The following is a 56765-nucleotide window of genomic DNA, read 5'->3' as shown; positions in this document are numbered from 1 at the left end:
GATTGCTGTATTGCGCCGATTCTGTGGCGTTTGCCGGCTCTGGGTATTGAGCTGGACGACAAGCAGGCTAAGCCGCTGGATAAGTACATGAAGAGCATTTTTAGTCGCGAAGGTTTCAAGGCCAGCCTGTCTGACCTTGAAGAAGACATTCGTAGCTAAGCAGTGATTAATACGCCAGTCGCAGCAGCAGGAGAGTCGCAGTGGCCGATGTAAAAACTACCATGAGCTCCAGTCGCCCATATTTGGTGCGGGCGTTGAACGAGTGGGTTCTGGACAACGATTGCACGCCTTACATCGTGGTTGACGCCGGGATCCAGGGTGTGCAGGTTCCGAATGAGCACGTGGCGAATGGCCAGATCGTGCTCAACATCAGCCCTGGTGCGGTTAAGTCTTTGGTTATTGGCAATAGTGCTTTGGAATTCAACGCCCGTTTTGGTGGTGTGCCCATGCAAGTATTTGTGCCATTGCAGGCGGTGATCGCTATTTACGCCAAAGAAAATGGCGAAGGTATGGTGTTTGGTTCCGAACCTGGCATGCCAGATCCGAATGGCACAGGTGAGACCCGTAACGCCGGTGGCTCCAAGCCCAAGGAGGATCGCCCGAGCGGTCGTCCGACTCTAAAGGTTGTTAAATAGAGTTGTCCGCTCGGACCAGCCATTATTAACCACCGAACAGCTTACTATCAACTCTGGCACACAGAACGTTGATGAGCAGCATCAGTATCGGCATGGCATCGCTTGGGCTGAGATTGTTCAATGCGATTTCATGATCTTGCGGATCCAATAAAGACGTAATATCGGATTTTTCACGGGCGCTCAAGACGGCAACGCTCATGTCACGATCGTGTGCGGCCTGAATGGCTTGAATAAGATTCGCCTTGTGGCCGTCGTCTACAATTAGAAATAGAAGGTCGCCGGGCTTGCCCACGGCGCGGATCTGGCGCGAAAAAGTGTTGTTAAAGCGGTTGTCCCGACAGATTGCCGAGTAGGTAGTGGCGTCTGCGCCCAGATTGATAGCCGGCAAGGCGGGGCGGTCTTGTTCGAAGCGGTTCAGAAATGCGGTGCAAAAATACTGCGCTAGCACGTTGGCGCTGCCGTTGGCGCAGGTCACGATTTTTCCGTCTTGTAATAATACATTTACAAAAGCGTCAGCCATGGCTTCAATATTTTCGGTGGCCATACTTGCTGCCATAGCGGTATGTTCCATATGGCTGGCAAACCGCTGGTTGATCTCTTGTGCAGAATCGGTCATGGGTTGAAATCATCCTGCCTGTAGTGCGTTTTTAAGCCATTGTACCCGGTATTTTTTTAGGCTACCCGGACCAATAGCAATAACGTCAATACGGCTGTCGGTATTGCTCAGTTGGTGGCGGTGCAAATAAAAGCGCGCCGCTTGAATCAGACGTTGCTGTTTACGCCAGGTAATAGATTCAGCCGCCCCGACCAAGCTGCCGGCGCGGCGATAACGAACCTCAAAAAATACCAATGTAGTGCCATCCTGGCCGATCAGGTCGATTTCTCCGCCGCGATTGTAAACATTTCGCGCCAGAATTCTTACGCCATGACTGGCCAGGTAGCGTGCCGCTACCCCTTCGTAGTGATCGCCGATTTTGCGTTTGCCATCCATGGCTTTATCTGTCCTTTGTCAGGTGATCAGAGTGCGCCCCCGGCAATCGCCGGCTTGGCCTGGGGCTGGTTAGCGTTGGTTTCTGCCTTGGGTAAGCTGGCAGGTATTGCTGGCAGCAGTTCGACGTTGCCGGAACTAAAGCGGGCCCAGCGCTGATAACGGCGAATGCTGCCGGAGGGCGTCATTGTCAGTACACCGGTTTGGCCGTCAATAGTGGCTTCTGGAACCTGCTTGAGCAGCGGCAGGCGTTTGCTTAAGTGCCAAGCGTCTGCGCCCATGGCAAACAGGCGGCCTAGCTGTCCGCGCGTGGCGCCCGGAAGTTGGCTGCCGGCTTCATCCCGGAGAGGACTTTTTTCGTCCAGTACCCAGGGTATGTCGGTAAAGATCACCCCGTTCAGGTCGCGGTCGCGGCCAGGCGCAGGGGTGCCGGCGTAAACAATAGAGGGTGCGTAAACAGGCAGATCGCCGGCGAAGTAAAACGCAAACAGGGGGTTCAGTTGGCGTGCGGTATCAGGTTCGGCCACCATCACAATGGCCTGGGCATCCTGGCGACGCCGCGCTTCGAACTCAATATTGAGGCCTATGGTGCGTTCCACATCAATAGCGCGGTCGCGGGAAGTGTTGATGCCCAGCAGGTCGGCAGTAACCGCGCGCAGGTTGTCCTCTCGCAAAAACCTCTGGATGCCAATAACGCGCCCGCCATGTTTGGCCATCTGTTCGATCAAGGCGGATTCTACGCGGTTGCCCCATTCGCCACTGGGAATGATCACCAGTATGCGTTTAAGCCCCTCAGCGCCCAGCCTATTCGCAATTTGCCGGGCTTCATCTTCAGCGGACAAGCCAAACTGGTACAGTCCTGCGGGGGCACTGACGCCCGTGGGCAAATAGTTAAGGGCCAGTGTTTGCAGGGGCAGACTGGGCAATTTGCCCAGTTCGGCCAGAGCGTCTTTATCCAGCGGGCCTACCAACAGGTCTACTGGCTGCTTCGCCAGTTCTTGATACAATTCTCCAAAAGGCTTCTGTTTGCTGTCGACAACCCGTATTCGCGTGGCTTCGCGGTCAACGGACGTATCGCTGAAGTAGGCGGCCAGAAAACCGTCTCGTATGGCTTTACCGGCGGTGGTCAGTGGGCCGTTCAGGGGCAGTGCCAGAACAATCTGCTCAGGCCGGCTGGCAGCAAGGCCGGCAATCAGCTTCAGCTCAGATGGCAGTAGCTGGGCAGCAGGATGACCTGGCCAGTTTGACTGCCAGCGCCGGATAGTCCGGCCCTGCTCGTCGAAGCCCGTGCCTGGTGATCTCACCTGCGTTGCCAGTTCCAGCCAGCCTTGGGTCTCGTAGCCTATTTCGCGAGTGTCGGCGCTACTAAGTTGCGTGTCGCTGACGGTTTTTAACAATTGCCAGATGCGATCGTGCAGCGGTTGTGCGTTGGCGCTGCTGTCAGCCTGGGCCAGGGCGATCAAGGTTTTGGCGGCTTCCAGCGGATTGCCCGCCAGCGCGAGCGTCTGCGCCTGCAGGCTACCGGCGCGATTAAGCAGCTCTGGCGTTACCTCCATAAAGCTGTTGATGCTAAGGTTTGCGGTAATCTGCTGTGCCCACGCTTGGTCTTTCAGCGTCACCGCGCCGTTCATGGCCAACAATCGTTTCTGGCTGGCCAGTTCGGGTAGGGGTTGCGCCAATTGCCCGCTTTGCAGTAGCTTGCGCGCTCCCTGATGATCACCCTGCTGCTGAAAGCGGCTGGCGATGCGCAGCAGGTAGCGTTGTGCTGTATCTTGATTGCGCTCCTGGCTGGCCAGCTCCAGAGCTTGCGCTGGTGTGTTAACGACCTGGGACTGCAGATCAACCCCTGCGCAGCCGGCGGTTAGCAGAATAGCGGCCAATAGGCCGACAATGGCGGGGTGGGCAAGGCGCTTGTTAGTCATAGCTGGCTCAGCGTGCTCCGGGTGGTTAAGCTTGGGAGAAAAACCCGCAAAGTTTAGCAGTTCCGGCATTAATTCACATGAAGTAAGTGTCATGCCGCGCTTCTGTAAGCGCGCGGGTTCATGCACACAGTCTCGCTTTTGCGGGCAAGGCGGTTAACACGATGGTTACAAAGCACGCAGACAAGGCTCAAGCCACTAGCGCCGGGGTGCTTTATATTGTCGCAACGCCCATTGGTAATCTGGACGACTTATCGACGCGTGCGGTAAAAACCCTGGCAACGGTAGACCTGATTGCCGCTGAAGATACGCGCCACAGCGGGCGCCTGTTGCAGCACTTGGGCTTGCACAAACCAATGATGGCGCTACACGATCACAACGAGCGTGACCAACACAGTCGGATACTCGCCGAGCTAGGGGCAGGCCGCAGCGTGGCTTTGATTTCGGATGCCGGAACGCCATTGATTTCAGATCCCGGTTTTATTTTGGTGCGCGAAGCCCGAGTCCAAGGTTTTCAGGTTAGCCCTATACCCGGTGCTTGTGCTCTGGTAGCAGCCTTGAGCGCCAGTGGCCTGCCCACCGATCGTTTTCAGTTTATCGGCTTTTTGCCGGCCAAAGGTTCCGGCCGTCGTTCGGTGCTGGAATCGCTGCAGGCCGAAACGTCAACTCTGGTGCTGTATGAGTCACCCCATCGCATCACCGATACAATTGCTGATGTCATTGCGGTAATGGGCGCAGGCCGGGAGCTGGTGCTGGGGCGGGAGCTGACCAAGGCGTTTGAAACCTTTTATAACGGCACAGCCGAGCAGGTGCTGGCCAAATTGCAGCAAGACCCCCACGGCAGTCGCGGTGAGTTTGTGGTGATGATTCACGGCGCAGCTCCAAAGCCGGATAGTGAGCAGACAACGCTGGACACCGATCGCCTATTAACGATTTTGTTGACCGAATTGCCAGTTAAGACTGCGGCGAAAATGGTGGCGGAGATTACCGGCCGCAAGAAGAACGAGCTTTACCAGCGCGCCTTGCATATTAAAAGTGGTGGCTGAGCGCTGCGCTTTTGCTTGCATGGGCTGCGGCGCCGCGCTATTGTCGGCGCCGAGCTCGCCAGACAGTCGCCGCCGTTTTACCGGGGGAGGAAAGTCCGGGCTCCATAGGGTAAGGTGCCAGGTAACGCCTGGGCGGCGTGAGCCGACGGAAAGTGCAGCAGAGAGTAGACCGCCTAAGCCAGCGGATTCGTCCGGTGGCCGGTAAGGGTGAAAGGGTGCGGTAAGAGCGCACCGCGTGGCTGGCAACAGTTCACGGCATGGTAAACCCCACCTGGAGCAAGACCAAATAGGAGTCCGTTGGCGTGGCCCGCGCTGGACTCGGGTAGGTTGCTTGAGGCCTGTGGTGACGCAGGCCCTAGATGAATGACTGTCCACGACAGAACCCGGCTTACCGGCGAGCTCGATTTTTTCGCCCCTCTTTTAATCCCCCGTTTAATCGCCTTTGTGCGAGTAATAGCCAAAAGATCTTACACCTCAACTACAGTCTGCGGTGTTCGATGCAGGTATTTGATTTTATTTGTTTTCTTAAGTTTAATCTGGCAGTTTCCCTTCAGCTCTGTTTGTAACTCCTTGTCTTAAAAGACACTTTTTAATATTGGATCTCATAGTCGACGCTTGCATTGTAGGGTACGTGTTCCTATAGTGTGCATAAGTGGGAAAAAGTGGTTTATAGTGGTTTATAGTGGTTTCAAACCCCAGAGACAGGGCTAATGAGTAATTTTTTTGGCAGTCATGCGATCAATATGGACGCTAAGGGTCGCTTGGCGATCCCTGCCAAAGTGCGCGAGGAGCTCATTCAGGTCTGTGGCGGCCGTTTTATATTGACGGTTGCAGACGCTGACCGTTGTCTGCGGCTGTATCCGCAATCTGTGTGGGATGAATTGCGTCCCGCCATAGAAGCGCTTCCCAACATGAGCAGGGCAGCATTACGCTTGCAGCGGCTGGTGCTGGGTAATGCCGCGCAAATGGAACTGGATTCGGCAGGCCGGGTTTTGATTCCACCCACGCTCAGACAATACGCCCGGCTGGAGAAAAAACTGATGTTAATAGGCCAGGGTAAAAAGCTGGAATTGTGGAGCGAGGAAAGCTGGAACCATTTGCTGGACACACCTCCTGACGCCGAAGAGATGACTGACGCCATGAAGGACTTGTCGCTGTGACGCTGACGTCGACGGATGGCGCTGCGGGTTCGTTCTCGCATCGCTCGGTATTGTTGGACTCAGCGGTAGATTTATTGCTGACCGATAGTGGCGGCCGCTACGTTGACGCTACGTTTGGCCGTGGCGGCCACAGCCGCATGATTCTTGAACGCCTGGCTGAAAATGGCGTGCTGCTGGGTATCGATAAAGACCCGCAGGCCATCGATGAATCTCGTACTCTGGCGGCGGCAGATTCACGTTTTAATGTTTTCCATGGCTCGTTTGCCGACCTGGGTCAGGCGCTGGAACAGGCGCAGTGGCCTCAGGTTGAAGGCGTATTGATGGATTTAGGTGTGTCTTCGCCACAGCTGGACGATGCCTCTCGTGGTTTTAGTTTTATGCGCCAGGGCCCACTGGACATGCGAATGAATCCTCGGCAAGCGCCCAGTGCCGCAGAGTGGCTGGCCAGTGCTGATGAAAAAGTGATTGCTGACGTTATTTTTAAATACGGTGAAGAACGATTCTCCCGCCGTATTGCCCGGCTGATCGTGGAGCGCCGTGCAGAAGCGCCGATCAGCACCACCCTGGAATTGGCAGAACTGGTGGCTAAGGCGGTACCAAAAAAGGAAAAACACAAGCATCCGGCAACCCGGACATTTCAGGCTATTCGCATTTTTATCAACCGCGAACTGGAAGATCTGGAGCTTGGCTTGAGGGCAGCTGCCGAGAAACTGGCCCCCGGTGGCCGTTTGGTAGTGATCAGTTTTCACTCGCTGGAAGACCGGTTGGTGAAGCGTTTTATGCGTGATCTGGCGCGCGGTCCGCAGATGCCAAAGGGTATTCCGGTCACCGCAGCCGAAGAGTCATCGGCGTATCGTCTTATTGGTAAAGCCAGCAAGGCGGCGTCTGACGAGGTGAGCGATAACGTAAGAGCCCGCAGCGCAGTAATGCGGGTGTTGGAACGTCGCGCAGACATTGCACAGGAGAAAATCTGATGGGCGCTGTGGCTATCGAAGAGCGGGTGCAAACTCGCCGCTTGAATACCAAAGTGGTGAGGAGTGGCGTAGCGTCTGCGCTGCGCATTTCCGGCCAGGTGTTCGTTGCAACACGGCAAAGCAACGTTTTGGTCTCGCTGGTGCTTGTGATTATGTTGCTGGCTTCTGCCATTGGTGTGGTGGTGAGTGCCCACAAAAATCGCGTGCTGTTCAACGGGCTGTCACAACTGCATGAAGAGCGTGACGATTTCCAACGAGAATGGAGCCAGCTGCTGTTGGAACAAAGTGCGTTGAGTGCTTACGGGCGTGTTGAAAGCTTGGCGTCCACGCGTTTCGATATGGTTGTTCCCGGGCGCCAGGACATTGTGTTGGTGCCGCTTCTGGTGCCAGCAAAACGATCCTACTGATTTTCACGTAGCTGCCAAAGCGTGTCATTAGGCCGCTTGATAATGAACAGAACCTTGAGCAGGAATCGCTAACGTGTCCAACCCGCAAGCCACAGCTACATGGAGTCAGCGCATCGCCGCTAACTGGCGCTATGGCTTTGTATTGGGCGCATTTATACTGGTGATTGGTGCTATTTCCGTGCGTTTAGTGGATTTACACGTCATCGACAACGATTTTCTGCGCCAGCAGGGCGACGTTCGGACGATTCGCGTAGAAAGTATTGACGCTCATCGCGGCGTTATTTCCGACCGTTACGGTGAACCACTGGCAGTTAGTACGCCGGTACAGACGCTTTGGATGAATCCATCGGAGATGGACGCGAAAGATCCGCGTATCGTCAACCTTGCCCGCTTGCTTCAGCTTAACGAAGCGACTCTGCGTCAGCGATTGACTGACTATGTCACGCGGGAATTTATTTATCTTCGCCGGAAAATTCAGCCTGAACTGGCGCGTAAAGCCATGGCTCTGGATATCGGCGGAGTCTACTCCCGCCAGGAATACAAGCGCTACTACCCTGCTGGAGAAGTCACCGCGCACGTTGTTGGCTTTACCAACATCGATGAAAGCGGTCAGGAAGGTATTGAGCTGGCTTACAATCGGGTTTTGTCTGGAGAGCCTGGGCGTAAGCGGGTGTTGAAAGACAACCGTGGTCGGCTGATCAAAAATTTGACGCTGATTCGTGATGCCCGTCCGGGTGGCGAGTTGACGTTAAGCATCGACTTGCGCCTGCAATATTTGGCTTACCGCGAATTGAAAGCGGTCGTCAGCGCGCACAACGCCCGCGGTGGCACTCTTGTGATGCTGGATGCGAACAGTGGCGAAGTGCTGGCGATGGTGAACCAGGGCTCCTATAACCCTAATGACCGCAGTCAGTTGGCGGGGGAAAATCTTCGCAACAAAGCCATTACCGATCTGTTTGAACCGGGTTCTGCGATGAAGCCACTGGCTATGGCTGCGGCGCTGGAAACGGGTCAGTACACGATCGGCAACCAGATTGATACGTCCCCGGGTTTTCGCCGTTTTGGCCGTTTTACCATTCGTGACAGCGGTAACTACGGCGTTTTGAGTCTGACGGATATCGTTGTGAAGTCCAGCAACGTAGGCATGAGCAAGATTGCCACCGAGATTGGCGGCCAGGTGATTCGCGATTTTTACGCCCGGGTCGGCCTGGGTCAGCCGACTGGCATTGGCTTTCCGGGTGAAGCTGTCGGGGTTCTGCCATCGCCTGTTAAATGGCGCCCGGCGGCAGAGGCCACGCTGTCTTACGGTTACGGGCTTAGCGTAAATGCGCTGCAGTTGGCCCAAGCTTATATGGTCATTGCCAACGGTGGCGTGCGCTATCCGTTGAGCTTGTTGAAGTTGGATCATGCGCCGACCGGCCAGCGCGTGGTGTCAGAGGAGGTAACAGCAAAGATTCGCAGCATGCTCAGTGACGTTGTCACTCGCGGTACCGGCAAGCGCGCGCAACCGGGGTTCTATTCTGCCGGAGGTAAAACCAGCACGGTTCACTTGGTGGGTGCCCAAGGTTACGAAGACGGCCAGTACAAGGCCATTTTTGCCGGCATGGCACCCATTGATAACCCGCGAATCGTCACAATCGTGGCGGTGGATGCGCCTCAGTCTGGCGAGTATTACGGCGGTGAAGTGGCTGCGCCGGTGTTTGCACGAGTGATGAGCGATGCCTTGCGGTTGCTTAATGTCAAACCGGAGTTGGATATAGTGCACAGCAGTGCGCCGCGGCCGCCAGCACCTTCATCCGCCAGCGGGGAGAGGAGCTAACCATGCAGATAACGTCGCTAAATACACTGTTGCAAGGCGTGGTGGTGGTGCCGTCGGTATTTGATGTGACCATCCACGGTTTGCAAACCGACAGCCGCAAAGTGCGGATCGGTGATGCGTTTGTAGCGCTGGCAGGCACTAGTACAGGGCCCGAACATTATATAGACGACGCTATTCGCGCTGGCGCATCGGTGGTTTTGCTGGAATCTGAACAGGCTGGTGAGTGCAGCGAGCGTAGCGGCGCTTTAATTGTGCCAGTGCCCGAATTAAAAGCCCGCCTGGGTAAGCTGGCGGACCGGTTTTTTGAATACCCGTCACAGCGCCTGCAGCTTATCGGTGTGACGGGTACCAACGGTAAAACCTCGGTAACCCAGTATATTGCCCAGCTACTTCAGGCGGCGGGCACGCCCTGTGGCTTAATGGGCACATTAGGTTGCGGCATGCCCGAGGCTTTGCAGCCGGCGACGCACACAACCCCAGACGTGGTGCAAGCCAATCGGGTACTGGCAGGTATTGTAGCCAGCGGCGGCCGTGCTGCGGCGATGGAAGTGTCTTCCCATGCTTTGGACCAGGGTCGCATCGATCGTCTTACTCTAACGGCCGCGGTGTTTACCAATCTGACCCGGGATCATCTTGATTACCACGGCTCCATGGCCGCCTACGGTGAAGCTAAGGCCAGGCTTTTCACCCGTGAAGAATTGCGCTTTGTGGTGATTAATGTCGACGACCCATTTGGTCGCAAGCTTTACCACCAGCTTGAAGGCAAGTGTGACCGCCTCCGCTTCAGTCTGCATGAGCCGCAAGTGGAGTTGTGGCTAAAAGATTTTTGCGCTTTGGACAACGGCTTTCGTGCCGTGTTGGATGGCCGGTGGGGCGAATTCACTATTGAAGCGCCGCTGATGGGCCGGTTTAACGCCAGCAATGTACTGGCTGCGGTTGCCACAGTGATGGCGTTGGGGGTTGATGCAACCCAAGTGCAGCAGGGCGTTTGCCGGCTGGTGCCACCGGCCGGACGTTTGCAGGTATTTACCGCCGGCGACGGTGCCCGGGCGGTGGTGGATTATGCCCACACTCCTGATGCTTTGAACAACGCGTTGGCGGCATTGCGCCCCCACGTAAGCGGGCGGCTGATTTGCGTTTTCGGCTGTGGCGGCGACCGTGACAGTGGCAAACGGCCGGAAATGGCGCAACAGGCTGAAAACGGCGCTGATCTGGTGATTGTCACCGACGATAACCCGCGTACTGAAACCCCATCCGCTATCACAGCCGATATTATGGCCGGATTTATCGCCCCGGAAAAAGTGCAGCTGATTCACAGTCGTGCCCAGGCCATCGGCGCCGCCCTTGCTCTGGCCGGCCCGGACGATCTGGTGCTGGTGGCTGGCAAAGGCCACGAAGATTATCAGGATATCGCTGGTTGCAAGCACCCGTTCAGTGACAGCGAGCAGGTAACCCGGGCTCTGAAACAGCGGGAGGAAGTGGCATGATGCGCTCTTTTTCGCTAGCGGAAGCCGTTCAGTGGTTGCAGCCTGACTGTCATTTTGACGGGCCGGATAATTTAACGTTTAACGCGGTCAACACCGACACCCGCAGCTTGCAGCCAGGGCAGTTGTTCGTGGCGTTGCGCGGTGACAATTTTGACGGCCACCGGTTTTTGCAAAAAGCGCAGGAGCAGGGCGCAAGCGCCGCCGTTGTGGATCGTATTGATGCCGCTGTGGACCTGCCCCAGTTGCTGGTCAGCGACACCTTGATCGCGCTGAGCCAGCTGGCAACGGCGCACCGTGCAACCAGCAACGCGGCTCTGATTGCCATTACCGGTAGCAGCGGCAAAACCACGGTGCGTGAAATGACCGGGGCGATTTTGCAGCAGATGGGCCCGGCTTTGATTACCCAAGGCAATCTGAACAATCACATTGGTGTGCCGCTGACCCTGTTTGGTCTGGCTCCTCAGCACCGCTTTGGTGCGATCGAGTTGGGCGCCAGTGGCCTTGATGAAATTGCTTACACCGTGGCTATGGTGAAACCGCAGGTGGTGATTCTGACTAACGCGGGCCAGGCCCATCTTGAAGGTTTTGGCAGCTACCAGAACATCGTGCTTGCCAAGGGCGAAATCATCGACGGCGTGACCGATGACGGCCTGGTTGTGCTTAATCGGGACGATCCGGCGTTTGATCAGTGGCTGGCCCGTGCCGGTCGTCGCCGTGTGGCAAGCGTAAGTCGCGCAGGCCATGCCGAAGCTGATTATAAGGCCACAGCGGGGGCTGGCGGCCAGCTGCAGATCAGCGGGCCAGATGGTTGGCTTTGCGACCTACGGTTTGGTCTTGAAGGTGAGCACAATCTCAGTAACGCGGCTATGGCGGCAGCTGCAGCGCGGGAGTTGGGCGCCACCAATGAACATATCAAAGCCGGGCTGGAGCAGGTGCTAGCGGTAAAAGGTCGCTTGCACATACAGCCACTGGCGCAGGGTTGGACCCTAATTGATGACAGTTACAACGCCAATCCGGCGTCGATCAAAGCCGCGCTGGTGGTGCTGGCAAAACGTCCGTCACCGCGCATTGCGGTGCTGGGCACCATGGCTGAATTGGGCGAGCAGGCTGCCCAGCTGCACCAGGAAGTCGCGCAATACGCCCGTGATCTGGGCATTGAGCGGTTGCTGGCGGTAGGCCCGGGCTGTGAAGGCTACGGCCAGGGTTTTGGTGCCACAGTCGAAATCTGCGCCAGTCACGACCAGGCGATGGATGCCGTTTTAAAAAACACACAGGTACCGGCCACCGTGCTGGTGAAAGGTTCTCGCAGTTCCGCCATGGAAATTGTGGCGGAGGGAATAAAAAATAAGGTGAATGGCACATGCTGCTCTGGCTGACAGAGATACTCTCACAGTACTTCACATCGCTGACGGTGTTTCAGTACCTCACCCTGCGCGGCATTCTGGGCACGCTAACGGCGCTGCTGATTTCGCTGCTGGTGGGCCCGGTGATGATTCGCAAGCTGGCGCAATACCAAATTGGCCAGGCGGTGCGCGACGACGGCCCGCAAGCCCATCTGAGCAAAGCCGGTACGCCCACGATGGGTGGCGCGCTTATTCTGGTGGCCATCGCCGTCAGTACCCTGTTGTGGGCAGACTTAAGCAACCGCTACGTGTGGATCACCCTTCTAGTTACTCTGTTATTTGGCGCTATCGGCTGGGTAGATGATTATCGCAAAGTGGTCGAGCGCAACCCCCGTGGCCTGCCGGCCCGGTGGAAGTATTTCTGGCAGTCGGTGGTGGGTGCCGGTGCCGCTATCGCGTTGTTTATGACAGCGTCTCTGCCTCAGGAAACCTCGCTGTATCTGCCGTTTTTCAAGCAGGTGTCGCTCACCATGGGGCCGGTGCTGTTTATTCTGCTGACCTATTTCGTGATTGTTGGCACCAGTAACGCGGTCAACCTCACCGACGGACTGGACGGTCTGGCGATTATGCCCACGGTGATGGTAGCCGCTGCGCTGGGCATATTTGCCTACCTGTCGGGCCACGTCCAGTTTGCCAATTACCTGTTGATTCCGCGCTTGCCTGGCACCGGCGAACTGATTGTGTTTTGCGGCGCCATTGTAGGCGCCGGTCTGGGATTTTTGTGGTTCAACACCTATCCCGCTCAGGTGTTTATGGGCGATGTTGGTGCTCTTGCCCTGGGTGCAGCTCTTGGCATAGTGGCGGTGATTGTGCGCCAGGAAATTGTGCTGTTCATCATGGGCGGCGTGTTTGTGATGGAAACCGTATCGGTGATTTTGCAGGTGGCGTCGTTCCGTCTGACCGGGCGGCGAATTTTCCGCATGGCGCCGCTGCATCACCATTTTGAATTGAAGGGCTGGCCCGAACCGCGGGTTATCGTGCGTTTTTGGGTGATTACCGTGGTTCTGGTGTTGATTGGTTTGGCCAGCTTGAAACTGAGATAAGGAGTGTTGCCGAATATGGGTGTCATTGTGTCGGATCGTCGCACGTTAATCGTAGGGCTCGGTAAAACCGGGCTTTCCTGCGTGCGCTATCTGGCAGCACAAGGCCGCAAGCTGGCCGTGGCTGACACCCGTGAGGCGCCACCGGGCCTTGCTGAGCTGCAAGCCGGTTGGCCTGACGTCGAAGTGCATCTTGGCGCGTTTGACAGCGACTTTTTCAGCGCTTTCAGTGAACTGATTGTAAGCCCGGGTATCAGTGTGGCCGAGCCCGCTATCGCTGCTGCAGCCGCCAGTGGCGCGCGTATTCGCGGTGATATTGACCTGTTTGCAGAAGCCGCCGAGGCGCCGATTATTGCTATCACCGGCTCCAATGGCAAAACCACGGTGACCACGCTGGTCGCCAACATGGCTCGTGACGCCGGCTACCAGGTTGCAGTGGGTGGCAATATTGGCACTCCGGCGCTGGATTTGTTGAATACCGGTGCGCGCTTATACGTGTTGGAGCTGTCCAGTTTTCAACTGGAGACCACGGATGAACTGAATGCGCTGGCGGCCACGGTGCTCAATGTCAGTGACGACCATATGGACCGTTACCCAGACAAAATGGCCTATTACCAAGCCAAACAGCGGATATTCCGCGGCTGCCAGTACGCCATTGTGAATCTGGATGACGCCCTTAGTACACCTATGGCGCGGAACACGCTGCGCTTTATCTGCTTTGGCATGAACCGGGTCAACCCGGAGACCTTCAGCACCCGTGACGACAGTGTCAGTGGCCACCCCTGGGTAACCTGGGGGCTGGATAACCTGATTCGCGCCGACGAACTTGGACTGATCGGCCGCCATAACCTCAGCAACGTGATGGCGGCGCTTGGTCTGGGCAAAGCGGCCGGTCTGCCCATGGATAGCATGTTGACGACCGCGGGCGCATTTCACGGTTTGCCCCACCGTTGCGAATCACTTCGCCTGGTCAATGGCGTTGAGTACATCAACGACTCAAAAGGCACCAACGTGGGCGCTACAGTTGCTGCGCTCGACAGTCTGGCACCGGCGGCGGGCAAGATTGTGCTAATTGCTGGCGGTGATGGAAAAGGCGCCGATTTCAACCCGCTAGCGGACCCTGCACGCCGACACTGCCGTGCGGTCGTGCTGATTGGCCGTGATGCGGCGCAGCTGCAAGAAGTTTTGGCGCAGGGCACCGCAACCCACATTGAAAACAGCTTGGCCGACGCGGTGGCAAGCGCCGCGCGGCTGGCGCAACCGGGTGACAGGGTGTTGTTGTCGCCGGCCTGCGCCAGTCTGGATATGTTCCGTGATTATATCGATCGCGGTGAGCGCTTCCGCACGCTGGTGGAGGCACTATGATTCAGACCCAATCGGTATTGCCCGTGTACGGCAATCGTCATCCAGCGCTGCAGCCCTTGCCATTGCTGATTGTTAGCGCCGCCGCGTTGATGGTGTTGGGGCTGGTGATGATTTCGTCGGCGTCTATGGACATTGCCAGTGCGACCTTTGGTAATAGTTACCACTTTATATTTCGCCAGCTTGTGTTTGTGGCGCTCGGCTGCGTGCTGGCTCTGATCGCGGTTAATGTGCCGGTTTCCTGGTGGCAGAATAGCGGCTGGTTGCTGCTGGGCGTGGGGTTGTTGGTTTTGGTGCTGGTGCTAACACCACTGGGGCGGACGGTAAACGGCTCTACTCGCTGGATTCCGTTTGGCATTTTCAACGTTCAGGTGTCCGAAATCGCCAAGCTTTGCCTGGTGGGCTATCTGGCCAGCTACGTGGTGCGCCGTCGCGACGAGCTGTTGAATACCTGGCCCGGTTTTATCAAGCCGCTGGCGGTGGTGGGCGTGGCCTCTGGCCTGCTGATGGTGCAGCCGGACTTTGGCGCCACCGTGGTGCTGGTGGGCGTAGCCGCCGGCATGATTTTCCTTAGCGGTGTCAGCCTTATGCGCTTTGCACCCTTGGTAGTGGCACTGGCTGCATTGGGCGCCCTGGCGGTCATTGCCGAGCCCTACCGAATGAAACGCGTGGTGAGCTATCTGGATCCGTGGCAAGACCAGTTTAACAGCGGTTATCAGCTGACCCAGTCGCTGATTGCGTTCGGCCGTGGCGAATGGGCCGGCGTCGGTCTGGGTAACTCCATTCAGAAGCTGTTCTTTCTGCCCGAGGCCCATACCGACTTTATATTCGCCATTATTGCCGAAGAATTCGGCCTGATTGGGGCTTTGTTAGTGGTGGCGCTGTTTACCATTCTGGTGATCAGCGGTTTTGTGATTGCCCGCCGCGCAGAACAGGCCAAGCAGCCATTTGCCGCCTGTTTCGCCTATGGCATCAGCCTGCTGATTGGCCTGCAGGCGGCCATTAATATGGCGGTAGCCACCGGTTTGCTGCCGACCAAAGGGCTAACGTTGCCGTTGGTCAGTTACGGCGGTTCCAGTTTGATGATGACCTGCGTGTGCCTGGGCATATTGGCACGCATAGAGATGGAACGCTTGGATGCCGCAACGGCAGCAGCCGAGCCTGCCGGCAAAAAACACCGGGGAGGGGCTGCTTATGACTGAACCCCGGCGTTTTCTGATGATGGCCGGCGGCACGGGTGGCCACGTGTTCCCGGCGCTGGCTACCGCCCGCGCCTTGCAGGCCCGCGGCCATCAGGTGTTCTGGCTGGGTGCCGTTGGCGGCATGGAACAGCGGCTGGTTGCCGATACCGATATTGAAATGTCGTTGATCCATATTTCTGGATTGCGCGGCAAGGGCAAGCTGGCGCTGATAAAAGCACCGTTCAAACTGATGCGTGCCCTGGGCGAAGCGTTCACCATTATGCGGCGCATTCGCCCGCACTGCGTGGTTGGCATGGGCGGCTTTGTGACCGGCCCCGGTGGGTTAGCGGCCAGATTGACCGGCACACCCTTGGTCATTCACGAACAGAACGCCGTTGCCGGCATGACCAATAGACTGCTGGTGCGCTTTGCCGACACTGTGCTGGAAGCATTCCCCGGTAGCTTTGATGCAAAAACCGTCACCCGCTGCACCGGCAATCCGGTGCGCACGGATTTTGCCGCGCTGGCAGCACCAATAGAACGTCTGGCGGGGCGCACAGGCCCGCTGCGGTTACTTGTCGTTGGTGGCAGTCTGGGCGCACAGGTGTTCAACCAGCAGGTGCCCCAGGCGCTGGCGCAAATGGCGGGCGAGTGTCGCCCGCACGTGCGCCACCAGTGCGGTGAAAACCACGCCGAGGCCGCTCGCGATGGCTATCAGGCAGTAGGCGTTGAGGCCAGCGTGGAGCCATTCATTACCGATATGGCTGCGGCTTTTGCCTGGGCCGATCTGGTGCTGTGCCGCGCGGGTGCGTTAACCGTGTCGGAACTCTGTGCCGCCGGTTGCGCCGCCATTCTGGTGCCTTTCCCCTACGCGGTGGATGACCACCAGACACGCAACGGCGAACAGATGGTTAGCGCCGGTGCGGCCCTACTTATACCCCAGCCGCGCCTCACCCCCGCGCTGTTGGCAGAAACTCTGGGCGATCTGGTAAATGATCGCGAGCGGGTACTAATGATGTCGCAGGCAGCTCGTAAGCTGGCCCGCACCGATGCAACGGAGAGAGTCGTGAATTATTGTCTGGAGGCCACCAATGGCTGATGCCAACACACTGCCACTGGTATATCAGGTGCCGGAAATGCGCCGCATCCGCCATATTCACTTTGTCGGTATTGGCGGCGCCGGCATGAGCGGTATTGCCGAGGTGCTAAAAAACCAGGGCTATGACGTGTCCGGCTCTGACTTGCGCCACGGTGCCGTTACCCAACGCCTGACGGCCATGGGTATTGATGTACAGATTGGCCATCGCGCCGAAAATACTGCAAAAGCCGATGTGGTCGTGGTGTCTTCAGCGGTGGCGGCCAACAACCCGGAAGTGGTTGCTGCGCGCAGTAATCGCATTCCCATCGTGCCGCGAGCGGAAATGCTGGCGGAAATCATGCGTTATCGCCACGGCATTGCGGTTGCCGGAACCCACGGCAAAACCACCACCACCAGCCTGATTGCTTCGGTGTTTGCTGAGGCGGGCCTGGACCCGACCTTTGTGATTGGTGGCAAGCTGAACAGCGCCGGCACCAATGCCAAGCTGGGCGGATCGCGCTACCTGATCGCGGAAGCCGACGAGAGCGACGCATCGTTTCTGCACCTGACACCGTTGATTTCCGTGGTCACCAACATCGAAGCCGACCACATGGACACCTACGGTGGCGATGTGGAAAAGCTGAAGCAGACGTTTGTTGATTTCCTCCACAACTTACCGTTTTACGGCGTGGCCGTGATGTGCATAGACGATCCCTACGTGCGTGAAATACTGCCGCGTATCTCGCGCACCATTATTACTTACGGTATTGATAATCCAGAGGCCGACTACCGCGCCGAGAATATTGTGTCTGACGGCCTGCGCACGCGCTTTCTGGTAAAGCGCCCGGGGCCGCGGGCCGATTTGCAGGTAGAGCTGAAAATGCCTGGCCGCCACAACGTGCTCAACGCTCTGGCGGTGATTGCCGTGGCCACCGATGACGGTGTTGACGACGCGTCAATCGGCCGCGGTTTGGCGGGTTTCGCCGGTGTTGGCCGGCGCTTTCAGGTGTACGGCGACTATCCGATCGCCAAGGGTTCCATAACCCTGGTTGACGATTATGGCCACCACCCCACCGAAGTCGCCGCGGTCATTCGCGCCGCTCGTGATGCTTGGCCCGGTCGACGTTTAGTCATGCTGTACCAGCCGCACCGGTTCAGCCGCACCCGTGACCTTTACGAAGATTTTGTCAAAGTGCTGTCTACGGTGGATGGTTTGCTGCTGATGGACGTTTACTCCGCCGGCGAAGCAGCGATTCCCGGATGTGACGGCCGCGCCCTGTGCCGCAGCCTGCGTCAGCGAGGCAAAGTAGAACCGGTGTTTGTCGAGCACAATAAAGACATCGAAACCCTGTTGGCCAGCGTGTTACGCGATGGTGACTTGCTGATAACTCAAGGCGCCGGTGATATTGGGGCGGTGGCAGCCCGCCTGGCTACAACGGGCGTAGTAGCAACAGGGGAGATAAGCGGTGAGTGACCAGCAGCACTATCCATTGCAGCACTATCCAATATTGCACCAAATACAGCCGTTTCTGGCCGAGCCTGCCATGCTGAAGGCCTTTGGCCGGGTGGCCGTGTTTATGGGCGGTGATTCCGCCGAGCGCGATGTGTCGCTGAAAAGCGGACAAGCAGTGCTTTCGGCGCTGCTGTCAGCGGGTGTAAATGCTTTTGGCGTAGACGTGCAGGGTTGTCTGTTGAAAACCGTGGAACAGCCAGAGTTCGATCGGGTATTTATTGCGTTGCACGGTCGCGGTGGTGAAGACGGGACGCTGCAGGCGATTCTGTCCCAAGCCGGTATTCCGTTCACTGGCAGTGACGTGATGGCTTCGGCCCTGGCCATGGACAAGCTGCGCACCAAATACGTGTTTGCCGGTTGCGGTTTGGCCACGCCCAAGTTCCGCACCATGGCGTCTGCGGAAGACGCCACCAGTATCGCCGCTGAGTTGCGCATGCCGCTGAGCGTGAAACCGTCGCGTGAAGGATCCAGTATTGGCATCTGTAAAGTCACCAGTGCAGGCGAGTTAGTGCAGGCATGGCAGGCGGCTGCGGCGCTGGATACCTCGGTGTTGGTGGAAGAGTGGATTGAAGGCCCGGAATTTACCATAAGTTTGTTGCAAGACCGCGCGCTACCGACTATCGGCCTGAGCACCGATCACGTGTTTTACGATTACGACGCCAAGTATCTGGTCGACGACACCCGCTACTGCATTCCCTGTGGGCTGTCAGCAGACGAAGAATTGCGTCTTCAGCAGTTAGCGCTGGAAGCCTTCCGGGTTGTGGGCTGCCGCACCTGGGGCCGGGTCGACATTATGCAGGATGCTGACGGTAAGTTCTGGTTGCTGGAAGTAAATACCGTGCCGGGAATGACCGACCACAGCTTGGTGCCAATGTCTGCACGGGCAGCGGGCATTAGTTTTGAAGAACTGGTGGTGCGCATTCTGGCCGACACTCTGGAGCAAAACGGCGCAAAACAAGAAGGAGAGCCGGGCCATGCTTGATAACCTGCTGATCCGGACTCGGACACTGCCGTCCGAACCGCCGCAACGCCGGGGGGCAACAACCCTTGGCCCGCAGCATGACCGGTTCGCAGTGTTAAAGGCTGTCTTTGGTGTCGTGCCTTGGTTGCAGTTTGGTTTGGGTATTGTGGTGATCCTGACAGCAGCACTGGTGCCCTGGGGCGCCAGTAAAGTACTGGCGGCGATGGATCAGCAGATTCTGGCCATTGACGTGAATGGCGCGCTGGTCGGCGAAAGCCAGGTGGGCCTCGAACGCCACCTTGGGGCCTGGGTTGGAGGCAGCTATTTCGCAACCGACCTGGAAGAGATCAAGGCCAGCCTGGAACAGCGCCCGTGGGTTGAATCGGCGGCCGTGAAGCGCGAATGGCCAGACCGTCTAACGGTCAACATCCGCGAGAAAAAGCCGCTGGCCTACTGGAGTGACGGCCGCCTGGTTAGCCGCACGGGCGAGCTGTTCAGCCCACCTAACCCGCAAGTGGCCGGCGCTCTGCCGCTGCTGTCCGGCCCTGACGAGCGGGCGCGGGATGTGATCACCATGGCTCGTGCGTTAAGTGATCAGCTGGCTGACCATGGCCTTGGCTTCAGTGGCCTGAATCTGGAACAGCGCGGGGCGTGGACCTTGCGCCTGAGTAACGGCATAGATGTTGTGCTGGGCCGTGACCAGGTCGAGCAGCGTTTTGAGCGGTTTATGACCGTGTATCAGGCCCGGCTGGCATCCCGGGCAGATGAAGTCAGTAGGGTGGATGCGCGCTACACCAATGGTGTTGCGGTGCAGTGGAAGGCGGTTACGGCTGCCTCAACTCCGAAAACATAACAACGGTTTATTCAGACCTGGGGTTTGGTGGAACACATGTCATCGGTTGAAACGGAAAACATGATTGTCGGCCTGGATATTGGCACCTCAAAAGTGGTGGCCATTGTCGGCAAGCGCAAAATGGACGGATCTATTGAGGTGGTGGGCGTCGGCTCTAACCCCTCAAAAGGGCTGAAACGCGGTGTCGTGGTCAATATTGAAGTCACGGTTCAGGCTATTCAGCGCGCAGTGGAAGAAGCCGAGCTGATGGCCGGCTGTCGCATTTATTCGGTGTACGCAGGCATTGCCGGTAGCCACATCAAAAGCCTGAACTCCCACGGCATTGTGGCCATTCGTGATCGCGAGGTGACCCAGGCGGATATCGATCGGGTCATTGACGCAGCCCAAGCCGTGGCCATTCCGGCCGATCAGAAAATTCTGCACATACTGCCGCAGGAATTCGTGATTGATAACCAGGAAGGCATTAAAGAGCCGCTGGGCATGTCGGGCGTGCGCCTGGAAGCCAAGGTGCACTTGGTGACCTGCGCGGTGAACGCCGCCCAGAATATTGAAAAATGCATTCGCCGCTGTGGCCTTGAAGTCGACGACATCATTCTTGAGCAGCTGGCTTCCAGTCACGCCATTCTCACTGAAGATGAAAAAGAGTTGGGCGTGTGCGTGGTGGATATGGGCGGCGGTACCACCGACATCGCAGTGTTTACCGGTGGCGCTATTCGCCACACCGCTGTGATTCCGATCGCCGGTGATCAGGTCACCAACGACATCGCCATGGCGTTGCGTACGCCCACCCAGAACGCCGAAGAAATCAAAATCAAATACGCTTGCGCGCTGACCCAGCTGGCGGGCGCGGACGAAACCATCAAAGTGCCCAGCGTCGGCGATCGCGCTCCGCGAGATTTGTCACGTCAGGCTTTAGCCGAAGTGGTTGAGCCGCGCTACGAAGAACTGTTCATGCTGGTGCAGTCGGAGCTGCGACGTTCGGGATTTGAAGACATGATCCCGGCGGGCATCGTGATTACGGGAGGCGCATCCACCATGGAGGGCGTGATTGAGCTAGCAGAAGAAATTTCCCACATGCCGGTCAGGCTGGCCTGTCCGCAGGCCGTGTCGGGCATGACGGAAGTGGTCGACAGCCCGATTTACGCCACTGGCGTTGGGTTGTTGATACACGGTTTCCGCCAGATTGATCTGGGGCGGGCGCCGGTACTCAAGGGGGAGCATGCTCCCACGCTGTTTGAGCGAATGAAAGCTTGGTTTACCGGCCATTTTTGAGCCGTCAGCCAAGCACAACAGCAACCGTTTTGAACCAACAAATTTCAAAAAAGAACAGCCGGAAAACAGGCTGACTAAAGCACGAAGGAGTGGGGATATGTTTGAACTTGTCGATAGTGTGCAGCAAAACGCAGTTATAAAAGTGGTCGGTGTGGGTGGTGGTGGTGGTAACGCCGTGCGCCATATGCTTAACAGTGATATTGAAGGTGTTGATTTTATTTGCGCCAACACGGATGCCCAGGCCCTTAAAGACCTGGACGCTCGGCAGATTATCCAGCTCGGTGGTGCCATCACCAAAGGCCTGGGTGCCGGTGCTAACCCGGAAATAGGACGACAGGCGGCGCTGGAAGATCGCGATCGTATATCGGATGCAATCAGTGGCGCTGATATGGTCTTTATCACCGCAGGTATGGGTGGCGGTACCGGAACCGGTGCCGCACCCGTTGTGGCTCAGGTGGCACGGGAGCTGGGCATTTTGACAGTTGCCGTAGTGACCAAACCGTTCCTGTTTGAAGGCGGCAAGCGCATGAGCATGGCGGAAGCCGGTCTGCGCGAGCTGGAAGAGTGCGTGGATTCTTTGATTACCATTCCCAATGAGAAGCTGCTGTCGGTGATGGGCAAGAACACCAGCCTGCTGGACGCCTTTGCGTCTGCTAACGACGTACTCTTGGGTGCGGTTCAGGGCATTGCCGATTTGATTACCCGCAATGGAATGATTAACGTCGACTTCGCCGACGTAAGAACGGTGATGTCCGAAATGGGCATGGCGATGATGGGTACTGCTCGTGCAACGGGTGAGAACCGTGCCCGTGAAGCCGCAGAAGCCGCTATTCGCAGCCCGCTGCTGGAAGACGTCAACCTGCAGGGCGCCAAGGGTATTTTGGTTAACATCACCGCCGGCATTAACCTGAACTTGGGCGAGTTTGCCGAGGTAGGCGACATCATCCGCGAATTTGCTTCGGATACGGCCACAGTGGTTGTGGGTACCGTGATTGATCAAGACCTGACCGACGAACTCAAGGTGACTGTAGTGGCCACTGGTTTGGGCGGAAGTCGCGAAAAACCGGCCAAAGTAGTGGATAACAGCCGCACCCTGGATGGTAAAACCGACTACAACCAGCTGGACCGGCCGGCCATCCTGCGCCGTCGCGCTGTGGCTTCCGGCAACACGGCGCTTGACCAAGGCCGCGACAGCGCGGAGCAGAGTGTGGACTATCTCGATATTCCCGCATTCCTTCGTCGTCAAGCCGATTGATATCATGGCAACAATATGACCCGGAGCCGGCTGGGGCGGGTACTTGAAACCTTCAGTCGGAAAAGTGAGCACTGGTCACCCATGGCCCGTTTTGGCTGTTTTTTGAGCAGAAAAGGGCGATTTCGAGTGGTGGCCAGTTGTATTTTCTGATATCGTGCGAGCAGATTTTTGTTTAGCGCATCGCCTTTTCGACGGAACTATGTATCGATGATCAAACAACGGACTCTTAAAAACACTATTCGCGCCACCGGCATTGGCCTGCATTCGGGTGAAAAGGTGTATTTGACCCTAAAGCCCGCACCCATTGATGCTGGAATTGTCTTTTGCCGTACCGATCTAGACCCTGCGGTTGAAATTCGGGCCCGTGCAGAAAATGTCGGCGAGACCATGCTGTCAACCACGTTGATGAAAGACGGCGTACGGGTGTCAACGGTAGAGCATTTATTGTCGGCCATGGCTGGCCTGGGCATCGATAACTGCTTTGTAGAACTTAGCGCTTCTGAAGTGCCGATCATGGATGGCTCGGCAGGGCCCTTTGTATTTCTGTTGCAGTCTGCTGGCATTGCCGAGCAAGATGCAGCCAAGAAATTTATCCGCATCAAGCGTGAAGTATCGATTACCGACGGTGATAAAAGCGCCACTTTCTTGCCCTTTGAAGGCTTTAAAGTCAGTTTTGGTATCGACTTTGATCACCCAGCCTTCAAAGGCCGCGCCCAGAGCGCCACTGTTGATTTTTCCAGTACTTCGTTTGTGAAAGAAGTCAGTCGGGCCCGCACCTTCGGTTTCATACGCGATATTGAAAAACTTCGCTCCATGAACCTGGCTCTTGGTGGCAGCGTTGACAATGCCATCGTTGTTGACGATTACAAAATTCTTAACGAAGACGGTTTGCGCTATGACGACGAGTTCGTCAAGCACAAGGTTCTGGACGCTATCGGCGACCTGTATCTGTTGGGCAACAGCCTGATTGGCGAGTTCCGTGGTGTGAAATCCGGCCACGACTTGAACAATCGCCTGCTGCGCCTTCTTATTTCAGAGCAGGACGCCTGGGAAGTAGTGACCTTTGATGACGAAGCTAACGCTCCGATCTCTTACGTCAAACCTGTTTTAGCCACCGCCTGAAGCATCATCGTCAGTCGCGAACGTGACTGGCGAGCTTTTCCAGAATTTGGCGCAAAGCTTTGTCTTTTGTGTGCCCGGCTTCCTCTTGGAGGAGCCGGGCGTTTTCTTTACTCAGGGGCAGCTTTTTCGCCATGGCCTTGTCCTGAAAACGCGCCGGCACCACTTTTACTTTCAGCTTCCAGACAAAGCGAAACAACTCCAGATTGCGCGCAGCCGCCATAATGTCATGCTGGCGAAAGCGAATCTGGCTGGCTTTGGGCCCGCTGTCTGATGACAGCACAAGTTCGCCTTCATGGCAGCTGACAAAACGCGTACCTGACTGCAACGATGGCGGCAATTCAGCCAGCAGCGCCTGTTCAGCAAGCCGGTGCTGCTCGGCCCGCGCCACCAGGTTGCGCACGCCGGCGGCCCCAGAGAGTGTGTTGAAAATCATTTTCTGTTCGTTTTTTGGCGTCATTGCGGCCTGAGTACTCGACTGAGCTGTAAACCATTGGGTACACTTCTGCTTCGTTTTTAGGTGAGCGCCCCGACTATTCATGACCAGTGTAACCGCTGGCGGGTGCTTTAAACATCGGTTTGCGATCTGTTGCAACAGCTACACACTATGACGACATACAGAATTTCTGATCCGCTCCCGCCTCCGGCCATTATACTGAATCGCCGTTTTTTACTCGCCTTGCTGGTGTTCACTCTGGCGCTGGCAGCCGGTGCTAGTTGGGCGGGTTACACGCTGGCGGTGGCGAAAATTGAGGCCGAAACCCCTGCTAGCGCCGAGTTGGTTGTGCGTTGGCAGGCGCGCTTGCAGGAGCAGAAAGCCGAGCTGGCCCAGATTGAAACAGACGTGCAGCACCAGGTCGACGCCATAACGCTGCGCCTGGGTGCGATGCAAGGCCGCCTGTTGCGGCTGGACGCTTTGGGGCAACGATTTGTCGAAAGTGGACTGGTGAATAACGAAGAGTTTGATTTTAGCGCTCCGGCGCCAGTAGGCGGCCCCGGCCGGTCGTTAAGAAAACCTGTAACGCAAATGTGATTGGCAGCGCCGAATTGTCGGCAGGCGTTGTTGTCACCGGCTGTGGCTTTTGCCCCGCCGCTAAATAAAGGTAGAATGCCGGCTTCCTCCGTTTAATCAAAGAAGCATTGGTCTATGTTCACAAAGCTTGCAACGAAAGTATTCGGTAATAAGAACGCCAGGGAAATCAAGCGAATGCGCAAGATTGCCGTGCGTATTAATGAACTTGAAAAGCAATTTGGCAGCCTGACCGACAGCGAGTTGCAGGGAAAAACCACAGAGTTCCGTGAGCGCCTGCAAAAAGGCGAAAGTCTCGATGCGCTGATGCCCGAAGCGTTTGCCTGCGTACGCGAAGCCAGTGGCAGAGTCATGGGCATGCGCCATTACGATGTGCAGTTTGTAGGTGCCGTTACCCTGCATGAAGGCCGCATTGCCGAAATGAAAACCGGTGAGGGTAAAACCCTTATGTCCACCGCGTCGGCCTATCTGAACGCTTTGTCTGGCAAAGGCGTTCACGTGATCACCGTGAACGATTATCTGGCCCGCCGTGATGCCGACTGGATGGGTAAGCTGTATAACTTTATGGGCCTGCAAGTGGGCGTTGTAAGCTCCGGTCAGCCGGGCGAAGAAAAGCGCGCTGCTTATCAGGCTGACATCACCTACGGCACCAACAACGAATTCGGTTTTGACTATCTGCGCGACAATATGGCGTTCAGCACCGCAGACAAAGTTCAGCGCGGCCTGCATTTTGCTATTGTTGACGAAGTTGACTCCATTCTGATCGATGAATCCCGTACACCGCTGATTATTTCTGGCGCCGCCGAAGACAGCTCGAAAATGTATCAGGCGATTAACATCCTGATCCCGATTCTGGAAAAAGGCGAAGTGCCAGAGGAAGGCGATCCCACCGGCCATTTCACCATCGATGAAAAGACCCGTCAGGTCGAACTGACCGAACGGGGCCATGAAAAAGTGGAGCAGTTGCTGCTGGAGCGTGAACTGCTCAAAGCAGGCGAGAACCTGTATGCTGCTGCCAATCTCAGCCTACTGCATCACGTGCACTCCGGATTGCGGGCCCATAACCTGTTCCAGAAAAACGTGGATTATATCGTGCAAGACGAGCAGGTCGTGATTGTTGACGAACACACGGGTCGTACCATGCCTGGCCGGCGCTGGAGTGAAGGTTTGCATCAGGCGATTGAAGCCAAAGAAGGCGTGAATATTCACGCGGAAAGCCAGACCCTGGCGTCTACCACTTTCCAGAACTACTTCCGGCTTTATGAAAAGCTGTCGGGCATGACCGGTACCGCAGACACTGAAGCGTTTGAATTCCGTCAGATTTACGGCTTGGATGTGGTGGTCATTCCGCCTAACAAACCGATTCAGCGGACCGATTACAACGACTTGGTTTACTTGACGGAAGAAGAAAAATTCCACGCCATTATCGACGAAATTAAAGACGCTACAGGCGAAGGTCGGCCCATTCTGGTGGGTACTGCGTCCATTGAGGCGTCTGAGCGTTTGGCGAGCCTGCTGAAGAAAACCCAGATTGATTATAAAATTCTGAACGCCAAGCAGCACGAATTCGAAGCCCAGATTATTGCACAGGCCGGTCGCCCCGGTGCCGTTACCATTGCCACCAACATGGCTGGTCGGGGAACCGATATTGTGCTTGGTGGTAACTGGGAATATGAACTGGCAGGGCATGATAACCCCTCCGATGAACAGAGCGCGGTACTGAAAGACGCGTGGACTGAGCGCCACAATAGTGTGTTGGAAGCCGGTGGTTTGCACATCATTGGCACCGAGCGCCATGAAAGCCGACGCATTGACAACCAACTGCGGGGTCGTGCCGGCCGCCAGGGCGACCCGGGTTCATCTCGCTTCTTCTTGTCGCTAGAAGACAACCTTATGCGGATATTTGCTCCGGATAAGGTCAAGAGTCTGATGCAGGCCATGGGCATGAAAAACGGCGAGGCGATTGAGCACCGCATGGTCACCAACGCCATTGAGAAATCCCAAAGCAAGGTCGAAGGCCGAAACTTTGACATGCGCAAAACGTTGCTGGAATACGACGACGTTGCCAACGACCAGCGTTCGGTCATTTACGACCAGCGTAACGAGGTAATGGGCTCGGACGATGTGTCGGAGATGGTGAAAACCATTCGCGCTGACGTAGTAGACACCCTGGTGAGTGCTCACATTCCACCGCAGAGCATGCCGGAGCAATGGGATGTTGCCGGTTTGGAAGCCCAGTTGCAGTCGGAATTGGGCATTGATCTTCCGGTCCAGCAGTGGCTGGATGAAGACAGCAAACTCTATGAAGACAATCTACGCCAAAAAATTCTGGAGCTGATTGTGATTGCTTACGACGCTAAAGAGGCCGTGGTCGGCGCGGAGCCCATACGTAAGTTTGAAAAACAGGTGTTTTTGCAGGTACTGGATACCCTGTGGAAAGAGCATCTGTCGAATATGGATCACCTGCGTCGCGGTATTCACCTGCGTGGTTACGCCCAGAAAAACCCGAAGCAGGAGTTTAAGCGCGAAGCCTTCAATCTGTTCGAAAGTATGCTGGAAGCCATGAAGGGCGATGTTATTCGGGTACTGTGTCACGTGAAAGTGCAAAGCCAGGAAGAGCTGGGAGAAATTGAGCGCCAGCGTAAAGAGGCATTGGCGAATGAACTGGCACGTGCTCGTCTGCGCCACGACGAAACCAGCGCAACAGCTCAGGCTGGCGCCGGGGGAGAGGCCGGTGGCCACGACAGTTCACGCCAGGCCATGCCGGAAACCTTTGTACGTAACGAGCGAAAAGTGGGCCGTAATGAGCCCTGTCCTTGCGGGTCTGGCAAGAAGTTCAAGCAGTGCTGTGGCAAAATTAGTTAAACAGCACTGTCATTGAAAGCTATCTTCAACCCGCAATCTGGTTCATTCAGGCTGCGGGTTTTTGCGTTTTGAATGCCCGCGGGCAGTCTTTATTCATTATTTGTCAGGAGAATTACCATGGCGGTAGGTCCCGGAACCTTACCCGAGTTTTTTCCCATCAAAGGCGTAGAACTGGGCATTGCCAGTGCCGGTATTAAAAAGCCTGGCCGCAAAGATGTCGTATTATTTTCCTTGGCTGAGGGCACGCAGGTAGCCGGAATTTTCACCCGCAACCAGTTCTGTGCGGCACCGGTTACGCTTAGCCGCAAGCACCTTGCTGCAGGCGCGCCGCGCTATCTGCTCATTAATACCGGTAACGCCAACGCGGGCACTGGCGAACGCGGCCTGGTCGACGCAGCAGCCTGCTGTGAGGCTCTTGCAGCCGCCGCCGGCGTTGTTGAACATCAGGTGTTGCCATTCTCCACCGGCGTGATCGGTGAGCCTCTGCCGGTGGCCAACATTGTCGCAGCGCTGCCCGATGCACTGGCGGATACCCGCGTAGATCGCTGGGCCGAAGCGGCAAACGGCATTATGACCACCGACACCCGCCCCAAAGGGGCATCGGTGCAAGTGGATTTGGGCGGCCATACGGTGAGTATTTCCGGCATCAGCAAGGGTGCGGGCATGATTCGCCCCAACATGGCCACCATGCTGGGGTTCATTGCCACCGACGCCCGTATCGCGCCGGATGTGTTGCAATCCCTGGCCTCGGAGCTGGGTGAGCAGTCCTTCAATCGCATTACCATCGACGGTGACACCTCCACCAACGATGCCTGCATGCTGATCGCCAGCGGATGTTACGGCGGCCCGGAAATAACCGCTGACAGCCCGCTATTGGCGCCGTTAAAAGACGCTCTGCGCCAGGTGTATATGGATCTGGCCCACGCCATTGTGCGCGACGGTGAGGGGGCAACCAAGTTTGTAACCATTGAGGTTAACCACGCAGCGACAGTCAATGAAGCTCTGGATGTAGCCTACACGGTCGCGCATTCGCCGCTTGTTAAAACGGCGCTGTTTGCGTCAGACCCCAACTGGGGTCGCATTCTGGCCGCCGTTGGCCGCGCGGGTGTCGAAGGCCTGGACTTGAACGCCTTGGAAATTTACCTGGGAGACGTGTGTCTGGTCCGCAATGGCGGTCGGGCAGACGATTACTCGGAGGAACGCGGCCAGGCGGTGATGAACCAGGAAGAAATCACCATTCGCATCGACCTCAAACGAGGCGCAGTGCATGAGACCGTTTGGACCTGCGACTTCTCCCACGACTATGTCACCATCAACGCCGATTACCGCAGCTGATGCCTGTGATTGAGAATATGCCTGAGCAACCGCCTTCGACAGCACTTGGGGAAGTACCTGATAAAATGCCTGATGAAGTGCCGGAGAGAGCGCTAAGCGTATTACGTGAAGTGCACGTCGCCGTCGGCGTGATCATTCGCGATGGGCGGGTGCTGATTGCCCGCAGGCCCGAACACGCCCATCAGGGCGGACTACTGGAGTTTCCGGGGGGTAAAGTGGAGCCGGGTGAAACCGTGCAGCAGGCGTTGGTGCGTGAGATTGCCGAAGAAACCGGATTAAAGTTGATCGAATCCGCTTTACAGCCCGTCATTGGTATCCGACACGATTATGGCGACAAGCGTGTTTTTTTGGATGTTTGGTCGACCGACGCAGCATCAGGCGGGGCTCATGGCCGCGAAGGTCAGCCGATTCAGTGGCTATTGCCGCAGGATTTACGCGACGCGGATTTCCCCGCAGCGAATCGCCCAATTATCCGCGCTCTTCAACTGCCTTCGCAGTTGGCGTTAACGGGTAGCGACGTGGCAGAGGGTGAAAGTGGCCTGAAACGCTTAAAAACAGCGCTACAGGTTAGCCAGCCGCCGCTGATCGTGTTGCGGGCCCCGGCTTTGACTGAACAGGCGATAGCTTACAATCGCTTGGCGCAGAGTGCTTTGGCGCTGTGTCAGAGTAATGGCAGTGAGCTTATGTTACACGGCGTGCCCGAGCTGATGGACTGCCATCCCCAGGCTGCTGGCGTGCATTTGCCCTGGCGCCACGCCAGGCAGTGTCAGCAGCGGCCGGTGGTTGAATGCTTCAGGCTGGGGGTTTCCTGCCATAACGCAGAGCAACTGGCTCACGCTGCGGCCATCGGTGCCGACTATGCAACCCTGGGGCACGTGTTGGATACGCCTAGTCACCCCGATGAGGCGCCTCTGGGCTGGTGTGCGTTCAGCCAACTGGTGTCAGCGGCACGACTACCGGTGTATGGCATTGGCGGCTTATCGCCAGCCGATCTGCCACAGGCCCGCCAATGCGGCGCACAAGGCATCGCTGGCATTGGCTTCTGGTGGGCATAAGCCGGCGTTTAACAGCGCAGCGCAGCGCCACAGTTGTTATGATGTAACATATTTTTTACATCGTGGATGTGTATTGAACCAATACCGTCGAAGGTGTTTATTCGGCGATTATGCCAACGGGAGAGGCTGTGAGCAAACTGACGCACCTGAATGACAAAGGCGAAGCACGCATGGTCGACGTTACCGCCAAAGCGGTAACCGAGCGCGAAGCCCGTGCCGAGGCCACGATCAGTATGTCGGCCCAAACTCTGGCGATGATCGTGGATGGCCAACACCCGAAGGGTGACGTTTTGGCGGTGGCACGTATTGCCGGCATTATGGCGGCCAAGCGCACTCACGATCTGATCCCCCTGTGCCACGCCTTAAACCTGACCTCGGTGAAGGTAGAGCTAGAACCCGGTGCAGACGGCATGTCGGTCCACATTCGCACCTTGTGCAAGCTGTCTGGTCAGACCGGCGTAGAAATGGAAGCGCTAACGGCGGCCAGTATCGCCGCGTTGACCGTTTACGACATGTGCAAAGCAGTCGACAAGGCCATGGTTGTAAGCAACCTGCGCTTGGTGGAAAAGAAAGGCGGCCGCAGTGGCCACTGGCAGGCCAGCACCTGATCCGTAGAAACCCAGCACCTGATCTATTAGAAACAACGTACCTGCCGCAGGCAGGCTGCTCCATCTAAGATCATAAGATCGAACCACGAGGAATTACAGTGGCTGTTCGTTACATTGAGACTTGCCGGCTGCCGACCCCGTTTGGGGTTTTTGAAATGCACGGTTTTGAAGAGCCGGACACCGGCAAAGAGCACGTCGCGCTGACGCTGGGTGATCTGGCTGGCGACGAACCCATGTTAGCCCGCACCCACTCTGAATGCCTGACCGGTGACGCTCTTTACAGCATGCGCTGTGACTGTGGTTATCAACTGGAAGAAGCCTTGCGCAGCATCGCTCGTGAAGGTCGCGGTATTTTGATGTATCTGCGCCAGGAAGGCCGCGGTATCGGCCTGCTCAACAAGATTCGTGCTTACAACCTTCAAGACCAGGGTGCCGACACAGTCGAAGCCAACGAACGTTTGGGTTTTGCAGCGGATCTTCGTGACTACAGCATGTGCAAAGATATGTTGGAGCACTTGGGTATAAAGCGCTTGCGGTTGATGACGAACAACCCGCGCAAAGTAAAGGCGTTGTCGTCATACGGCATTGATGTTGTGGAAAGAGTCGAGCTGCACGTAGGAAGAAACCCCCATAACGAGCACTATCTGGACACCAAACAGAGCAAACTCGGCCATTTTCTGGCGATTCATCAGGACGATGACCCCCGGCTCTGAGCCTCTGAGCGCAGCAGGCGGCTTTCATACCTCGCCTGCTGAGTCTCCATCTCTTGTCAGAGCCAGGCAATTATCAGGAAGACTGCGCGGCTTTGCCCGACTGGCTGACCAATCGTTGCACGCGGCCAGTTATGCTGCGCTCGATAGTCGCAGCATCCAGACCGCATTCCTCTAACAGCTGATTGCGGCTGCCGTGGTCAACGAACGTGTCGGGCAGTCCCAGCTGCAGCACCGGCATGGTAATTTCTTCCTGATTCAACCATTCGCAAACCGCACTGCCGGCGCCCCCGGCGATGGCATTTTCCTCCAGAGTCACCAGCAAATCGTGCTGCTCTGCCAACTGGCGTATCAGAGCTTCATCCAGCGGTTTTACAAAGCGCATATCGGCCACTGTGGCGTCCAGCGCCTGTGCGGCTTTCAGGGCCCGCGGCAAAAGGGTGCCAAAATTCAGAATGGCGATACGGCCGCTTGCGCTCTTGCGCTCGCGTTCGCGCACAATTCTGCCTTTACCCAGGGGCAGTGTGTGCAACAACGGGTCAATCTCGACCCCGCTGCCGCTACCGCGGGGATAGCGCACCGCCGCCGGGCCTTCATGCACCAGACCGGTGTGCAGTAACTGCCGGGTTTCGTTTTCGTCAGACGGTGTCATCAACACCATATTGGGGATGCAACGCAGATAACTTATGTCGAAGGCCCCGGCATGAGTTGGGCCGTCTTCGCCCACCAGGCCGGCGCGGTCAATGGCAAACAGTACGTCCAGATTCTGAATGGCTACATCGTGGATAAGCTGATCGTAACCACGCTGTAAGAAGGTGGAGTAGATGGCCACCACCGGTTTAGCGCCATCACAGGCCATGCCGGCGGCCAAAGTAACGGCGTGCTGCTCGGCAATGGCAACGTCAAAATAACGCGCGGGAAAACGCTCGGCAAAGGCCAAAAGATCAGAGCCCTCGCACATGGCGGGGGTTATGCCCATCACTCGCTCATCCGCGGCTGCGGCATCACACAGCCATTGGCCAAACACGTTGGCGTATTTGGGCGCGGCCGGGCCAGACTTCACCGGCGCCGGTTTGCCGCTGGCAGCAGTGGTGGCTACCAGGGGTTCTATCTTGTTGATGGCGTGGTAGCCAATCGGGTCGGCTTCTGCGGGAGCAAAACCTTTGCCTTTGGTAGTGACAATGTGCAAAAACTGCGGGCCGCTGAGCTCGCGGATGTTCTCCAGGGTTTCTACCAGTAATGGCAGGTCGTGGCCGTCAATGGGGCCGATGTAATTGAACCCCAATTCTTCAAACAGGGTGCCTGGCGCAATCATGCCTTTGAAGTGTTCTTCGGTTTTTTTTGCCAGTTCGCGCAGACCCGGGGCTATCTCAAGCACTTTTTTGCTGCTGTCGCGCATTTGATGATAAGTGCGACTGGATAGAAGCTTGGCAAAATAATTGGACAGGCCACCTACGTTGCGGGAAATCGACATGTCGTTGTCGTTCAGAATCACCAACATATCGGCCTTCAAATGGCCGGCGTGATTCAGTGCCTCAAATGCCATGCCGGCGGTCATGGCGCCATCACCAATCACCGCGATGCTCTTGCGCGTCAGCCCTTGATGATTGGCGGCAATGGCCATGCCCAGGGCGGCGCTGATAGAGGTGCTGGAATGGCCCACACCAAAGGTGTCGTAAGGGCTCTCAGTGCGTTTGGGAAACCCTGCCAGGCCGTTTTTGCGGCGAATGCTGCCCATCTGTTCGCGGCGTCCTGTCAGGATTTTATGAGGGTAGGTCTGATGGCCCACGTCCCAAACCAGGCGGTCTTCCGGCGTATTGAACACATAGTGCAGGGCAACCGTTAGTTCCAGTACGCCCAGGCCGGCGCCAAAGTGGCCGCCTGTCGTGCCCACCGACCACAATAGAAACGACCGCAGCTCTCGTGCCAGCTGAGTTAACTGATCGGCGGGTAACTGGCGCATGTCTGCCGGCGAACCAATACGGTCCAGCATGGGGGTGTTGGGTCGCTGTAAGGGGATTTCCCTGAAAATCATTGTGTCCTGCATCTGCTCGGTTCTTTTTTGCATAATCGGCAAGGGTTGTCGTTGTATACGCTGCATCGTCGGGTTGTATCAGCGCCGCGCCTTGTCGTTTGCCACGTGTTTATCCCGCAGTGTGCGCCTCGAAGCGGGAGCGACTCAATGCCCGGAATGTTACGCGGGCGTTTGCTTAGTGGCTACGGGCCACTACGTAATCTGCCATGGCGTGAAGGGCGTCGGCTTGAATGCCAAGCCCCTCCAGGCTGTCGTGAGCCTCGGCTAGCAGCCTTGCCAAGTGTTCGCGTGCGCCTTCCGGCCCCAATAGTGCGGGGTAAGTGGGTTTGCCGCGGGCGATATCAGAGCCTTGGGTTTTGCCAATCACCTGGGTATCGCCTTCTATGTCCAGCAAATCGTCCTGCACCTGAAACGCCAGTCCCAGCGCGCGGGCGTAACGAGCCAGGGCGTCTAGCAACGCGGCGTCTGTTACGCCACCGGCCAGGGCTCCAAGGTGTACGCTGGCTTCAATCAGAGCGCCGGTCTTATGTCGGTGCATATTCTCTAGCTGTTCCAGAGTCAGGGTTCTTGCCACAGACTCCAGATCAGTAGCCTGCCCGCCCACCATACCGCTTGCCCCGCAGGCGTTCGCCAAAGCTTTTACCATAGCCAGTTTGACTTCAGCGCTTAACCGCGGCGCCGTGGCCAGTACCCGAAACGCCTCTGCCTGCAGAGCGTCGCCAGCAAGTATGGCCGAAGATTCGTCGAATGCGATGTGTGCGGTGGCGCGGCCGCGGCGCAGATCATCGTCGTCCATGGCCGGTAAGTCGTCGTGCATCAGCGAGTACGCGTGAATCATCTCCAGAGCACAGGCCGGTGCCAGAGCGATTTGGCGCTGGCCGCCAACGGCTTCGGCAGCGGCCAGGCAAAGCGCCGGGCGAATGCGCTTGCCACCGCCCAGCAAGCCATAGCGCATGGTGTCCTGCAGGCGCTGGGATGCGCTGGCTTGATCCATATAGTCGGCTAGCTGCTGGTCAATCTCAGCGCGGCAGTGTTGCAAAAATTCACTGGCTGGCAAGCGGGTGGCGGTGTTCACGAATCGCTGCTCTGATCGCTCTGTTCATTACTTTGCTCAAGGAACGGTCGGGTTTCCAGGCTGCCATCTCCGTTTTGTACCAGTACTTCTACCCGCTGCTCAGCGCTTTTCAGGGCTTGTTGGCAATCACGGGTAAGGCCGACGCCACGTTCGAAGGTAGCCAGCGATTGCTCCAGTGTTAACTCGCCGTGCTCCAGATCACGCACCAGCTGTTCCAGCTCCTCCAGGGACTTTTCAAAGCCACCCAACGAGGGTGCTTTTGTCGCGGCAGCCGCGGTGTCTTTTTTGCCAGCCATAAAAGCCTCCGCTGTGATCGAATCGAATAATGCCGCCAGACGGGGCATTAGGTGCGTTTCCGGCGGATTATAACAGAGCTTACGGGCTACTGCTGCCAGCACAGTTGTCGACATTCAGCGGGTTTGCCGCCGGGTTGCCAGGTTTGCTCGGTAACTCGTATTTCGCCACTGGCGGCCACGGTCACCACCGTGGTTACGCGGGTGCCGTAATGCTCGCCAATAATGAACGCCGGTGACAACATCCGCTCGGTAGTAAGGCCCACACCGGTGCGGGGCAACAAATGATCCGGGGCCGGAGTAGAATCTTTTAAGTGATTGATTAGCGCCTGGTGCAAAGGCTCACTGTCTTCACCGGCTGCGATTACGGTGTTGGTGACACGTTGGCGCAGACGCAACAGTTTGGGCCAGGGGGTTTGCAGCAGATGATTGCTAACGCCGTAGCAGCCGCGGTGCAGGCTACGCCCCGGGTGAGCGTCGCGGTTGCTGAAATACCAGCCGCCGGGGCCGGCCGCGCGTTCCTGGCCGGCATCGAGTGTCACCAGATTAAAACCGGAATAGCGGCTGGCATTATCGGCCAAGTGCTTGCGCAAGGCCTGGGGCGATTGTTGTAAGGCGCGCAGAGGCAAATCACCGCGGCTGATAACGCCGGGCTCCGGGCTGCCTTCGCGCACATTGGTGACCGCGCTGACAACACCGCTGGCGCTGATAGCCAGCCAGGTACCGCCGGCCTGTAAATCCCGGCCTGCCAGAATCTGCTCTGAAACCAGCGCATGGCTTGCACCAGTCCACCAATCCATAGCGGCCGTAGGCCGGTTGAAGAATTCATCCCGGTTAGCAGCAACCACCAGCGGATAGTGCCGGTTCTGGCCCAGAGTAAACGCAATCAAACACATATCCGCGCTATTTCCTTAACGTTGTGTATACAGAAGGTTGGTGCAATGGAGCCTTGTTTTCACAAGGTGTATCATACCCATCCATAAATGTAACGGCGGTGTGCGCTGCAATGTCTTTCATCATGCTTTTTTCGCTGTACCTCGCCTTGGGAGCGCTGGCGGGCAGTCTAGCCGGCCTGTTTGGCATTGGTGGCGGACTGGTTATTGTGCCGGTACTGATCTTCAGCTTTGGTGCCCAGGGCTTTAGCCCCGATATCGCCGCCCACATGGCAGTGGGGACCTCGCTGGCCACTATCGTGTTCACCTCGTTAAGTTCGATACGCTCACATCATGTTCACGGCGCAATTCGCTGGGACATTTTCCGGGCAATGACCGTGGGCATCGTATTTGGCGCTTTAATCGGTGCCTGGACCGCATCGCTGCTCAGCGGGCCAGCGCTCGAACTGATCATTGGCGTATTTGTGATCGTGGTGGCGGTAAAACTGTTGCTTGGCTTTGATCCCAAACCAGGTCGATCAGTGCCAGGTAATAAAGGGCTGGGTGTGGCGGGCGCCGTGATTGGCTGGGCCTCAGCCATCTTTGGAATTGGTGGCGGCACATTAACCGTGCCTTACCTAAGCCGCTGTAACATTAAAATGCAGCATGCCGTCGGTATCTCCGCAGCCTGCGGCCTGCCCATTGCGCTAGCCGGAGCTCTGGGCAACTTGTGGACCGGCTGGGGCAACCCGGAACTACCGGCACACAGCCTTGGTTTCATCTATTTGCCGGCGCTGATCGGGGTCATACTCACCAGCGTGTTATTCGCCCGTGTGGGCGCCAATCTGGCGCACCGCCTTAATGCGCCCCTATTGAGGCGCATCTTCGCCATTATGCTGGTGCTGATCGGCCTCCGCTTTCTACTGAGTTAAGGGATTACAATGTTGCAACATCCGCAGATCGATCCGGTGGCCATTGCTATCGGGCCACTGAAAATACACTGGTATGGCCTGACCTACCTGGTCGGCTTTGCGGCCGGCTGGTGGCTGGGGCGCTTACGCAGCCGCAAACCCTGGTCGCCGGTTAACGAAGAGCAAGTGGGCGACCTGCTGTTTTACCTGGCGCTGGGAGTTATTCTGGGTGGCCGTTTTGGTTATGTCATCTTCTACAACTTTGATGTGTTTCTGGCGGACCCATTGTGGCTGCTGCGGGTGTGGGAAGGCGGCATGTCGTTCCACGGCGGCCTGCTGGGGGTCATGCTTGGCATGTGGTGGTACGGCCGTAAAATAGGCGCAGGCTTCTGGCGCATGACCGATTTTGTTGCGCCACTGGTGCCTGTCGGCCTGGGGGCGGGGCGCATTGGCAACTTCATCAACGGCGAACTCTGGGGCAAACCCACGGATGTGCCCTGGGGCATGGTATTTCGGCAAGCGCCAGACGCCTTGGCCCGACACCCCTCCCAGCTCTATCAGTTCGCCCTCGAAGGCGTGCTGTTCTTCATCATCCTGTGGTGGTTCTCGGCTAAACCCCGGCCGCGTATGGCCGTATCTGGCCTGTTTCTGACCTGCTACGGTGTGTTCCGCTTCGCGGTGGAATTCGTGCGTGAGCCTGACGCTCAACTGGGCTACCTGGCTTTTGACTGGCTTACTATGGGGCAAGTGCTGTCATTGCCCATGGTGCTAGCTGGCCTGATCCTGATGACCATAGCCTACCGGAGAAATGCCGTATGAAAGCCTACCTGGACCTGATGCAAGACATAGTCGACAACGGCAGCGACCGCGGTGACCGCACCGGCGTAGGCACCCGCTCGGTATTCGGCCGCCAGGTTCGCTTCAATCTGCAGCAAGGTTTCCCCCTGGTCACCACAAAAAAGATTCACCTGCGCAGCATCATCCAGGAACTGCTGTGGTTCCTGCAGGGCTCCACTGACAACAACTGGCTGACCGAACGCAAAGTCAACATCTGGAATGAATGGGCTCTGGATAACGGCGACTTAGGCCCCATATACGGCAAGCAATGGCGCAGCTGGCAGTGTCAAGACGGCCGCGTGATTGACCAGATCAGCGACCTGATCGACCAGATTCGCCAAAAACCCAATTCCCGTCGCCTGATTGTCTCCGCCTGGAATCCGGCCGAACTGCCTGACGAATCCATCGGCCCGCAAGACAACGTGCGCCAGGGCCACATGGCACTGGCCCCATGTCACTGCCTATTCCAGTTCTACGTCAACGACGGCAAACTCTCCTGCCAGCTTTACCAGCGCAGCGCCGATCTGTTCCTGGGCGTACCCTTCAATATTGCCTCCTACGCCTTGCTAACCCACATGATCGCCCAACAATGCGATCTGGACGTGGGCGAATTTGTACACACCTTTGGCGATTGCCACCTGTACAGCAATCACTTGACTGACGATATCGTATTCGAACAACTCAAGCGTGAACCACGGGCGCTGCCAAAGCTGGTGATCAAGCGCAAGCCTAACTCCATCTTCGGTTACGATCTGGACGATTTTGAGTTTGAAGGCTACGACCCACACCCCGGCATCAAAGCACCGATTGCGATTTAACAGTTGAGTCAGTTATTAGTTTTTTCAGCGAGGCGGAAAATAAAGAAAATCGCTCTACCCCGCACCCTTGCAGCCTCCAAAATCTAATTAATACTCAGCTTTCCGCATTGAAAAAGGAAACCACCATGCAAAAAGCACTCATTGTCGCCATGGCTCAAAATCGCGTTATTGGCCGTAACAACAATCTGCCATGGTACCTACCCGGCGACCTGAAATACTTCAAACAAGCCACCATGGGCAAACCCGTCATCATGGGCCGCAAAACCTGGGACTCCATCGGTCGCCCCTTGCCAGGGCGCATGAACGTGGTTATCACACGCAATGAAGAATGGCAGGCACCGGCAGGCATCACTGCAGCCACAACTTTGCGGGCAGCACTAAAAAAAGCCGAAGCACAGGCCGAACTGGATGGTATTGAAGAAGTCATGGTGATTGGCGGCGGGCAAATCTACGCCGAGGTGCTACCGCTGGTGGATCGTATTTACATTACCCTAGTGCACGCGAACGTGGAGGGCGATGCTTACTTTCCGGAAGTGAACTGGGAAGAGTGGGAAGAAATCGGACGGGAGGATTTCTCCGCGTCCGATAACAATCCTTACAACTACAGCTTCGTAGTGTATCAGCGCTTGGCGTCAGATTAACGCGCTGGGCGCTTGGCAGCGGGCTTACCCGCAAACTTGCCTTTGCCGCCAGGAGCGCCACCACCACCCGGACGCTTCTTGAAGCCAGGCTTCGGGCCTTTGCGGAACTCGCCAGGGCGACCGGCTTTGCGGTCACGATTTGGCTGCGTGGTTGATACCGCTGGCAGAGCTTCCGGCTGCTCCAGCGGCAACGAACCTGGTTGAGTGGCTTCCAGCATGCACGCCAGAGCGCCTGCAACCATCGTAATGTCCATCTCGTTGCGCTCGGCAATATCGTCCAGCATCGCCATTGCTTTGCTCAGTTTGCGATCTTCCGCAAAACCTATCAGTTGGCTTTCAAACTGATCTACGCGCATTTTCTGCAGCGCCGCCGGCGAGGGCAACTCATAGGCTTCCATGGTCGCATTGGTAGCGCGCTCCAGAGTGCGCAGCCAGCTACGCTCCCGGGGCGTTACCAACAAAATGGCTTTACCATCACGACCGGCACGGCCAGTACGACCAATGCGGTGAATATACGCTTCGGTGTCGTAAGGTACGTCGTAGTTGATCACGTGTGTTATGCGCGGCACGTCCAGACCACGGGCAGCAACGTCTGTGGCTACAACGATGTCTTTCTTGCCACGCTTCAGGTCTTCAACCGTCTGCTCGCGTTGACGTTGGTTCAGGTCGCCGTTCAAGGGCGCCGCAGCGTGACCGCGAGCAGCCAGCTTTTCCGCCAACACGATGGTTTCGGCCTTGGTGCGCACAAAAATAATCGACGCATCAAGCGGCTCTACTTCCAGAATGCGGGTCAGGGCATCAAGCTTGCGCTCAGCGTACACCGGCAGTACGTACTGGGAGATAGCATCAACCGTGCGGCTTGCGCTTTCGATACGTACTTCAACCGCATCGTTCAGATAGGTCTGAGCAACCTTCTTGATTTGCGGCGGCATGGTGGCCGAGAACAGGGCGCGCTGGCAGTTGTCCGGGGTTTTCGACAGAATCGCTTCAACGTCGTCAATAAAGCCCATGCGCAGCATTTCGTCGGCTTCATCCAGCACCAGAGCTTTCAGGTTATCCAGCTTCAGAGTGCCTTTGCGCAGGTGGTCCAGCATCCGGCCAGGAGTGCCAACAATAACGTGAGCGCCGCGGCGCAGGCCTTTAATCTGCGGGAAAAAATCTTGACCGCCATAAATCGGAAGCACACGAAAATTAGGGAGCTTGCTGGCATAGGTGGAAAATGCCTCGGCCACCTGAATGGCCAGTTCGCGGGTAGGCGCCAAAACCAGAATCTGCGGCGCGTTGACGCTTGGGTCCACCCGGCTCAGCAGTGGCAAAGCAAAAGCGGCGGTTTTACCGGTGCCGGTCTGGGCTACACCCAGTAAATGGCGGCCGGACAATAGCGCAGGAATAGCTTGCGCCTGTATGGGTGTGGGGGTTTCATAGCCAACGGCGGTCACCGCTTCAAGAACGGCAGGATCAAGCCCCAGTTCGGCAAAAGACAATTCAGACATTGATGTACTCGGAATTCGAAAGGTAAAGCATTGGCGTGCAATGCGTGATGTGAGCGGATTATAACGGTTTTGTTGCTGCTTTAATACGCAAAAATGAGTGCTGGCTCGTAGGTAGTTGTCCGCGGATGTCAAAAAGGGGCGTTAGGCGCCCTTATCAGGTCCAGGGTGACGATTTGAACGTTTGTCATCCCAACTCAATTCCTGTGGTTTGTACCAGCCGATGGCCCGTAATACTTTCTCGCGTGTTTGTATCGACAGGATGACCCAGAGCTGCTGGAAATCTTCCAGGCCCTGCTCACGCAGGCGGGCCTGCCTACTTTGCAGGCGGCCAACGGTGCGAGGCAGGTTCAGCGCGGCACCCAGCTGGCCGGGCACTGTCACTTCTTGCCCCAGCACTGTGCGGCGATGGGTGCGCGCTGCCAGCACTCGCTGCAATTCAACGGCGGCGTCTAGCGCTGTGTCTTCGGTAAATGTGTCCACTTGCACTGATTTTGCTCGCAATAATGACAATTTTTTAATAAACCACGACAAGTTGCTAGCTATCCCCGCTCCTATGGTGCCGTGGTAGGCTTAGGTCCGCAACAAGGAGAGTTTGGATCGCTATGTACGCAAAAATTGAAACACGCGCCTTTTTGGCCATGCTGGTCGGGGTCTCAGTCGCCTTTATATTGTTGATGAAGCCTTTTTTCGGGCCGATATTCTGGGCGGTGGCTATTGCCCTCATCTTCCATCCGGTTCAACTGAAATTGGCTCGGCGCTTTGGCGATCGGCCTAACACCAACGCATTGATCACCCTGTTTCTATGCATGGTGATTGTGGTCATTCCCGTGCTGTTGCTGGTGACTTCCCTAGTAGCAGAGGGTGTCGGCCTGTATCAGAAAATTCAGGACGGCGACGTGCGCCCTGGCGAGTATATCGACCAGGTGAATCAGTCGTTCCCGGCCATTCAGTCTTTTTTGGCGCAGTTTGACGTTAGCTTCGCTGAACTGCGTGATCGCGCCGTTAATCTGATGGTTAGCGGTAGTCAGTTCCTGGGTAAGCAGGCGTTAGGTCTGGGTCAGAATACTTTCCAGTTTTTTCTTGGCCTGGCATTGATGGTCTATCTGGCGTTCTTTCTACTGCGTGATGGCGTAAGCCTGGTAGAGCTTCTGATCCGCGCCCTGCCGCTGGGAGACGAACGTGAGCGCCTGCTATTTGCCAAGTTTGCCGAAGTTACCCGGGCGACGGTAAAAGGAAATCTGCTGATTGCTATTATTCAGGGTGCCATGGGCGGCCTGATTTTTTGGATTCTGGGTATTCATGGCGCGCTTCTTTGGGGTGTGGTGATGGCCATGGTGTCGTTGTTACCGGCGGTGGGTGCGGCATTGGTGTGGGTACCTGCCGCTATTTACCTGGCTGCGATAGGCGATGTGGTTCAGGCGCTGATATTGACCGCCTTCGGTATTGTGGTGATTGGTCTTGCCGATAACGTATTACGCCCGATTCTGGTTGGGCGCGACACCAAACTGCCAGATTACATTGTGTTGCTGTCTACCCTTGGCGGCCTCGCCATGTTTGGTATCAACGGCTTTGTTATGGGCCCTTTAGTGGCGGCGCTGTTTAACGCTTTTTGGGGTATTTTTATTCGCGAGTTCAGCCACGAATCGCCCATTACCCAGGCGTGGTTACGCGGCGGCGAGGCTAAAGATTCAGGCAAGGCTGATACGCCTGTAGAAACAGATAATACCAAGTCCAGCTAACCGCTAAGGCAATGCTTAAGCTTTCAGGGTTGGTCGAAACAATCGATTTTCGCGGTTAATGAGTGCCGGCTTTAGCCGTTTGTGCATGGTTGTTTTGCGCACCGCTGGTTACACCCTGTGTTAACACTGCCTTATCGGCAGATCCGGCGATGTCTGCAAAGCTGGTGCGAGCCTGCAATAGCCCTCTTTATCGCGGTTTTAACGATGTCCTCAATGTACGCGAAACCGTGGTGCGTCTGGGTATGAAGACAACCCGCCAACTGGTGATCGTATTCGCCATGCGTGACGTGTTTAAGAGCCGTCAGCCGTTGCCGCAGAAACACATGGAACTTTTATGGCAGCACTCTCGCGAAATGGCAGCGCTGTGCTGGGTGCTGGGTGCTGGCTGATGAGGCGACCCGCCACGCTCAAGGCTGGGACTATGCCAGCGATCAGCCGCAACCACAGCTGGTAGACGTAGTGATTGTGGCGCAAATGCACGCCATGATTGGTTCTGGCCAGAGCGAGGGGTTGTCACGTTTTGATCAGTTGCCTGCTTACAGTCGTCTGGGCGGGCTTGAGCTGAATGCGTCGCGCAGCCTGGATCTGTTAACCCGCGCCCGCAGTCGTGTGGATGAAGTAAAACAGCTGCTGGCCATTCGTTAGGCTCACTCAGCTGATGGCCGGCGCGTAGTCGGCCAGCGCCTGGGGCCAGCGCAAATAAAGATAGCCTCCGCAAAATACTAACCAGGCCGTGAAAGCTGCAGCGGTTGTGCTGTCTGGATAGAGCGCGATGCGGTCATAACGACTGTAGCTTGCGCGCACCAGACCCGTAATCGCCAGTCCAAGCAACAAGCCACCCACAATATCGCTAAACCAGTGCACACCCAGATAAAGCCGACTTAACGCCATCGGAAGCAGCGGCAGCGATGCCAGCATATATATCTGCCAGCGTTTGCGGGCGCTGGTTTCGGCTGCAATAAAACCAGCCGCAAGAGTCACCAGCACCGTAATGCCGGCGGTATGGCCGCTGGGAAACGAACCGGATTGCGGCGGTGCAAACACCATTTCCGGTCGTGCTGCAGCAAAGCCGTTTTTCAGTGCCCACACCAGAATAGTGGTCAGCACGCCGGCGGCCAGGCAATGCAGTGCGCCGGCGTAAAAACCGCGAAACGTCAAGGCCAGGCAGGCAAGTGCGCTGGCTATCAGTAAAACCGCCGGGTCGCCTAGCGAGGTAATCGCAACAGCGGGTATCTCCAGCAGCGGTTGGCGCCAGGCCGTAAACCATTCCAGTACTGCTTGATCAAAAGGCCGCAGAACATCGGTAAATACCGCCAGCTGGCCCCACAACACAAACAGACTAGCGCTGCCCAGACCCAGCATAAGAGATGCCAGAGGAAACTCGCTCTGGTTAGTAGGGCGTTGCTTGCTGTACAGATGCCAGAATCGATGGCTGGCACGGTAGTTTTGCACAGCCTGCTCCAGATACTGGTACACACGGCCGCGGTCCGTCAGGCCCAGGTGGGCGCGAAATAACACCAGATACACCAGCAACAGAACGCCCACGCTGACCAAGCTAACGGCATAGGCGTGGGGCGGTGGCCGTAACTCTGACGTAAGCGCGCTGCCTACTAGAAATCCCGGCAATACATAAACGGGTGCCCATGCAACAGCCGAGCTGATATTGAAGACAACAAAGCGGTGCCAAGGCATCCAAAGCGCACCAGCAACCAGGGGAATGATGGGCCTGATCGGGCCAATAAAGCGCCCCGCCACAATACTAAAGGCGCCGTGCCGGTAAAAAAAGGCCTCTCCGCGGGCCACGATGGCCGGGTAGCGGCTCATGGGCCAAACGTTATTAAGCCTTCCGGTCAGCAAGCGCCCCAGGGCAAAACTCAGGGTATCGCCGACAATGGCGCCAAAAAACACCCAGAACAGAGCCTCGCCCAGTGCCATGCCGGTTTGTCCGGCCAAGGCAGTCAGCGCAAACAGAATGGCCACGCCGGGTACCAGTAGACCGGCAACCGCCAGCGACTCCACCAGGGCAGTGGCAAACAGCGCGGCGCCCAGCCAGCCCGGATTTGCAGCCACTAAAGCGCTAAGCTCACCTAGCCAGCCCGGCATTATAAGGCTTCGAATCCGGGCGCAAACCGTACACTGTTGCCGCCCGTCTTACGGGCTTGGCTGGCGCCGTTATGGGCCCGTTCTATCAAAGCGTTGCTTTCGCAATCAGCGGACATGTGTGTGGTGCAGCCTATGCTGACGCTGCTGCTGTCGACCGGCAGCCATTGCCGTTCTGCGATCGTGCGACGAATGCGCTCGGCGACTACTCGCGCGCCCTCCTCTGGGGTGAATGGCAATATCAGGAACAGAGTCGATTCGCTAAGGGTATAAAGAATATCGCCGGCGCGAATGATTTCGAACAGCTGCTGAATAATTTGTCGCTGTAAAGCAGGCAGAGTGTCGTTGCTATGCAGCGTCGCCACTTCATCAGCGTGATCTATATCCAGAGCAATCACCGACAATGGGTGTCCGGTTACCTTGGCTCGGCTGATTTCCTGTTGCAGGTTTTCGTCAAGAAACCGGCCGTGGTGGGCTCCCGTCAACGGATCGATAATGGTCAGATCATCCGCAGATTGCGCCATGGTACTGTAGCGCCGCACTGCCAACGCGAAGGTTCCCAATAGCATGGCCATGCCACCGAAAGCCGCCAGAGCTTCTGTGGTGCCTGCTTTCAGCATTAACAGCAGTGTCATCAGTACCAGTAATAACAGCGACAGGCCCAGGCCTTCGCGCGCCGGCAGAATGAGTAAGTTCAGCGCTAGCAAAGGCATTGCCCAGTGGCTGGCAATCGGGCTCTGACTGGCAGCGCTGGTCGCCAGCACGGCGCCATTGAGGGTGCATAGCACAATAAAATGACCTTTTGCGGTCAATTGCTGGCGCCTGTTCATAATGGTGTAGGCCAGGCCCGATCCGGCCAACACGGCCATGGCCAGAGCGACAAAAAACAGTCCGTAAAAGCCGTAGCGCAGATTTTGCAGGCCCAGCATCAGCAAGAATAGGGCGGTTAGCAGATACGCTATGCCATAGGTGCGGGTGCGCAGCCGGGTTTCGGTCATGCCTTTGGCTCCTGGTTCCGCCCGTTGAAGTTCTGGCTGTTATGACTGGCGTGTTGCTGGGCCCTGCGTAACGCGGCTGTGACGCTACGTTGCAGGCTGCTGGCGTCATCGCCAATGTTGAGTCCGGCGGCACCGGTGCTGAGTGTCATGGTCAGTTGGTGGTTGGTTAACAGTTTTTGCACGCCGCGCTGCAGAGCCTCGGCCTGCCGCGAGGCCTGGGAGCTGGTAATACCGGGAAGAATAATCAGGAACTGAAGATTTGCAACGCGATAATAAGCGTCAAAGTCGCGGATGTGGCTGTGCAAATAGCGCCTGATTTGCGGCAGAATCGAACGCAAATCGGCACCCGCCGGCTCTGCATCGTTGCTGGTTTTTAATGCCAGCATGATGACTGACAGGGTTGTGCCTTCGCGCTCGCTGCGTTGGATTTCTTTATTCAAGTCGGCGGTCAGGTGCTGTTGGCTGGCGGCGTTGGTCAGCTCGTCGGTGCGTCGCAGGGGCATTAGCTGGCGGCGTTTGAACTCCAGTAGAAATATCAGCATCAGGCTGAGGAGCAGGGTTAGAAAAAAGGCGCCGATCATCTGATGGCGTTGGGCAATGCCGCTGGCCTGATACACCATAAACATGGCGATGGCGACAACCGCAACAATGGCAATCCAGGCCCCGCGCCGCGGCACTGCAACATAGGCTAGCAGTGGCAGGCCGTAGAGCCAATAACTCATAAGCCACCGGTCTGTTAATGCGGCAGTGGCGACCAATAGCACCAGAATAACAAAAAATCCGGCGCGCAGGGCAGGCCAAGGTGCGGAGCCATGGCGTTTGCGGAACGTCGGGCTGCACACCACAATGCCGCCAACCGTTGCAGTGCAGGCGGCTAACAGTGGCTCACTTGCCGGCACACAGATCGCAGCCATAGCTGCAGCACCAATGAAGGCGCTGTGTGCAAGGGGTTTTAACAGCACGGAGCCGGCCATCGTGGCCATGTTCGTGTTCCTTTTAGTGACAACGGGTTTTCGGAGTTTAAGGCACGAGTATACTAGTCGTTTGGGGTGCGTACTTGAATGCAGACAGGTAAAGTTAAGGCTCTTGCGACATCAGAATTGAAAGGTAACAAGCGGATGGACATTGCAGCATACATGAATGAAGTGGGTGCCCAGGCTCGTGCAGCAGCGAAACACGTTGCCCGATCAACCACAGCGGTACGTAATCAGGCGCTGCTGGCTATGGCCCAGGCCTTGGGCGCCGCCCGCGCCGAACTGACCGAGGCCAATAAGCAAGATCTTTGTGCTGCCAAGGCCAACGGCTTGGATAGCGCCATGCTGGACCGCTTAGAACTGACGCCGGCGCGAGTAGACGCCATGATTGAAGGGTTACATCAGGTGGCTGGCCTGTCAGACCCAATCGGCGTAATAACCGACATGGCGTACAGGCCATCGGGCATTCAGGTCGGTAAGATGCGAGTGCCGCTCGGTGTTATCGGTATTATTTATGAGTCACGCCCGAATGTGACCGTTGAAGCAGCCAGCCTTTGTCTGAAGTCTGGTAACGCCGCGATATTGCGCGGCGGCTCTGAATCCATTCACTCCAATCAGGCGATTGCGCGCTGTATTTCCAGTAGTTTGGCTCAAGCCGGTCTGCCGGAAACGGCTGTTCAGATTATTGCCACCGCCGATCGCGCCGCAGTGGGCGAGCTGATCACTATGCCGCAGTACGTTGACGTTATCGTACCGCGCGGTGGCAAAGGCCTGATTGAGCGCGTCAGCCGTGACGCCCGGGTTCCGGTGATCAAGCACCTTGATGGCGTATGTCACGTTTATATCGACAGTCACGCCGATCCTGAAAAGGCGCTGGCGGTGGCCGTGAACGCCAAAACCCAACGTTACGGCACCTGTAATACCATGGAAACTCTGCTGGTGGATGAGAAAATCGCCGCCGATATGCTACCGCTGCTGAACGCTGCGTTCGTAGAAAAAGGTGTAGAACTGCGCGGCTGCGAGCGCAGTCGGGAGATTGTCAGCGAGATGACGCCGGCGACAGAAGCCGACTGGGACGCAGAATACCTGGCCCCTATTCTTGCGGTAAAGGTAGTGGATGGCCTGGACGGCGCTATTGCTCATATCAGTCAGTTCAGCTCCCAGCACACCGACAGCATTATCACCGAAAATTACACCCGCGCCCGGCGCTTTCTTACCGAAGTGGATTCCAGCTCGGTGATGGTGAATGCCTCCACCCGCTTTGCCGATGGTTTTGAATACGGTCTGGGCGCGGAAATCGGAATTTCCACTGACAAAATTCACGCCCGAGGGCCAGTGGGGCTGGAGGGCCTGACGTCGCAAAAGTACGTGGTGTTCGGTGACGGTCATATCCGGGTTTAGCGCATGCACGTAATTTATGGTGGAACCTTTGACCCAGTGCACCACGGCCACCTGCGACTAGGCCTCGAGCTCAAGGGTTATCTGGGAGTGGCTCAGGTGCACCTGGTGCCCAGCTATACTCCCCCGCACCGCGGCGCAACAGGCGCAACCGCCGACCAGCGACTTCGGCTTTTGCAACTGGCGATTAAGGACGAGCCGGCGTTGGCGATTGACCCGCGCGAGTTGGATCGCGGCGGTAAATCCTTTACCGCCGACACCCTGCGCCAACTGCGCGCCGAATTGGGCTCGGATTGCCCACTGGTGATGGCCGTGGGTACCGATGCGTTTGCCGGTTTTGATCGCTGGCGCCAGTGGCAGGAAATTCTGGCACTGGCGCATATTGTGGTGGTCAGCCGCCCCGGGCCGACGCTAGACCCACAGGGTGTGCCCGCCTTTTTGCTGTCGAAGCATTACGTCGAACACGGTCATGAGCTTAAAAACTCGCCTTGTGGCCGAATTGTAATGTTTGCGCCGCCCTTGCTGGATATTTCCGCGACCGCCATTCGTCAGCGTCTGGCGTCGGGTCATTCCGCGCGCTACCTGCTTCCTTTGCCAGCGCTGGCAGAAATTCACCGGCAAGGGCTCTATGGTGCCTGCCCTGCGGTGGAACTTTAGTGCTACAATCGCGTTAATAACGACTTTTCGGGCGGCCATTCTGGCCAGAGCCCGGGCAACAGGGTGATTATGCAGGCCGAACAACTGAAAGATCTGGTAATAAACGCGCTGGAAGATGTAAAAGCCCAGGATTTAAGTGTCATTGATGTGCGTGAGCGCACCGGTGTCACAGATTTCATGGTTTTGGCGTCTGGCACGTCCAACCGACACTTGAAAGCGTTGGCCAATTCGGTCGTCGTTGACGCCAAAGAGCAGGGTGTTCGGGTTGATCATATAGAAGGCGCAGGCGGTAGCGACTGGATACTGGTGGATTTGGGTGACGTTGTGGTGCATGTAATGATGCCGGCGGCTCGCGAATTTTACGACTTGGAACGATTTTGGCGTGACGCCCCTGCACCTGATTTTGGTCTCGCGGGCGGCGAATAACCATGCGTTTACGTCTGATCTGCGTGGGGCAAAAAATGCCCGACTGGGTCAGTGCCGGTTATCTGGATTACGCTCGCCGCATGCCTCCGGAGTTATCTCTGGAGCTGATCGAAATCGCCATGGCACACCGGGGTAAAAACCCGGACATCCCCAGACTCATTCAGCGCGAAAGCGATGCCATTCTTGCCGCTACCCAACCGAAAGACCGGGTGGTAGCGCTGGAAGTGGGTGGGAGTCCCTGGTCGACAGAAAAACTGGCTGCGCAACTGGAAAACTGGCAACAGGATGGCCGCGACGTCAACTTTCTGGTGGGCGGGCCGGACGGGCTTGCTGACGCCTGTCGCCAGCGCGCCGACCAACAATGGTCTTTATCGCTGCTGACGCTGCCTCACCCGTTGGTACGCATTGTGTTAGCGGAGCAGCTGTACCGAGCCTGGTCCATTACCCGCAATCATCCTTACCACAGGGCGTAAGGCGCACGATGGGAGTGCTTCATGCCTTGGGGTGAATTCAAAAATATAGCCGCTGAACGCCGTTTGTTCCAGCGCCGCACTCTGGTCATGCTGATTTTTGTAATGTTGCTAACGGGAGCGTTGATTGCGCGCCTGTACCAGTTGCAAGTAGTAGAACACGAGATCTACACCACACTGTCAGACAAAAATCGGGTTCAGGTGCAGTCGGTGCCGCCGCCTCGGGGGTTGGTATACGATCGCAACCGCGTGCTGCTGGCGGAAAACCGCCCGGTGTTCAGCGTGACTCTGGTGCCCGAGCGCATTGCTGATATGAGCGCTACCCTGGCGCGCCTGCAAACCATTCTGTCCATTTCCGATGAAGACCTTGAACGCTTTCAGCGCCGCTTGAAAGAGCGCCGCCGTCCGTTTCAGGAATTGCCTCTGCGTTATGATCTTAATGAAGAAGAAATCGCCCGGCTAGCGGTGCTGCGCCATGAGTTACCGGGCGTAGAAGTGCAGGCCGAGCTGGTGCGCTACTACCCCCACAGCGAATTTACCGCCCATGCCTTGGGCTTCGTGGGGCGCATTAATCAAAGTGAGTTGCAGCGTATTGATCCGGTTAACTACGCCGGTACTAATTACATCGGAAAATCTGGAATTGAGCGTTTTTACGAACAGCAGCTGCACGGCAAGGTTGGCTACCAGCATGTTGAAACCAACGCTCGTGGCCGCACCCTTAGGGTGTTGGAGCGCAAAAATCCGGTGCCCGGTGAAAATATTCAGCTGCATCTGGATTTGCGCTTACAGAAGCTGGCCCACAAGCTGCTTGACGGTCGGCGCGGAGCCATTGTGGCGATTGAACCGGCAACAGGCGGTATTCTGGCGTTGGCCAGTGTGCCGGCGTTTGACGCCAACCAGTTTGTGACCGGCATCAGCGTAGAAGACTATCGCGAACTGAGTGAAAGCCGCGATAAACCTTTGTTTAACCGCGCCCTTCGTGGGCAGTACCCCCCTGGCTCTACTCTGAAACCGATGCTGGCGATTGCGGCACTGGATAGCGGTGCAACAAATCGCACACGCCGGGTGTGGGATCCAGGTTATTTCCAGTTGAACTCGTCTGGACGGCGCTATCGGGACTGGAAACGTTCAGGGCATGGGTGGGTTGACCTTGACCTGGCCATAACCCAATCCTGCGATGTGTATTTTTACGAAATCGCGGTGGACATGGGGGTTGATACCATTCACCACTACCTTTCTCGATTTGGATTCGGTGAAGACGCTGCGCTGGACGTAGCAGGGGCACTGAGTGGCCTTCTTCCTTCACGGGAATGGAAGCAGGGCGCCCGGCAGGAACCCTGGTATCCCGGTGACACGGTTAATCTGGGTATCGGCCAAGGTTTCATGTTGGCCACGCCTTTGCAGTTGGCAACGGCCACGGCGCTGATTGCCGACCGTGGGTTTTGGATAGAGCCGCGGCTGCTAAAAAGTATTGACGGCAACAACGATCTCACGAGTTTTTTGCCGGAGCAAAATCACGCGCCGTTAACGCTAAAAAATCCGGACGACTGGGAGTTTGTAGTGGAGGCCATGGCCGACGTGATGCACGGCGCGCGCGGAACCGCCCGTGCCTCTGGCGCAAACGCCAGCTACCGAATGGCCGGTAAAACCGGCACGGCCCAGGTTTTCTCCTTAGCTGAAGATGAAGAGTACGATGCAGAGGAAGTGAAAGAGCGGCTGCGTGATCACGCGATGTTTGTGGGGTTTGCGCCGGTAGATAACCCGCAGATTGCTGTGTCGGTGATTGTGGAAAACGGCGGTGGCGGCAGCAGTACTGCTGCGCCGGTGGCGCGCGCCCTGTTTGACGCCTGGCTGTTGGAATTCGGCGAAGGCGGGGGTGATAGAGAGGGCGCCGCCGCAGACATCGCCAACGTTGAGGGCCCTGGCTGATGGCCAATCGGGATATATTACACGGCACCGACAGCAGCTCCTTGGGAAACCCCCGCGGTTTTTGGGCGACGGTGCATCTTGACCCCATTCTACTGGTGTTGCTGCTGATGCTGATGGGTGGCGGCCTTTTTGTGCTTTACAGCGGTGCCGACCGCAATATAGACGTTGTCAAGGCTCAGGGTATTCGTCTGGGAATTGCCTTCGTCGCAATGGTAGTGCTGGCCCAGCTTGACCCTGCCGTGTTTCGCCGCTGGGCACCGCTGTTTTACACCCTCGGCCTGGTGGCGCTGGTGGCTGTGCTGCTGGTGGGCGTTGGTGCCAAGGGCGCCCAGCGCTGGCTGGCGGTTCCCGGTTTGCCCCGGTTCCAGCCTTCCGAATACATGAAGCTGGTGGTGCCAATGATGGCGGCCTGGTATTTGTCGCGCCATTATCTGCCGCCACGCTTGCGTCATCTGGCGGTGGGTATGGCCATCGTGTTGGTGCCTATGGCGATGATCGTCAAACAGCCTGATTTGGGCACCTCCCTGCTGGTTGGTATGGCGGGTATTTTCGTGGTGTTTTTTGCCGGTATCAGCTGGAAATTGATTGCGGCATTTTTTGCGTTGGTATCGGTGTCGGCGCCGGTGATGTGGATGTACGGCATGCGCGATTACCAAAAACAGCGGGTGCTGACCATGCTGGACCCGCAAAGTGACCCGCTGGGGGCAGGCTGGAATATCATCCAGTCTAAAACCGCTATCGGTTCCGGTGGCTACGATGGCAAGGGCTGGCTACACGGCACCCAGTCGCGTCTGGAATTTCTGCCCGAAAGCCACACCGACTTCATTGTGGCTGTGCTGGCGGAAGAGTTTGGCTTTGTCGGCATGCTGGTTTTGCTAACGGTGTATTTTCTGATTATTCTGCGCTGCCTTTACATTGCAGTTTCTGCTCAGGATTCGTTTAGTCGCTTGCTGGCAGGCGCATTGACCATGACCTTTTTCATTTATATTTTTGTCAATATTGGTATGGTCAGCGGTATGTTGCCTGTGGTGGGCGTGCCGCTGCCCCTGGTCAGTTACGGCGGTACCTCCGGGGTTACCTTTATGGCGGCTTTCGGGGTGTTGATGTCGATTCACACCCACCGCCGTATGATCTGTTCGTGAACAGTTCCGGATCGCAACCATGGCTGCCCGGTAATGGCGTAGTACCAGCCGCAGCCGTTAGAATGGGGCAGTGCCCGCTTTTGCGGTTTTCAATTATGGGGGATATCCCACTGTGATCATCAAGTCTGCCCTGTGGGTCGTGTTGGCGGGAGCTCTGGCCATGCTGGTCGGCTGTGCTTCTGCGCCCCCGGAAAAAGATCATTCCGGCCGTTATACGATCCGCCAGGATCGCGCGCCTGACGGCAACTTTGACGCCTCCGGGCTAAAAGATGCGCAACCTCGTTATGAGGAGCCGCGGCGGGCAGGCAACAAATCGTCTTACACCGTGTGGGGCAAACAATACAGCGTGATGGACGACAACGACGGGTACGTGGCCGAAGGCATGGCAAGCTGGTACGGTGAAAAGTTCCACGGCCACAAAACCTCCAACGGCGAAGTGTTCGATATGTACCAGATGACCGCCGCCCACAAATCGCTGCGCATTCCCAGTTACGCGCGGGTGACCAGCCTTGCCAACGGCCGCTCGGTGATTGTGCGGGTAAACGACCGCGGTCCTTTTCATGGCGACCGGATGATTGATTTGTCTTACGCTGCAGCCAAACGACTGGGCTACCAGGGCCAGGGTGTCGCAAAGGTAGAGGTGGCAGCGATTACGGTTAGCCCGGACGGCGCCATGCTCTTGGCCAATAAACCGTTTGCTGGAGCCGCCAGGTCGCAAGCGGTGGCTGTGCAATCAAAGCCGAAGCGCCCAGAACCTCAGCGCGAACCTGTGGTGGCGGCGGAGCCGGCTTCGGCAGAACGTCAGGATAGCGCAACAGTCGTCGCATCTTCAGCTCAAGGAGTATTCGTGCAGTTGGCGTCATTCTCCAGCAACGTTGCGGCCAAAAATCTGATACGACAGGTTCAAAACCAGATGCAGACACCCATGCGGGTTAAAGTGGCTGACACCGGTAGCGGGCGTTTTCACCGCGTTCAGGCTGGCCCTTTCAACAATGAACAGAGCGCCCTGCAAGCCCAACAGTTGCTGCAGACCTTCGGCTTTCATCAAACCATTTTGCTGACGGACTCACGTTGACTGGTTCGCGCTGGCTGATCCAGGCACAAGAGCCACGCTGAAGAGTCGCCGGTAAACCCTATCCATACACTGACTGATAAATGAAAAAACCATGGCTTTTATATCTCTGTTTCGTTCCGCTTTGTTTGTGTACACATTGTTGCTGGTCGTCGCTGGCAACGCTCTGGCCCAGACCGTACTGATACCGGCGCCGCCGCAGATTGCCGGCAGTTCCTACGTGTTGATGGAGCCCAAAAGCGGGCACGTCATTATGGAAAACAACAGCAGTGAGCGCCTGCCGCCCGCGAGCCTGACTAAAATGATGACCGCGTACATTGTTGAGCGCGAGCTGGATGAGGGCCGTGTTGCCATGGGCGACATGGTGCCCATCAGCGTGACTGCCTGGCAAACCGGAGGTTCCCGTACCTTTGTGCGTGAAGGCACCAGCGTAACGGTAGAAGATTTGTTACGTGGGGTAGTGATTCAGTCCGGTAACGACGCCTCGGTGGCCTTGGCGGAATTTGTTGCCGGCAGCGAGGGCGCGTTTGTCGACATCATGAACCAGCAGGCTGAACTCCTGGGCATGACCAATACCAATTTCGAGAACGCCACCGGATTGCCGTCACCTAACCACTATTCTACCGCTCATGACTTGGCTCTTTTGGCCCAGGCCACCATCAACGATTACCCCGAAACCTATCCGATTTACGCCGAAAAGCACTTCACCTTCAACAACATTCGCCAGCCAAATCGCAACAGCTTGCTGTGGCGTGACAACAGCGTAGACGGGCTGAAAACCGGCCATACCGAAGAAGCCGGATATTGTCTGGTAGCTTCGGCAGAACGCGATGACACCCGTTTTATAGCGGTGGTAATGGGCGCTCGCAGTGTGGAGTCGCGCTCACAAGAAGTGCAGAAAATGCTGTACTATGGCTTCCGTTACTATCAGAGCGAGCGCCTGTTTAGCGCCGGCCAAGAGCTGATTAAGTCACCGGTTTGGGGTGGTGCTGCCAACACCTTGCCGGTTGGGGTGCTTGAAGATGTTTATGTCACCATTTCCCGCGGTGCCCGCAATCAGCTGGAGTCTGTTATAGACCTGGATTCAGTGGTAAAAGCGCCCGTCAACGCTGGCGATGAATTGGGCCGCATCAAGGTTTCGTATCAGGGCGAGGTGCTGGTAGACCAGCCCGTACTGGCGCTGGCAGATGTGCCTGAAGGCGGTTTTTTCAAGCGCATCTGGGATGTTGTAAAACTGTTTTTTGTGCAGTTGTTCCAGTAAGCCAGAGCCCCATAGCCGGACAGTAAGATGAGTGACGCAAAAGCACCAAAAATCGAATTCCCCTGCGATTACGCGATTAAGGTGATTGGTAATGCAGCTCCGGATTTCAGGGAGTTTGTGCTGGCAGTGGTTGAACGCCATGCACCGAGGCCAGATGCCAGCACCGTGACCGTAAACGACAGCCGTAACGGCCGTTTCTGTTCGGTGCGGCTGACCATGGCTGCAACCGGGGAGCCACAACTGCAGGCGCTGTTTAACGAGCTCAAAGCCAGCGGCCGCGTGCACATGGTGTTGTAACCGTGAGCCAACTGATTGTGCGCTCATTGGGCGAGCAGCCCTACCTGGAAACCTGGCATGCCATGCAGGCATTTACCGCCAGCCGCGACAAAAACAGCGCTGACGAGCTCTGGTGCCTGCAGCACTCGCCGGTTTATACCCAGGGGCAGGCCGGTAAGGCCGAGCATATTCTGGCGCCCGGTGATATACCGGTGGTTCAGGTAGACCGGGGTGGTCAGGTGACCTACCACGGCCCCGGCCAATTGGTCATTTATCTGCTGATTGACCTGACTCGCAGTGCCTTGGGTATTCGCGCGTTGGTCAGCCATATTGAACAGTCCATCGTAAACACTCTTGCACCTTTGGGTATCAGCGCCGCGCCGCGGGCCGATGCGCCGGGGGTTTATGTGGATGGCGCGAAAATCGCGTCGCTGGGTTTGCGTGTACGCCGCGGTTGCTCATTCCACGGCCTGGCGCTGAATGTTGCCATGGATATGGAACCCTTCGCGCGAATCAACCCGTGCGGCTATGCCGGTATGGCCATGTGCCAGGTTCAGGACTTTGCGCAGCACGCCACATTTGCACAGATAGAGCAGCAGCTTGCCGAACAACTGGTTGCCGCCTTGGGCCATAGCTTGACAGGCGAGGGCTCGGTAAGCTGGCAGCAGGGCTGGTGAATCTGCGCCGAGATGAGACAGTGGCAGGCTAAAAAACATTTGAATCAGTAAATATTTACGTTAGAGAGCACTTGAGTGAGTGAATATCTAAGTGAAAGAGTATTTAAGCTGGAGAGATTTAGGGCTGGAGAGCATTTAGAGTTGGAGAGTATTTATGGCAAAAAAGGGATCAGACAACTCTGTCTCACGCATAAAAACCGGCAGCTTCGAACGCAGGCTTAGCCTCACCCGTGCCGGCCTGTTTGCCGGCACCCGCATGGCTTCCCACATGGCGACCAATTGGCTGGGTGGGAAGGAACGCCGCGAACAGCGTCACAAGGCCATGCTGTCTACCCAGGCCCGCTTTCTGGTAGACGAGCTGGGCCAGCTAAAAGGCAGCGTGGTCAAGATTGGCCAGGTGATGGCCTTGTACGGCGAACATTTTCTACCCGATGAAGTGACCGAAGCCCTGCATACTCTGGAAGACCAGACCACGTCTTTGGCGTGGCCGGCCATCGAGCGCGTGTTGCAATCGGAATTGGGCAGGGAGCGCCTGGCGCAGCTGGAAATTGAACCTCAGCCTATTGGCGCCGCTTCACTGGGCCAGGTTCACCGCGCCCGGCGCTTGAGTGATGGCCTTGAACTGGTGCTGAAAGTGCAGTACCCCGATGTGGGCGATGCGGTCGACAGCGATCTAAACGCCGTTGCCAAGCTGCTAAAAATGGCCCGCTTAGTCAATTTTGGCCCTGAATTCGACGACTGGCTGGAAGAAGTGCGGGTAATGATGCACCGCGAGGTGGATTACCGCCTGGAAGCCCACACCACCGAGCGTTTTCGTCAAATGCTGCTAGACGATCCGCGTTTCATTGTGCCGCGGGTACTGCCGGAATACTCCAGTGCCCAAGTGATTGCCTCCACTTATGAGCGCGGGCACTCTGTTAACTCGCCCACGGTTGCCGGCATGTCGTTGGAGCGCCGCAGTGAGCTGGGTAAGGCCGCGCTGGAGCTGTTCTTTCGCGAGTTGTTTGATTGGGGTGAAATTCAGACCGACCCGAACTTTGGCAACTATCGCATTCGCTTGGCCGGAGAGTCGGGCGCAGAAGCAGACCACGATCGTATCGTGCTGCTGGATTTTGGCGCGGTGCAGCGCTACAGCGATGACTTTCTACAGCCGGTTATCCAAATGATTCGTGCCTCCTATGAAAACGATCTGGGTGCTGTGATCGATGGCGGCGTGCAACTCCGGTTTATGAGCCGTGACTGGCCCACTGAGGTGCTGGAAATCTTTGGCCGGGTATGTATGTCAGTGTTGGAGCCGTTGATTGGCGACCCTAGCGAATGGCCACCCGAGGCTGTGAACAGCGCCGGCCAGTATCGCTGGAAACAAAGCGACCTGCCTTCACGGGTAGCACGGCAGGCCGCTCGTTCTGCTATTAGTCGCTACTTTCGCGTGCCACCAAAAGAGTTCGTGTTTCTGAACCGCAAGTTGATCGGGGTTTACACGTTTATTGCCGTTTTGCAGGCGGAATTCAACGGCGAGCCAATGCTACGGCGCTATCTTTACCCTGAGAACACTAAACCCGACACCAGCGCCTCGGTTTCGGGGCCGTAGGCACT

At 56.8% G+C, this 56765-nt stretch carries 54 protein-coding genes, 1 other RNA gene and 2 pseudogenes (2 of these 57 cut by a window edge); 43 read left to right on the top strand and 14 right to left on the bottom strand.

The features are described 5' to 3' along the window. Together A3OI_RS0114045 and A3OI_RS0114040 are read left to right on the top strand one after the other, a co-directional pair. Positions 1-159, top strand: the final stretch of a protein-coding gene (locus A3OI_RS0114045) for a glutathione S-transferase N-terminal domain-containing protein (protein ID WP_018404891.1). Its footprint begins 471 nt before the window's first position; only the last 159 of its 630 coding nucleotides appear in the window; the start codon falls outside the window, past its left edge; it ends in the stop codon at positions 157-159. A gap of 62 nt (positions 160-221) precedes the next feature. Further along, positions 222-635 (top strand): ClpXP protease specificity-enhancing factor, encoded by a 414-nt coding sequence (locus tag A3OI_RS0114040; RefSeq protein ID WP_407635529.1) that lies wholly within the window; start codon positions 222-224, stop codon positions 633-635. Positions 636-660: 25 nt separating this feature from the next. On the opposite strand, the gene A3OI_RS0114035 is transcribed toward A3OI_RS0114040, so the two are convergent. Genes A3OI_RS0114035 through A3OI_RS0114025 form a run of 3 tightly spaced genes read right to left on the bottom strand, consistent with a single transcriptional unit; the run spans position 661 to position 3638 of the window. Beyond that, positions 661-1251, bottom strand: a complete 591-nt coding sequence (locus A3OI_RS0114035; protein ID WP_018404889.1) for a D-sedoheptulose-7-phosphate isomerase — start codon at positions 1249-1251, stop codon at positions 661-663. 9 nt (positions 1252-1260) lie between these two features. Continuing rightward, positions 1261-1626: a YraN family protein gene (locus A3OI_RS0114030; RefSeq protein ID WP_018404888.1), complete on the bottom strand. Its 366-nt coding sequence runs from the start codon at positions 1624-1626 to the stop codon at positions 1261-1263. Between the two features lie 26 nt (positions 1627-1652). Next, positions 1653-3638: a penicillin-binding protein activator gene (locus A3OI_RS0114025; protein WP_228702989.1), complete on the bottom strand. Its 1986-nt coding sequence runs from the start codon at positions 3636-3638 to the stop codon at positions 1653-1655. 68 nt (positions 3639-3706) lie between these two features. Here A3OI_RS0114025 and rsmI point away from each other — a divergent pair, with 68 nt between their 5' ends. The 18 genes and pseudogenes from rsmI (at position 3707) to lpxC (ending at position 23475) form a co-directional block, all read left to right on the top strand. Further along, entirely contained in the window at positions 3707-4588 is an 882-nt protein-coding gene (gene rsmI, locus A3OI_RS0114020; protein WP_018404886.1) for a 16S rRNA (cytidine(1402)-2'-O)-methyltransferase, read from the top strand. Positions 4589-4638: 50 nt separating this feature from the next. Then, positions 4639-4995: RNase P RNA component class A (gene rnpB, locus A3OI_RS21225), an RNA gene on the top strand. Between the two features lie 303 nt (positions 4996-5298). Further along, on the top strand, positions 5299-5748 hold the full coding sequence (gene mraZ, locus A3OI_RS0114015; protein WP_007348961.1) for a division/cell wall cluster transcriptional repressor MraZ: 450 nt from the start codon (positions 5299-5301) through the stop codon (positions 5746-5748). After that, complete coding sequence (rsmH, locus tag A3OI_RS0114010) at positions 5745-6722, top strand: 16S rRNA (cytosine(1402)-N(4))-methyltransferase RsmH (protein WP_018404885.1); 978 nt, start codon at positions 5745-5747, stop codon at positions 6720-6722. Before mraZ ends, rsmH begins: the two co-directional genes overlap by 4 nt. Further along, complete coding sequence (ftsL, locus tag A3OI_RS0114005) at positions 6722-7129, top strand: cell division protein FtsL (RefSeq protein ID WP_018404884.1); 408 nt, start codon at positions 6722-6724, stop codon at positions 7127-7129. The genes rsmH and ftsL overlap by 1 nt, the downstream gene beginning before the upstream one ends. Positions 7130-7202: 73 nt before the next feature. Then, positions 7203-8948, top strand: a complete 1746-nt coding sequence (locus tag A3OI_RS0114000; RefSeq protein ID WP_018404883.1) for a peptidoglycan D,D-transpeptidase FtsI family protein — start codon at positions 7203-7205, stop codon at positions 8946-8948. Positions 8949-8950: 2 nt separating this feature from the next. Further along, positions 8951-10435 (top strand): UDP-N-acetylmuramoyl-L-alanyl-D-glutamate--2,6-diaminopimelate ligase, encoded by a 1485-nt coding sequence (locus A3OI_RS0113995; protein WP_018404882.1) that lies wholly within the window; start codon positions 8951-8953, stop codon positions 10433-10435. Continuing rightward, a complete protein-coding gene (locus A3OI_RS0113990; RefSeq protein WP_018404881.1) occupies positions 10432-11811 on the top strand; it encodes a UDP-N-acetylmuramoyl-tripeptide--D-alanyl-D-alanine ligase in 1380 nt (459 codons plus the stop codon). The genes A3OI_RS0113995 and A3OI_RS0113990 overlap by 4 nt, the downstream gene beginning before the upstream one ends. Then, a complete protein-coding gene (gene mraY / locus A3OI_RS0113985) occupies positions 11796-12881 on the top strand; it encodes a phospho-N-acetylmuramoyl-pentapeptide-transferase (RefSeq protein WP_018404880.1) in 1086 nt (361 codons plus the stop codon). The genes A3OI_RS0113990 and mraY overlap by 16 nt, the downstream gene beginning before the upstream one ends. Before the next feature lie 15 nt (positions 12882-12896). Further along, positions 12897-14243, top strand: coding sequence for a UDP-N-acetylmuramoyl-L-alanine--D-glutamate ligase (murD, locus tag A3OI_RS0113980; protein WP_018404879.1), 1347 nt, complete (start codon positions 12897-12899; stop codon positions 14241-14243). Further along, entirely contained in the window at positions 14240-15442 is a 1203-nt protein-coding gene (ftsW, locus tag A3OI_RS0113975) for a putative lipid II flippase FtsW (protein WP_018404878.1), read from the top strand. The genes murD and ftsW overlap by 4 nt, the downstream gene beginning before the upstream one ends. After that, positions 15435-16520 carry an undecaprenyldiphospho-muramoylpentapeptide beta-N-acetylglucosaminyltransferase gene (gene murG, locus A3OI_RS0113970; RefSeq protein WP_026224218.1) on the top strand — a complete coding sequence of 362 codons (1086 nt, stop codon included), beginning with the start codon at positions 15435-15437 and terminating at the stop codon, positions 16518-16520. The genes ftsW and murG overlap by 8 nt, the downstream gene beginning before the upstream one ends. Then, the gene (murC, locus tag A3OI_RS0113965) at positions 16513-17973 is read left to right on the top strand and encodes a UDP-N-acetylmuramate--L-alanine ligase (RefSeq protein ID WP_018404876.1); all 1461 of its coding nucleotides are present in this window, start codon (positions 16513-16515) and stop codon (positions 17971-17973) included. Before murG ends, murC begins: the two co-directional genes overlap by 8 nt. Beyond that, positions 17966-18994 carry a D-alanine--D-alanine ligase gene (locus A3OI_RS0113960; protein ID WP_018404875.1) on the top strand — a complete coding sequence of 343 codons (1029 nt, stop codon included), beginning with the start codon at positions 17966-17968 and terminating at the stop codon, positions 18992-18994. Before murC ends, A3OI_RS0113960 begins: the two co-directional genes overlap by 8 nt. Further along, positions 18987-19826 (top strand): cell division protein FtsQ/DivIB, encoded by an 840-nt coding sequence (locus A3OI_RS0113955; RefSeq protein WP_018404874.1) that lies wholly within the window; start codon positions 18987-18989, stop codon positions 19824-19826. The genes A3OI_RS0113960 and A3OI_RS0113955 overlap by 8 nt, the downstream gene beginning before the upstream one ends. 36 nt (positions 19827-19862) lie before the next feature. Next, positions 19863-21098, top strand: coding sequence for a cell division protein FtsA (gene ftsA / locus A3OI_RS0113950; protein WP_018404873.1), 1236 nt, complete (start codon positions 19863-19865; stop codon positions 21096-21098). A 97-nt stretch (positions 21099-21195) separates the two neighbouring features. Continuing rightward, positions 21196-22182 (top strand): annotated as a pseudogene (gene ftsZ / locus A3OI_RS0113945) (cell division protein FtsZ); the annotation flags it as partial. Between the two features lie 378 nt (positions 22183-22560). Continuing rightward, positions 22561-23475: a UDP-3-O-acyl-N-acetylglucosamine deacetylase gene (lpxC, locus tag A3OI_RS0113940; protein WP_018404871.1), complete on the top strand. Its 915-nt coding sequence runs from the start codon at positions 22561-22563 to the stop codon at positions 23473-23475. A gap of 10 nt (positions 23476-23485) precedes the next feature. On the opposite strand, the gene A3OI_RS0113935 is transcribed toward lpxC, so the two are convergent. Then, positions 23486-23932, bottom strand: a complete 447-nt coding sequence (locus tag A3OI_RS0113935; RefSeq protein ID WP_018404870.1) for a DciA family protein — start codon at positions 23930-23932, stop codon at positions 23486-23488. A 147-nt stretch (positions 23933-24079) separates the two neighbouring features. Here A3OI_RS0113935 and A3OI_RS20305 point away from each other — a divergent pair, with 147 nt between their 5' ends. The 6 genes from A3OI_RS20305 (at position 24080) to ribA (ending at position 31078) form a co-directional block, all read left to right on the top strand. Next, the gene (locus A3OI_RS20305; RefSeq protein ID WP_018404869.1) at positions 24080-24505 is read left to right on the top strand and encodes a hypothetical protein; all 426 of its coding nucleotides are present in this window, start codon (positions 24080-24082) and stop codon (positions 24503-24505) included. Positions 24506-24619: 114 nt separating this feature from the next. After that, positions 24620-27367 (top strand): preprotein translocase subunit SecA, encoded by a 2748-nt coding sequence (gene secA / locus A3OI_RS0113925; RefSeq protein WP_018404868.1) that lies wholly within the window; start codon positions 24620-24622, stop codon positions 27365-27367. Positions 27368-27484: 117 nt separating this feature from the next. Next, the gene (gene argJ, locus A3OI_RS0113920) at positions 27485-28702 is read left to right on the top strand and encodes a bifunctional glutamate N-acetyltransferase/amino-acid acetyltransferase ArgJ (RefSeq protein WP_018404867.1); all 1218 of its coding nucleotides are present in this window, start codon (positions 27485-27487) and stop codon (positions 28700-28702) included. 65 nt (positions 28703-28767) lie between these two features. Then, a complete protein-coding gene (locus A3OI_RS0113915; protein WP_018404866.1) occupies positions 28768-29757 on the top strand; it encodes a Nudix family hydrolase in 990 nt (329 codons plus the stop codon). A 110-nt stretch (positions 29758-29867) separates the two neighbouring features. Beyond that, positions 29868-30365, top strand: coding sequence for a cyclic pyranopterin monophosphate synthase MoaC (gene moaC / locus A3OI_RS0113910; protein ID WP_323806887.1), 498 nt, complete (start codon positions 29868-29870; stop codon positions 30363-30365). 98 nt (positions 30366-30463) lie between these two features. Then, entirely contained in the window at positions 30464-31078 is a 615-nt protein-coding gene (gene ribA, locus A3OI_RS0113905; protein WP_018404864.1) for a GTP cyclohydrolase II, read from the top strand. A gap of 73 nt (positions 31079-31151) precedes the next feature. Here the strand turns inward: ribA and dxs are convergent, their stop codons facing one another. From dxs to A3OI_RS0113885, 4 genes are all read right to left on the bottom strand, one after another. After that, on the bottom strand, positions 31152-33122 hold the full coding sequence (dxs, locus tag A3OI_RS0113900; RefSeq protein ID WP_018404863.1) for a 1-deoxy-D-xylulose-5-phosphate synthase: 1971 nt from the start codon (positions 33120-33122) through the stop codon (positions 31152-31154). A gap of 163 nt (positions 33123-33285) precedes the next feature. Beyond that, positions 33286-34185: a polyprenyl synthetase family protein gene (locus A3OI_RS0113895; protein ID WP_018404862.1), complete on the bottom strand. Its 900-nt coding sequence runs from the start codon at positions 34183-34185 to the stop codon at positions 33286-33288. Beyond that, positions 34182-34481 (bottom strand): exodeoxyribonuclease VII small subunit, encoded by a 300-nt coding sequence (locus A3OI_RS0113890; protein WP_026224216.1) that lies wholly within the window; start codon positions 34479-34481, stop codon positions 34182-34184. The genes A3OI_RS0113895 and A3OI_RS0113890 overlap by 4 nt, the downstream gene beginning before the upstream one ends. A gap of 86 nt (positions 34482-34567) precedes the next feature. Next, positions 34568-35374, bottom strand: a complete 807-nt coding sequence (locus A3OI_RS0113885; RefSeq protein ID WP_018404860.1) for an NRDE family protein — start codon at positions 35372-35374, stop codon at positions 34568-34570. Between the two features lie 122 nt (positions 35375-35496). Between A3OI_RS0113885 and A3OI_RS0113880 the strand changes: the two genes are divergently transcribed. From A3OI_RS0113880 to A3OI_RS0113865, 4 genes are all read left to right on the top strand, one after another. After that, positions 35497-36282 (top strand): sulfite exporter TauE/SafE family protein, encoded by a 786-nt coding sequence (locus A3OI_RS0113880; RefSeq protein WP_026224215.1) that lies wholly within the window; start codon positions 35497-35499, stop codon positions 36280-36282. A gap of 9 nt (positions 36283-36291) precedes the next feature. Further along, entirely contained in the window at positions 36292-37080 is a 789-nt protein-coding gene (gene lgt, locus A3OI_RS0113875; RefSeq protein WP_018404858.1) for a prolipoprotein diacylglyceryl transferase, read from the top strand. Continuing rightward, on the top strand, positions 37077-37916 hold the full coding sequence (locus A3OI_RS0113870; RefSeq protein ID WP_018404857.1) for a thymidylate synthase: 840 nt from the start codon (positions 37077-37079) through the stop codon (positions 37914-37916). Before lgt ends, A3OI_RS0113870 begins: the two co-directional genes overlap by 4 nt. Before the next feature lie 125 nt (positions 37917-38041). Further along, positions 38042-38557, top strand: coding sequence for a dihydrofolate reductase (locus tag A3OI_RS0113865; protein ID WP_018404856.1), 516 nt, complete (start codon positions 38042-38044; stop codon positions 38555-38557). Here the strand turns inward: A3OI_RS0113865 and A3OI_RS20300 are convergent. After that, the gene (locus A3OI_RS20300) at positions 38554-40050 is read right to left on the bottom strand and encodes a DEAD/DEAH box helicase (protein ID WP_018404855.1); all 1497 of its coding nucleotides are present in this window, start codon (positions 40048-40050) and stop codon (positions 38554-38556) included. The genes A3OI_RS0113865 and A3OI_RS20300 overlap by 4 nt on opposite strands. 141 nt (positions 40051-40191) lie before the next feature. Beyond that, on the bottom strand, positions 40192-40536 hold the full coding sequence (locus A3OI_RS0113855) for a hypothetical protein (RefSeq protein ID WP_040475092.1): 345 nt from the start codon (positions 40534-40536) through the stop codon (positions 40192-40194). Between the two features lie 116 nt (positions 40537-40652). Here A3OI_RS0113855 and A3OI_RS0113850 point away from each other — a divergent pair, with 116 nt between their 5' ends. Both A3OI_RS0113850 and A3OI_RS22115 read left to right on the top strand, forming a co-directional pair. Beyond that, complete coding sequence (locus A3OI_RS0113850) at positions 40653-41789, top strand: AI-2E family transporter (protein WP_018404853.1); 1137 nt, start codon at positions 40653-40655, stop codon at positions 41787-41789. 119 nt (positions 41790-41908) lie between these two features. Next, a pseudogene (locus A3OI_RS22115) lies at positions 41909-42434 on the top strand (HDOD domain-containing protein); the annotation flags it as partial. A gap of 6 nt (positions 42435-42440) precedes the next feature. Here the strand turns inward: A3OI_RS22115 and A3OI_RS0113835 are convergent. Genes A3OI_RS0113835 through A3OI_RS0113825 form a run of 3 tightly spaced genes read right to left on the bottom strand, consistent with a single transcriptional unit; the run spans position 42441 to position 45870 of the window. Continuing rightward, positions 42441-43892, bottom strand: a complete 1452-nt coding sequence (locus tag A3OI_RS0113835; RefSeq protein WP_018404852.1) for a bifunctional DedA family/phosphatase PAP2 family protein — start codon at positions 43890-43892, stop codon at positions 42441-42443. Further along, complete coding sequence (locus tag A3OI_RS0113830) at positions 43892-44887, bottom strand: GGDEF domain-containing protein (RefSeq protein ID WP_018404851.1); 996 nt, start codon at positions 44885-44887, stop codon at positions 43892-43894. The genes A3OI_RS0113835 and A3OI_RS0113830 overlap by 1 nt, the downstream gene beginning before the upstream one ends. Continuing rightward, positions 44884-45870: a GGDEF domain-containing protein gene (locus A3OI_RS0113825; protein ID WP_018404850.1), complete on the bottom strand. Its 987-nt coding sequence runs from the start codon at positions 45868-45870 to the stop codon at positions 44884-44886. Before A3OI_RS0113825 ends, A3OI_RS0113830 begins: the two co-directional genes overlap by 4 nt. A 135-nt stretch (positions 45871-46005) precedes the next feature. On the opposite strand from A3OI_RS0113825, the gene A3OI_RS0113820 reads away from it, so the two are divergent. From A3OI_RS0113820 to A3OI_RS0113770, 11 genes are all read left to right on the top strand, one after another. Then, entirely contained in the window at positions 46006-47262 is a 1257-nt protein-coding gene (locus A3OI_RS0113820; protein WP_018404849.1) for a glutamate-5-semialdehyde dehydrogenase, read from the top strand. A gap of 3 nt (positions 47263-47265) precedes the next feature. Continuing rightward, a complete protein-coding gene (nadD, locus tag A3OI_RS0113815) occupies positions 47266-47916 on the top strand; it encodes a nicotinate-nucleotide adenylyltransferase (RefSeq protein ID WP_018404848.1) in 651 nt (216 codons plus the stop codon). Between the two features lie 69 nt (positions 47917-47985). Next, complete coding sequence (gene rsfS, locus A3OI_RS0113810; protein ID WP_018404847.1) at positions 47986-48342, top strand: ribosome silencing factor; 357 nt, start codon at positions 47986-47988, stop codon at positions 48340-48342. A gap of 2 nt (positions 48343-48344) precedes the next feature. Continuing rightward, the gene (gene rlmH, locus A3OI_RS0113805) at positions 48345-48815 is read left to right on the top strand and encodes a 23S rRNA (pseudouridine(1915)-N(3))-methyltransferase RlmH (RefSeq protein WP_018404846.1); all 471 of its coding nucleotides are present in this window, start codon (positions 48345-48347) and stop codon (positions 48813-48815) included. Positions 48816-48836: 21 nt separating this feature from the next. After that, the gene (gene mrdA, locus A3OI_RS0113800) at positions 48837-50741 is read left to right on the top strand and encodes a penicillin-binding protein 2 (protein ID WP_018404845.1); all 1905 of its coding nucleotides are present in this window, start codon (positions 48837-48839) and stop codon (positions 50739-50741) included. Continuing rightward, positions 50741-51883: a rod shape-determining protein RodA gene (rodA, locus tag A3OI_RS0113795; protein ID WP_018404844.1), complete on the top strand. Its 1143-nt coding sequence runs from the start codon at positions 50741-50743 to the stop codon at positions 51881-51883. The genes mrdA and rodA overlap by 1 nt, the downstream gene beginning before the upstream one ends. A gap of 112 nt (positions 51884-51995) precedes the next feature. Continuing rightward, entirely contained in the window at positions 51996-52958 is a 963-nt protein-coding gene (locus A3OI_RS0113790) for a septal ring lytic transglycosylase RlpA family protein (protein ID WP_018404843.1), read from the top strand. A 91-nt stretch (positions 52959-53049) separates the two neighbouring features. Beyond that, positions 53050-54216, top strand: coding sequence for a D-alanyl-D-alanine carboxypeptidase family protein (locus A3OI_RS0113785; protein ID WP_018404842.1), 1167 nt, complete (start codon positions 53050-53052; stop codon positions 54214-54216). A 27-nt stretch (positions 54217-54243) separates the two neighbouring features. After that, positions 54244-54513, top strand: a complete 270-nt coding sequence (locus tag A3OI_RS0113780) for an HP0495 family protein (RefSeq protein ID WP_018404841.1) — start codon at positions 54244-54246, stop codon at positions 54511-54513. 2 nt (positions 54514-54515) lie between these two features. Beyond that, positions 54516-55169, top strand: coding sequence for a lipoyl(octanoyl) transferase LipB (lipB, locus tag A3OI_RS0113775; protein ID WP_018404840.1), 654 nt, complete (start codon positions 54516-54518; stop codon positions 55167-55169). Between the two features lie 154 nt (positions 55170-55323). Further along, complete coding sequence (locus A3OI_RS0113770; protein ID WP_018404839.1) at positions 55324-56760, top strand: ABC1 kinase family protein; 1437 nt, start codon at positions 55324-55326, stop codon at positions 56758-56760. Here the strand turns inward: A3OI_RS0113770 and A3OI_RS0113765 are convergent. Further along, positions 56709-56765 carry the final stretch of a YqaA family protein gene (locus A3OI_RS0113765; protein ID WP_018404838.1) on the bottom strand. The gene runs 411 nt beyond the window's last position, so the window shows 57 of its 468 coding nt (coding positions 412-468); the start codon falls outside the window, past its right edge — the gene reads right to left on this strand; it ends in the stop codon at positions 56709-56711. The genes A3OI_RS0113770 and A3OI_RS0113765 overlap by 52 nt on opposite strands.

It is taken from the genome of Marinobacter gelidimuriae, from assembly GCF_000372805.1.
GTDB classification, from domain to species: domain Bacteria; phylum Pseudomonadota; class Gammaproteobacteria; order Pseudomonadales; family Oleiphilaceae; genus Marinobacter; species Marinobacter gelidimuriae.
The sequence above is the reverse complement of the archived record's forward strand: the minus strand, read 5'-3'. Positions and strand labels throughout refer to the sequence as shown.

Coding starts and splice junctions, on each gene's coding strand:
- A3OI_RS0114040 (WP_407635529.1), top strand. CDS start 222: ATGAGCTCCAGTCGCCCATATTTGGTGCGGGCGTTGAACGAGTGGGTT.
- A3OI_RS0114035 (WP_018404889.1), bottom strand. CDS start 1,251: ATGACCGATTCTGCACAAGAGATCAACCAGCGGTTTGCCAGCCATATG.
- A3OI_RS0114030 (WP_018404888.1), bottom strand. CDS start 1,626: ATGGATGGCAAACGCAAAATCGGCGATCACTACGAAGGGGTAGCGGCA.
- A3OI_RS0114025 (WP_228702989.1), bottom strand. CDS start 3,638: ATGACACTTACTTCATGTGAATTAATGCCGGAACTGCTAAACTTTGCG.
- rsmI (WP_018404886.1), top strand. CDS start 3,707: ATGGTTACAAAGCACGCAGACAAGGCTCAAGCCACTAGCGCCGGGGTG.
- mraZ (WP_007348961.1), top strand. CDS start 5,299: ATGAGTAATTTTTTTGGCAGTCATGCGATCAATATGGACGCTAAGGGT.
- ftsL (WP_018404884.1), top strand. CDS start 6,722: ATGGGCGCTGTGGCTATCGAAGAGCGGGTGCAAACTCGCCGCTTGAAT.
- A3OI_RS0113995 (WP_018404882.1), top strand. CDS start 8,951: ATGCAGATAACGTCGCTAAATACACTGTTGCAAGGCGTGGTGGTGGTG.
- A3OI_RS0113990 (WP_018404881.1), top strand. CDS start 10,432: ATGATGCGCTCTTTTTCGCTAGCGGAAGCCGTTCAGTGGTTGCAGCCT.
- mraY (WP_018404880.1), top strand. CDS start 11,796: ATGCTGCTCTGGCTGACAGAGATACTCTCACAGTACTTCACATCGCTG.
- murD (WP_018404879.1), top strand. CDS start 12,897: ATGGGTGTCATTGTGTCGGATCGTCGCACGTTAATCGTAGGGCTCGGT.
- ftsW (WP_018404878.1), top strand. CDS start 14,240: ATGATTCAGACCCAATCGGTATTGCCCGTGTACGGCAATCGTCATCCA.
- murG (WP_026224218.1), top strand. CDS start 15,435: ATGACTGAACCCCGGCGTTTTCTGATGATGGCCGGCGGCACGGGTGGC.
- murC (WP_018404876.1), top strand. CDS start 16,513: ATGGCTGATGCCAACACACTGCCACTGGTATATCAGGTGCCGGAAATG.
- A3OI_RS0113955 (WP_018404874.1), top strand. CDS start 18,987: ATGCTTGATAACCTGCTGATCCGGACTCGGACACTGCCGTCCGAACCG.
- ftsA (WP_018404873.1), top strand. CDS start 19,863: ATGTCATCGGTTGAAACGGAAAACATGATTGTCGGCCTGGATATTGGC.
- lpxC (WP_018404871.1), top strand. CDS start 22,561: ATGATCAAACAACGGACTCTTAAAAACACTATTCGCGCCACCGGCATT.
- A3OI_RS0113935 (WP_018404870.1), bottom strand. CDS start 23,932: ATGACGCCAAAAAACGAACAGAAAATGATTTTCAACACACTCTCTGGG.
- A3OI_RS20305 (WP_018404869.1), top strand. CDS start 24,080: ATGACGACATACAGAATTTCTGATCCGCTCCCGCCTCCGGCCATTATA.
- secA (WP_018404868.1), top strand. CDS start 24,620: ATGTTCACAAAGCTTGCAACGAAAGTATTCGGTAATAAGAACGCCAGG.
- argJ (WP_018404867.1), top strand. CDS start 27,485: ATGGCGGTAGGTCCCGGAACCTTACCCGAGTTTTTTCCCATCAAAGGC.
- A3OI_RS0113915 (WP_018404866.1), top strand. CDS start 28,768: ATGCCTGATGAAGTGCCGGAGAGAGCGCTAAGCGTATTACGTGAAGTG.
- moaC (WP_323806887.1), top strand. CDS start 29,868: ATGCCAACGGGAGAGGCTGTGAGCAAACTGACGCACCTGAATGACAAA.
- dxs (WP_018404863.1), bottom strand. CDS start 33,122: ATGCAGGACACAATGATTTTCAGGGAAATCCCCTTACAGCGACCCAAC.
- A3OI_RS0113890 (WP_026224216.1), bottom strand. CDS start 34,481: ATGGCTGGCAAAAAAGACACCGCGGCTGCCGCGACAAAAGCACCCTCG.
- A3OI_RS0113885 (WP_018404860.1), bottom strand. CDS start 35,374: ATGTGTTTGATTGCGTTTACTCTGGGCCAGAACCGGCACTATCCGCTG.
- A3OI_RS0113880 (WP_026224215.1), top strand. CDS start 35,497: ATGCTTTTTTCGCTGTACCTCGCCTTGGGAGCGCTGGCGGGCAGTCTA.
- lgt (WP_018404858.1), top strand. CDS start 36,292: ATGTTGCAACATCCGCAGATCGATCCGGTGGCCATTGCTATCGGGCCA.
- A3OI_RS0113870 (WP_018404857.1), top strand. CDS start 37,077: ATGAAAGCCTACCTGGACCTGATGCAAGACATAGTCGACAACGGCAGC.
- A3OI_RS0113865 (WP_018404856.1), top strand. CDS start 38,042: ATGCAAAAAGCACTCATTGTCGCCATGGCTCAAAATCGCGTTATTGGC.
- A3OI_RS20300 (WP_018404855.1), bottom strand. CDS start 40,050: ATGTCTGAATTGTCTTTTGCCGAACTGGGGCTTGATCCTGCCGTTCTT.
- A3OI_RS0113850 (WP_018404853.1), top strand. CDS start 40,653: ATGTACGCAAAAATTGAAACACGCGCCTTTTTGGCCATGCTGGTCGGG.
- A3OI_RS0113835 (WP_018404852.1), bottom strand. CDS start 43,892: ATGCCGGGCTGGCTAGGTGAGCTTAGCGCTTTAGTGGCTGCAAATCCG.
- A3OI_RS0113830 (WP_018404851.1), bottom strand. CDS start 44,887: ATGACCGAAACCCGGCTGCGCACCCGCACCTATGGCATAGCGTATCTG.
- A3OI_RS0113825 (WP_018404850.1), bottom strand. CDS start 45,870: ATGGCCACGATGGCCGGCTCCGTGCTGTTAAAACCCCTTGCACACAGC.
- A3OI_RS0113820 (WP_018404849.1), top strand. CDS start 46,006: ATGGACATTGCAGCATACATGAATGAAGTGGGTGCCCAGGCTCGTGCA.
- nadD (WP_018404848.1), top strand. CDS start 47,266: ATGCACGTAATTTATGGTGGAACCTTTGACCCAGTGCACCACGGCCAC.
- rsfS (WP_018404847.1), top strand. CDS start 47,986: ATGCAGGCCGAACAACTGAAAGATCTGGTAATAAACGCGCTGGAAGAT.
- rlmH (WP_018404846.1), top strand. CDS start 48,345: ATGCGTTTACGTCTGATCTGCGTGGGGCAAAAAATGCCCGACTGGGTC.
- mrdA (WP_018404845.1), top strand. CDS start 48,837: ATGCCTTGGGGTGAATTCAAAAATATAGCCGCTGAACGCCGTTTGTTC.
- rodA (WP_018404844.1), top strand. CDS start 50,741: ATGGCCAATCGGGATATATTACACGGCACCGACAGCAGCTCCTTGGGA.
- A3OI_RS0113785 (WP_018404842.1), top strand. CDS start 53,050: ATGGCTTTTATATCTCTGTTTCGTTCCGCTTTGTTTGTGTACACATTG.
- A3OI_RS0113780 (WP_018404841.1), top strand. CDS start 54,244: ATGAGTGACGCAAAAGCACCAAAAATCGAATTCCCCTGCGATTACGCG.
- A3OI_RS0113770 (WP_018404839.1), top strand. CDS start 55,324: ATGGCAAAAAAGGGATCAGACAACTCTGTCTCACGCATAAAAACCGGC.